This is a genomic window from Neobacillus mesonae (assembly GCF_001636315.1).
GTDB classification, from domain to species: Bacteria; Bacillota; Bacilli; order Bacillales; family Cytobacillaceae; genus Neobacillus; species Neobacillus mesonae.
Map to the genome: position 1 here is coordinate 1,563,090 of NZ_KV440949.1, position 57,671 is coordinate 1,620,760.

General features: G+C 35.5%; 29 protein-coding genes, 4 pseudogenes and 1 riboswitch (1 of these 34 only partly in view). Of the genes and pseudogenes, 8 read left to right on the forward strand and 25 right to left on the reverse strand.

The annotated features are described in order from the left end of the window. Nucleotides 1-103: 103 nt before the first annotated feature. Nucleotides 104-1,627: an APC family permease gene (locus A6749_RS07795; protein ID WP_127488660.1), complete on the forward strand. Its 1,524-nt coding sequence runs from the start codon at nucleotides 104-106 to the stop codon at nucleotides 1,625-1,627. Between the two features lie 105 nt (nucleotides 1,628-1,732). Here A6749_RS07795 and A6749_RS07800 read toward each other — a convergent pair whose 3' ends face one another. From A6749_RS07800 to tagH (A6749_RS07860), 13 genes and pseudogenes are all read right to left on the reverse strand, one after another. Continuing rightward, entirely contained in the window at nucleotides 1,733-2,788 is a 1,056-nt protein-coding gene (locus tag A6749_RS07800; RefSeq protein WP_066387515.1) for a glycosyltransferase family 4 protein, read from the reverse strand. A gap of 201 nt (nucleotides 2,789-2,989) precedes the next feature. Beyond that, nucleotides 2,990-3,730, reverse strand: a complete 741-nt coding sequence (locus tag A6749_RS07805) for a WecB/TagA/CpsF family glycosyltransferase (protein WP_066387520.1) — start codon at nucleotides 3,728-3,730, stop codon at nucleotides 2,990-2,992. Nucleotides 3,731-3,865: 135 nt separating this feature from the next. After that, nucleotides 3,866-4,651 (reverse strand): annotated as a pseudogene (tagH, locus tag A6749_RS07810) (teichoic acids export ABC transporter ATP-binding subunit TagH); the annotation flags it as partial. A 60-nt stretch (nucleotides 4,652-4,711) separates the two neighbouring features. Beyond that, complete coding sequence (locus A6749_RS07815) at nucleotides 4,712-5,542, reverse strand: ABC transporter permease (protein WP_066387542.1); 831 nt, start codon at nucleotides 5,540-5,542, stop codon at nucleotides 4,712-4,714. 119 nt (nucleotides 5,543-5,661) lie between these two features. Beyond that, on the reverse strand, nucleotides 5,662-6,861 hold the full coding sequence (locus A6749_RS07820) for a CDP-glycerol glycerophosphotransferase family protein (protein WP_066387550.1): 1,200 nt from the start codon (nucleotides 6,859-6,861) through the stop codon (nucleotides 5,662-5,664). Then, nucleotides 6,854-7,252 carry a glycerol-3-phosphate cytidylyltransferase gene (gene tagD, locus A6749_RS07825; RefSeq protein WP_066387552.1) on the reverse strand — a complete coding sequence of 133 codons (399 nt, stop codon included), beginning with the start codon at nucleotides 7,250-7,252 and terminating at the stop codon, nucleotides 6,854-6,856. Before tagD ends, A6749_RS07820 begins: the two co-directional genes overlap by 8 nt. A 181-nt stretch (nucleotides 7,253-7,433) precedes the next feature. Then, nucleotides 7,434-10,016 (reverse strand): SH3 domain-containing protein, encoded by a 2,583-nt coding sequence (locus A6749_RS07830; RefSeq protein ID WP_236719629.1) that lies wholly within the window; start codon nucleotides 10,014-10,016, stop codon nucleotides 7,434-7,436. Nucleotides 10,017-10,235: 219 nt separating this feature from the next. Continuing rightward, a complete protein-coding gene (locus A6749_RS07835; RefSeq protein WP_236719630.1) occupies nucleotides 10,236-13,823 on the reverse strand; it encodes a CDP-glycerol glycerophosphotransferase family protein in 3,588 nt (1,195 codons plus the stop codon). A 184-nt stretch (nucleotides 13,824-14,007) separates the two neighbouring features. After that, nucleotides 14,008-15,165 (reverse strand): annotated as a pseudogene (locus tag A6749_RS07840) (CDP-glycerol glycerophosphotransferase family protein); the annotation flags it as partial. A 337-nt stretch (nucleotides 15,166-15,502) separates the two neighbouring features. Then, nucleotides 15,503-17,881, reverse strand: coding sequence for a CDP-glycerol glycerophosphotransferase family protein (locus A6749_RS07845; protein WP_066387562.1), 2,379 nt, complete (start codon nucleotides 17,879-17,881; stop codon nucleotides 15,503-15,505). 78 nt (nucleotides 17,882-17,959) lie between these two features. Beyond that, complete coding sequence (locus A6749_RS07850; RefSeq protein WP_066387565.1) at nucleotides 17,960-20,101, reverse strand: bifunctional glycosyltransferase/CDP-glycerol:glycerophosphate glycerophosphotransferase; 2,142 nt, start codon at nucleotides 20,099-20,101, stop codon at nucleotides 17,960-17,962. Nucleotides 20,102-20,413: 312 nt separating this feature from the next. Beyond that, nucleotides 20,414-21,562, reverse strand: coding sequence for a non-hydrolyzing UDP-N-acetylglucosamine 2-epimerase (gene wecB, locus A6749_RS07855; protein ID WP_066387571.1), 1,149 nt, complete (start codon nucleotides 21,560-21,562; stop codon nucleotides 20,414-20,416). Nucleotides 21,563-21,733: 171 nt separating this feature from the next. After that, nucleotides 21,734-23,392 carry a teichoic acids export ABC transporter ATP-binding subunit TagH gene (gene tagH, locus A6749_RS07860; RefSeq protein ID WP_066387573.1) on the reverse strand — a complete coding sequence of 553 codons (1,659 nt, stop codon included), beginning with the start codon at nucleotides 23,390-23,392 and terminating at the stop codon, nucleotides 21,734-21,736. A gap of 703 nt (nucleotides 23,393-24,095) precedes the next feature. Here tagH (A6749_RS07860) and A6749_RS07865 point away from each other — a divergent pair. The 3 genes from A6749_RS07865 (at nucleotide 24,096) to A6749_RS07875 (ending at nucleotide 30,446) form a co-directional block, all read left to right on the forward strand. Beyond that, the gene (locus A6749_RS07865) at nucleotides 24,096-26,588 is read left to right on the forward strand and encodes a glycosyltransferase (protein ID WP_236719631.1); all 2,493 of its coding nucleotides are present in this window, start codon (nucleotides 24,096-24,098) and stop codon (nucleotides 26,586-26,588) included. Between the two features lie 15 nt (nucleotides 26,589-26,603). Then, the gene (locus A6749_RS07870; protein WP_236719632.1) at nucleotides 26,604-29,264 is read left to right on the forward strand and encodes a glycosyltransferase; all 2,661 of its coding nucleotides are present in this window, start codon (nucleotides 26,604-26,606) and stop codon (nucleotides 29,262-29,264) included. Between the two features lie 195 nt (nucleotides 29,265-29,459). Further along, nucleotides 29,460-30,446 (forward strand): hypothetical protein, encoded by a 987-nt coding sequence (locus A6749_RS07875; RefSeq protein WP_066387576.1) that lies wholly within the window; start codon nucleotides 29,460-29,462, stop codon nucleotides 30,444-30,446. A gap of 87 nt (nucleotides 30,447-30,533) precedes the next feature. Here the strand turns inward: A6749_RS07875 and A6749_RS07880 are convergent, their stop codons facing one another. From A6749_RS07880 to A6749_RS07900, 5 genes and pseudogenes are all read right to left on the reverse strand, one after another. Further along, nucleotides 30,534-32,462, reverse strand: coding sequence for a DUF6270 domain-containing protein (locus A6749_RS07880; protein WP_066387579.1), 1,929 nt, complete (start codon nucleotides 32,460-32,462; stop codon nucleotides 30,534-30,536). A 369-nt stretch (nucleotides 32,463-32,831) separates the two neighbouring features. Beyond that, nucleotides 32,832-33,716, reverse strand: coding sequence for a UTP--glucose-1-phosphate uridylyltransferase GalU (galU, locus tag A6749_RS07885; protein ID WP_066387599.1), 885 nt, complete (start codon nucleotides 33,714-33,716; stop codon nucleotides 32,832-32,834). Between the two features lie 882 nt (nucleotides 33,717-34,598). Then, nucleotides 34,599-35,078: pseudogene (locus A6749_RS28825) on the reverse strand (C39 family peptidase); the annotation flags it as partial. A 504-nt stretch (nucleotides 35,079-35,582) separates the two neighbouring features. Then, nucleotides 35,583-36,308: pseudogene (locus A6749_RS28830) on the reverse strand (serine hydrolase); the annotation flags it as partial. A gap of 204 nt (nucleotides 36,309-36,512) precedes the next feature. Beyond that, nucleotides 36,513-41,123, reverse strand: a complete 4,611-nt coding sequence (locus A6749_RS07900; RefSeq protein ID WP_153043011.1) for a bifunctional 2',3'-cyclic-nucleotide 2'-phosphodiesterase/3'-nucleotidase — start codon at nucleotides 41,121-41,123, stop codon at nucleotides 36,513-36,515. A 262-nt stretch (nucleotides 41,124-41,385) separates the two neighbouring features. Here A6749_RS07900 and tagU point away from each other — a divergent pair, with 262 nt between their 5' ends. Continuing rightward, nucleotides 41,386-42,309, forward strand: a complete 924-nt coding sequence (gene tagU / locus A6749_RS07905; protein WP_066387613.1) for a polyisoprenyl-teichoic acid--peptidoglycan teichoic acid transferase TagU — start codon at nucleotides 41,386-41,388, stop codon at nucleotides 42,307-42,309. A gap of 46 nt (nucleotides 42,310-42,355) precedes the next feature. On the opposite strand, the gene A6749_RS07910 is transcribed toward tagU, so the two are convergent. The 4 genes from A6749_RS07910 to A6749_RS28050 all read right to left on the reverse strand — a co-directional run bounded on the left by A6749_RS07910 (nucleotide 42,356) and on the right by A6749_RS28050 (nucleotide 52,418). Continuing rightward, nucleotides 42,356-45,382, reverse strand: coding sequence for a S8 family serine peptidase (locus A6749_RS07910; RefSeq protein WP_066387616.1), 3,027 nt, complete (start codon nucleotides 45,380-45,382; stop codon nucleotides 42,356-42,358). A 165-nt stretch (nucleotides 45,383-45,547) separates the two neighbouring features. Beyond that, entirely contained in the window at nucleotides 45,548-47,077 is a 1,530-nt protein-coding gene (locus A6749_RS07915; protein ID WP_066387619.1) for an Ig-like domain-containing protein, read from the reverse strand. A gap of 536 nt (nucleotides 47,078-47,613) precedes the next feature. Continuing rightward, nucleotides 47,614-51,906 carry a 5'-nucleotidase C-terminal domain-containing protein gene (locus A6749_RS07920; protein ID WP_066387621.1) on the reverse strand — a complete coding sequence of 1,431 codons (4,293 nt, stop codon included), beginning with the start codon at nucleotides 51,904-51,906 and terminating at the stop codon, nucleotides 47,614-47,616. Between the two features lie 395 nt (nucleotides 51,907-52,301). Continuing rightward, a complete protein-coding gene (locus A6749_RS28050) occupies nucleotides 52,302-52,418 on the reverse strand; it encodes an FbpB family small basic protein (protein ID WP_127490044.1) in 117 nt (38 codons plus the stop codon). Between the two features lie 225 nt (nucleotides 52,419-52,643). Here A6749_RS28050 and A6749_RS07925 point away from each other — a divergent pair, with 225 nt between their 5' ends. Next, entirely contained in the window at nucleotides 52,644-53,243 is a 600-nt protein-coding gene (locus tag A6749_RS07925) for a hypothetical protein (protein WP_066387623.1), read from the forward strand. A 60-nt stretch (nucleotides 53,244-53,303) separates the two neighbouring features. On the opposite strand, the gene A6749_RS07930 is transcribed toward A6749_RS07925, so the two are convergent. After that, entirely contained in the window at nucleotides 53,304-54,611 is a 1,308-nt protein-coding gene (locus A6749_RS07930) for a UDP-glucose dehydrogenase family protein (RefSeq protein WP_084798046.1), read from the reverse strand. 425 nt (nucleotides 54,612-55,036) lie between these two features. Continuing rightward, a complete protein-coding gene (locus A6749_RS28590) occupies nucleotides 55,037-55,180 on the reverse strand; it encodes a hypothetical protein (RefSeq protein ID WP_164745703.1) in 144 nt (47 codons plus the stop codon). Nucleotides 55,181-55,410: 230 nt separating this feature from the next. Between A6749_RS28590 and A6749_RS07935 the strand changes: the two genes are divergently transcribed. Then, nucleotides 55,411-56,466 carry a multicopper oxidase domain-containing protein gene (locus tag A6749_RS07935; protein WP_066387624.1) on the forward strand — a complete coding sequence of 352 codons (1,056 nt, stop codon included), beginning with the start codon at nucleotides 55,411-55,413 and terminating at the stop codon, nucleotides 56,464-56,466. A gap of 58 nt (nucleotides 56,467-56,524) precedes the next feature. On the opposite strand, the gene A6749_RS28330 is transcribed toward A6749_RS07935, so the two are convergent. Continuing rightward, nucleotides 56,525-56,689, reverse strand: coding sequence for a hypothetical protein (locus A6749_RS28330; protein ID WP_161487121.1), 165 nt, complete (start codon nucleotides 56,687-56,689; stop codon nucleotides 56,525-56,527). Between the two features lie 52 nt (nucleotides 56,690-56,741). Beyond that, a riboswitch (cyclic di-GMP riboswitch) is annotated at nucleotides 56,742-56,827 on the reverse strand. Between the two features lie 197 nt (nucleotides 56,828-57,024). Between A6749_RS28330 and A6749_RS07940 the strand changes: the two genes are divergently transcribed. Next, nucleotides 57,025-57,671: the 5' portion of a M15 family metallopeptidase gene (locus tag A6749_RS07940; RefSeq protein ID WP_066387626.1), read on the forward strand. 106 nt of this gene lie beyond the right edge of the window; the window shows 647 of its 753 coding nt (coding positions 1-647); its start codon is at nucleotides 57,025-57,027; its stop codon lies beyond the right edge, outside the window.

A 57,671-nucleotide genomic window follows, 5' to 3' on the forward strand; every position in this document is an offset into this window, starting at 1 on the left:
TTTCTCTGAAATTTGCAATTTACCTAATATTATTAAAATTTTATAAATTGGCACAATATTTGCAACAGTAGGGTATCTCTACTATTTTAAGGAGGCTCAAAAAATGCAAAAAAATCCGAACAAAAAAATGGTAGAATCCACGCGGAAACATCATGATAGTGATGCTGCGCAACTGGCATCGCTTGGATATGAATCTGAATTCCGCCGCGACATGAGCCCATGGGCAAACTTCTCGCTTGGGTTTACTTATCTTTCTCCTGTTGTAGGTGTGTACACGCTATTTGTATTCGCACTTGCACAGGGCGGCCCGCCAATGATCTGGAGTATTATCATCTGTGGCCTAGGACAATTACTAGTCGCACTTGTTTTTAGTGAAGTTGTGGCACAATTCCCTGTTGCAGGAGGAGTTTATCCTTGGGCCCGAAGATTATGGGGGCGGAAGTTTGCGTGGATGACTGGCTGGGTTTATTTAATCGCTTTGTTTGTAACGATTTCAAGTGTCGTTTATGGAGCTGGACCATTTCTGGCGCAGATTTTGGGGTTTGATGTATCAGTAAACACGACCATTCTTTGTGCAATAATCATTCTTGTACTATCGACAATCATTAATTTTCTTGGCACAAAGGTTCTTGCAGCTGCAGCTGTTATTGGTTTTGCCGCTGAGCTTATTGGTGCCCTTGTAGTTGGAGTTTGGTTACTTGCCACACAAAGACATCACGGTCTTGGCGTGCTCTTTGATTCTTTTGGTGCAGGGAGCAGTCATAGCTACTTTTATGCATTTGCAGCAGCTGGATTAATTGGAACTTTTCTATTTTTTGGATTCGAAGCATGTGGTGATGTTGCGGAAGAAGTACCCAATCCAGGTGCGTTAATCCCAAAGGCAATGCGCCGAACGATTTACATTGGCGGTGCTGCCGCAGTTTTTGTCAGCCTTGCATTAGTACTTTCCGTTACAGATATTCCAGCAGTTATCGCTGGTAAGGACGTCACCCCTGTTGATACAGTACTGAGGGGAGCGTTTGGTGTTTTTGGTGCGAAGATTGTACTGGGTATTGTATTGATTTCTTTCCTTTCATGTGCAATAAGTTTACAGGCGGCAGCCAGCAGACTTGCCTATTCTTATGGGCGTGATGACATGATTGTAGGAAGCAGGCTCTTAAAAAAGTTCTCATCTGCTAATCATATTCCACCTTATGCGCTACTTCTTGCAGCTATTATTCCAGCAATCATTGTCCTAGGATCGAAAGTGTCTGAGGATGCGCTCACAAAGATCATAAGTTTTGCGTCACTTGGCATATATATTGGATTCCAAATGGTTGTCCTTGCTGCACTTCGAGCTAGACTAAAAGGATGGAAGCCAAGTGGTAAGTATCAATTGGGCAAGTGGGGGGTGCCAGTTAATATTGGTGCACTTAGCTACGGAATAATTGCAATAGTCAACATGTGTTGGCCAAGAACACCGGATGCACCTTGGTATGATAACTATATCGTGCTTGTTTCAGGAATTGTAGTTATAGTTTTTGGTTTACTGTATATGATGATTCATCGCAGCTACGGTCATAGCAATATGCCGTATGATGATGCGATACCGAAAGAATATATCTCAACGCAAAAAAAAGCACAATAACGAAATTGAATTGGGGCCCAAATTAATCTTGCTCTAGAACCAACAGCCGGGTTTAAGTAATATAATAAAAACCGATAAGAAGCAGAAGAACCGTCCCTTTGCTTCTTATCGGTTTTTTAGCATACCCATGATGCGTAATAATGGTCGATAGTTTTTATTTATTAGGCCGATGTTTTCGACGAATAGTTCGATGGCTATGAGCAGGATGATAATAAATAGAATAGAGCCCCAAACCGTTGTCATTGTGAAAATAAAGGCTGCAAGTCCGAACATGGCACTCATCGCATAAATCAGCAGTACCGTTTCACGGTGTGTGTAGCCAAGTTTTAAGATACAGTGGTGAAGATGGGATTTATCCGGAGCTGATAGTGGATTTTTATTATACAGCCGGCGGATAATCGCAAAAAACGTATCTGAAATTGGTACACCCAAGATAATAATCGGTACGACGAAAGAGATGACTGCAATGTTTTTAAAACCAAGTAACGATAATACAGAAATCATATACCCTAAAAACAGGGCTCCAGAATCACCCATGAAAATCTTGGCGGGGTGGAAATTATATTTTAAGAATCCTAACGTACTCGCGGTAAGAATGACTCCCATGGCAACAACGTAAGTATTTCCCATCACGACCGCCATACCGGTAATCGTTACTAATGCGATCGAAGAAACACCAGCTGCCAAACCATCAAGTCCGTCAATTAAATTAATGGCATTGGTAATACCGACGATCCAAAGCACTGTAATTGGGATAGTAAAGATGCCGAATTCGATCCGCCCGTTAAAAGGCAGATTAATGAAATCCACATCTACCCCGCCCCAAAGAGCAACAACTAAGGCAGCGGCTATTTGTAAAACCAGCTTAATCCGAGCTGAAAGATCAAAAATATCATCAAGTACGCCGGTAACGAGAATAATGACACCGCCAGCCACAATGGCTGCATGAGCTGTAGGATAAGGGCTTTCAGGCTGCAAAATCAAGATTCCTAACAGGAAGCTTAGATATATGGCCAAGCCGCCTAACCGGGGCATAATCTTTTGATGTACCTTGCGATGATTAGGTTTGTCCGTAGCTCCTACCTTAAAAGCAAGTTTTTTTACAACCGGAGTCATAAGAATGGAGCATAAAAAACATAATATAAAGGTCAGGTACAGCATGTAGACCCTCCTTATGGATAGAATGCCCCTCTAAGATTATTTAGAAACAGGCACATATTTCTAAACACAACGCATTCATTATAGCACAGATTATTTACTTAGAATACATAAGAACTTAACAAAAGATTTACAATTTAAATAAAATGTTACTGTTATGTTTCGCTGGTCCAACAAATTCGACGAAAGTTTTCTTAAAAGGTTTCAATTTGTTTTCCCCGACATTTTTATTTTAAACATTTCACCTAAAAATCGAGGCAGTGCCAGCATTCTCTTCCATCGTGTCGGCTGCAGCACCAATCGATAAAACCATTCCAAATTCAGTCTACGCCAGAACAGCGGAGCCCTCTTTACCTCACCCGCCAGCACATCAATACTTCCTCCGACTCCAATAAACAAGCCTTTTGAAAAATGCGGCAGATTTTGAACAATCCATTTCTCCTGCCTTGGAAAGCCCAAAGCAACAAACACAATATCAGGGTTCCCGGCTTTAATTTCATCCGTAACCGTACCATCCTTCCAATCAAAAAAACCATGATGACTTCCAACAATTTGCAGCTGCGGGTAGCGGCTGGCGATATTGGCAACAGCTTTTTTATTCGTCTCTTCCTTTCCACCCAACAAATAAATCCGCCACTTTTTTTCATTTCCAAGCTCAAGGAGCCGTACCATCAAGTCGAATCCAGCAACTCGTTCCTGAATCGGAGTATTTAAGATTTTGGAGGCGATCACAATTCCGATGCCATCAGGAACTACCATGTCAGCAGATTGGACAATCGCTTTGTAATCAGGATGCTCATGTGCATACATTGCGATTTCCGGATTAGCGGTAACTACGAAGGATTTTCTTTTACTTTCTACACTGTCGGCAAGTATATCGACTACTTCGTGAAATGGTTTATTTATAAAATCAATTCCTAGTATAGATACGTGATTTTCTGTCATATTCCAAAATCCTCATTTTCGTTATTAACTTTAGCATGTCCAAAAAGAAAACCTAAATTGGCGGTACCACAGATGCCCATTTAGGTATTTTTAGGAAGCGGCCAATAATGGCCGCATTATTTAAATTGTGGCAAGACCTCTTTGTTTTAACATAACTTGTTTTCGGAATGCTTTTTGTTCTTCTTTAGTCATTGACTTATATTTTTTCAAGAACTTTTCATATTCCGGGATAACTTCTTTTACCGTACCGTAATCTTTTATTTCGCCATACTCAAGCCAGATGGCTTTATCACAAAATTCCTTTATCTGTCCCATGGAATGGCTGACAAAGAAAATGGTTTTTCCCTGTTCTTTAAACTCAAACATCTTATTCTTAGATTTCTGCGCAAAAACTTGGTCACCTACTGACAATGCTTCGTCAATAATCAGAATGTCGGGATTAACGGTGACAGAGATGGCAAAACCAAGGCGCGACTTCATCCCGCTTGAATATTTTTTTACTGGTTGATCAATAAAATCTTCAATATCAGCAAAATCAATAATTTCCGATTCCATTTCTTCAATTTCCTTCTTTTTAAAGCCAAGCATTAAACATTTTAGTTCAATGTTTTCTCGTCCAGTTAATTGATTATTAAGTCCCGAGGAAATTGCAATGATCGAAGTTTGCCCTATCGTTTCTACTGTACCTTCAGAAGGAGGAATAACGCCCGCAATAATATTCGAAAGCGTTGATTTCCCCGAACCATTTACTCCTACAAATCCAATTACGTCCCCTTTATGAGCAGTAAATGAAATATTTTGCAAAGCAAAGAAATCTTCTCCATAGCCACCTGGCAATATTAAGTCCAATAACTTCTCAGTAGGCTTTTTATGCATTTTATATCTCTTATAAACATTTTTTACAATTACGGATTCACTCATTAGGAATCACCTCAAACATTAGTTAGGCATATATTTCATTCTTACCTATACCTAATATCTTTATAAATAGTCTACAAAACGATCTCTAAATTTTAAATGTAATACTGAGCCAATTAAGAAAAAGACTAAGGTTATTCCCCAGAAATACAGTGTTAAGGATGAGTTTTCCCATATATACCATGAGGTACCCAATAATGACGCCCTATAACCCTCAATAATATAATAAAAGGGGTTTAATTTTAGAACAAAAGTAAAATCAATATTTTTTAATACTAATTTATCGGTATGCCAAAGAAGCGGTGATAAGTAGAGCAACATTCTTAATACCGACTGAATAATTTGCTGAACATCTCTCACAATGGTCGACAATGTTGAAGTAATTAGTGAAAGAGCAAGCAAAAAAATTAGGGTTGCCAGCATAAAATATGGTAGCTGGACAAAGTATACCGATATTTTAAAACGAGTAAATTGCAAAATGATTGTAACTACAGCAACAAGCATTAAATGCGAATAAAAATTTGCCATAATAACAAATGAAGGAATCGCACTCATCGGAAAACTCATTTTTGCTATCATTTGCAATCTGGAATAAATCGCCTTTGATGCTTTAGGAATGGTGGGGTTTATAAAGAACCATACAACCATTCCTGATACCATCCAAATAAAAAAAGGTACATGAATATCGTTACCCATAATTATATCTTTATTTTTACGCATGCCAACCCCAAATACAAGCCAATAGATTCCAAGTTGAATCATAGGGTTTAATAATTCCCACAATCTCCCTAAATAGTTATTAGTATTGGCACTTTTCATTTCAAATGCTGATAACCTTAAGATCAAGTAAAAGGAGGTGATTTGCTCCTTTATAATGGTGATCATTGACTTCATTTAGACTGTCCTTCCTTTAACAAGTGTAACCCTGTTCATTATACATTAATTCCCCAAAATGAACATAATAAAAACAAAACTTCGGGCAATAAATTGCCACGAAGCTACATTTTAACTGTTTAACTCATTTTGAAAGGAATAATAGCGCTTTTATTCGTAAACATATAACAAATTAAGTTTGCACTGGATTCACCCGTAGAGTACTTATTCCATTGTTCAGCATAATAATCCACTACATTTAAGTCAAAACTATTTTGTTTAATTAATTCAATAATCTCATCTGTATGCTCAACTATTGGCCCAGGCAAATTTTGTTCGAATTCAGTCAAAACTCCACGTTTCTTTTTGTATTCCTTTAAATCATAAGTAAAAAATATCATTGGTCTTCGTAATAGAGAATATTCAAATGGAATCGAGGAATAATCAGTAATTAAAATGTCAGCCGCAATCAGTAGATCATTTATTTCGTATTTATCAGAAGAAAAATCATACAAGAATCCATTAGCAATTTTAAAATTTAACAAATTCTTTTGTACTACTGGATGCAGCCGCAACATTAATATATATTCATTTCCCAGTTCACGTTGCATTTTTTCAACATCAAGCCGAAGTGAAAAATTATTTAATTCATCCTCACGATAAGTGGGAGCATATAAAATTACTTTCTTCCCTCTCAATTCGGGATATTTAGATATCAATTTTTCTAAAACCGTTTGCTTTGCTTCTTCATTATAAAAAAAATCAGTTCTTGGGATGCCAGTCCTAAGTATATTCCCATCTTTAAGATTGAACGACTTTATAAATACATCAGCCATTACATCTGAACCGACGATCACTTTATGAAAATTACGATATACTTGCAAAAAGCGCTTATTAGCACGTTTACTTCGATTTTTAATAGACTCATCTTCTAGGCCAAACTTCTTCAACGCGCCAGAGGCATGCCATAACTGAATACATTCAACATTAGCTTTAAACTGAACAGACGCTAAAAATCCGAAATAGTTATCGATTAAAACATGACGCGAAGTGGCTAAATGATAAACTGACTTTATCCAGCTAAGGATACAAAGTGTCTCAAACGGAATTGTTTTCATACCTTGGTAATGTTTAAATTTATTTATGCTATTTCCTTTACAAAGCAAGATTATTTCGGATGAAATATTATGCTTTTGCATTTCCTCCAAGACATACTGGCTGTTATCACCAAAACTGATAACAAAAGTTGTTTTGTCTTCTTTAAGTGGCAAGAGATTGAAAAAGAAAAAAACACACTTAAAGACAAACAAATACAAAGAAATGGCTAGTTCTCTAGCCATTCTTTACCACGTTTAAGTCGTTTTTTATTTTTGAAGTGGAAATGCCGATAGTTCTTGGTAAGTATACAACTTCACAATATTCTTTAAGGAAATCGAATTTACCTTTCCAATCATCTCCCATGACAAAAATATCAACATCATGTTTAATGACATCTTGGATTTTTTGGTCCCATGTATTTTCAGGAATCACTTCATCCACATATCGAATCGATTCCAAAATCATTTTTCGATTTTCAAAGCTGTGGTAAGCCTGCTTATTTTTCCCTTTGTTAAATTCATCAGTGGAAAGACCCACAATGAGATAATCACCTAAATCTTTTGCACGACGTAGTAAATTGATATGTCCAAAATGGAGTAAATCAAATGTTCCATAAGTTAGCACCTTTTTCATAAGAGATAATCCTCCTGATTTTATTGTTGGAAAATGAATTATTTTTTATTCAATAAAAGTCGAATTCTGTAAACTACACCATATCATTATAAAACTACGAAACTTAAATTTCAACCAAAAACTTTTCCATATATTATCCAATTAAACAAAGAGGCTGACTTTTAGTAAGTCAGCCACAGGACTATTGTAGTTCTTTCACAATATATAATGCACTTACCCAGCCGGTTTTACCATCTGCTAAGTTAACCTGATACCATTTTTTCGATGGATCCATGATTAATTTATTATTTTCGTCCAATGTCAATGAAATAAACTGATGTAATTTAAATTTACCGATGATGTTTACATTAGATGTAGTATCAGTCGTTGAACGAACATTTAAGGTAGTTGCATCAATAACTCTTCCAAGGTTAAGTACAGAAATATATTTGTCATATTGTGAAAAACTTATATTACTAAGTGTGGACTGTTTGTCATTAAACAGCACTTTTACTTTATAATCATTTGTCTTTTCAAGCAGAGTAAAAATAGTTTTTGTTTTTATATCGTTCGATAAGTCCTTTTTTGCCAGCACTTGAATTCCTTCAGGAAATTGATCGCCCCCGTCCGGAATTCCAGGAATGGAAAAATAATTTGAATCAATCTTGGAGTTTTCATACTCTTTTTTATTAAATGCCATGATTTTTTGCATGTGCTTGGCAATGCCATTTCCCCAATTTGGGTCACTTGCATACCAAAAGTTCATCCCAATACTCTTGCTTTCTACTCTTTTTCCATTCGCATCATTTGTCCGATAGCCAAGCATTGCCCCTTCAAAATGCTTGCCGTATGGATTTAAATAATCAGCTTTCATTTTTTGGGCAACATAATTAATGCATGCTTCAACTGATGAAAAACGGTAAGCCCCTACGAATGGGGTTGCATCATACGCACCATAACCAAACAGGTTATTTTTCCCTAATGATATGTTGGATGTACCAAAGCCGGATTCATGGATGGCATGTGCTGCTAAGTACAAGGCGTTCACCCCATATCGATTTCCTGCATCGATAAAAGCTTGGCCTTTATTAAGTAATACACTTGTTGCACTAAGTTTCTTATAGTTTGCCGTATTTCTATAATTGGCAGCAATATAAGCATTAATTTGCTGAGCTGTTACAGTTGATTTAGTTCTTAAGTCAATAAACCTGTAATCAGTTAATTCATATTCCTTTAAATAGCTGGAGTAGACATAGCCAGTTAGTCCTTTATAAGTTACTTGATACCATTCATCATTTAATCTTTCTAATGAAGTAACCGTAGTTCCCTTAGGAATCGTAATTAAAGGTGGAGTACCTTCTCCTGATTTACGCAAATTCAAATCTGCAGTTACCAAATAGGTCTTCTCTTCAGTGGGAGCAGCTTGTGTATTCTCCGCTGGTTTTTCCATAGGTTTTTCTACAATCTCTTCAGATGGTTTTTCCACAGGTCCCTCTTCTATTTTAGGTGCGATTTGAAGATTAGACAGAGAAACATAACCTGTTTTCCCTTTATAGGTAACAGCAGCCCAATCTCCAATACTTTTCGTTGTAGAAATAATCGTACCTTTTGGAAGCTGTACTACCTTTGTAAATACAGTTCCATAGGATGAATAAACATATGTACTAACTTTAACCTGATAATTTATTTTAGCAAAGGATTTAACGGAAGCTTTACTTACATCACCACTATACACATAATAAGATTTGCCATTATAAGATACCTTATACCAGATCTGCCCGATACTATTAATAACTTTTTGGTTAGAATACATTCCATTTTTGCTTGGAATTGTAACCATTGCCTTTTTTGTTTTTGGTGCTGAATAAAGTTTTGTTGAATTCTTCGTAAAATAATAAGTGCCAAGTGTATTGGTGTACTGGTTGTATTCCCTTAAATAGTCACCGCTGACCCAGCCGGTTTTGCTCGTCTTCTTTCCATTAGAAGTATAGGAATAAGTAACCTTATACCAATTACCTGATTTACTGTTTGCAGTAACAACTTTCCCTTTTTTTATGGTTATAATGATTTTTTCTTTTGTACTTGTTCCAGCCCGCAAATTTACATTTTCAGAGGTAACAAAATTTGTTTTGGTATATGGAGTTGTCTTTGTCACTAAAGTTTTAGTTTCGGTGGCTGACTGTTTTTTTAAATAGTCACCGCTGACCCAACCCGTTTTGCTAATTTTCTTACCTTTAGAAGTATAAGAATAAGTAACCTTATACCACTTCCCCGTTTTGTCTGTAGCAATCACAGGTGATCCTCTTTTAATGGTTAGAATAACTTTTTCCTTGGTGCTCGCTCCAGACCGTAAATTCACATTGGCTGTCGTAAGAAAGTTAGTTTTGGCTATCGAAAGCGTCTTTGTTACCGATGATTTTGTAATCCCGGAGAACTTCTGTTTTAAATATGTCCCGCTCACCCAGCCTGTTTTCGTAACATTTTTTCCTTTTGACTTGTATGTATAGGAAACTTTATACCAACTGCCTAGTTTTTGTGATGAAGTAACTGTTTTTCCTTTTGGAATTGTAATGATGGTCTTAGTCTTTGTATTTGAACCTGTCCGTAAATTTAAATTTGCGGTTGTTTGATAGGAGGTTTTACTAAACTTAACTAAACTGGCAGCTTCCGCATAATGTATGTTATTGGATAGAAGCGGTATCGTCGTACTAGTACTTAAACTTCCAAATAACAAACCAGTTGAAAGAACCACCACTACTTTCCCCATTTTTTTCAATGAATCCACGTCCTTTTCTCTTTACAAAAATAATTGCAAAATTCTATAATTCTAGTAATCTTTTAATCGAAGAAACTCGAATTATCTCTTATTATCCTGTATTATGAATAATTATTAAATACTTTCTTGTAAATTGTTACATCAAAATGCAAAAATAGTCATATTTCCTTAAAAAATGTTTAAAAAAAGTAAACCCGAAAATCATCGTTATGACTTTCGGGTTTACTATTATTCGAAAATTTTATAAAACGTACCCATTGCACGGTTATTGTACTCACTTGGTACAAAAACATCAGCTTTATAATCAGATTCTACTTTCACCATCTGTCTTAAACCGTTCTCCAATCCATCAATGCTGTTTTCGACTAGCATCCCATACCTGCCATCCTCAAGGACAGTTCTATTGGCCACGATATCAGTTGCAACAATCTTCATTCCATGAGTCATTGCCTCCAATAATACCATAGGCTGCCCTTCATAATGGGAAGATAATACAAAGCAATCGCATTTTTTCATCAATCGGAAAGGATTTTCAACCTGTCCAGGAAGATATACGCTATCTTCAACTCCAAACTCTGTGATTAAATTTTCCAGCTCGGGTCTTAACGGTCCTTCGCCTAAAATATAGAGTTTTGTGTTCTTATTGTCTTTATGCAGTTGAGCAAAAGCTTGAATTAGATTATCCTGTCCCTTTTCGGGAGAAAGCCTCCCCATGGTGATAAAATTATAGTGCTCCGTCGATGGTTCGGGAATAAACCTGCTGCCGCGTAGTATACCTAAAGTTTTTATATTTTGAAACGAGCGCTTATTTAACCAGCCGATAGGCTCATTTTCATAACTAAAATGATAATAAACTTCATCAATGGTACGGGCTTCCTTATTTATCGTTGCTAATTTGCCATTATATTTATCTGTATCCACCAATTTTTCTGTGCCGGAAGTACCGGGTAATTCAGACCAAATTACATCTCCGTCTCCTATTTGAATTTCAGCAGTTTTTTTGACAGCTTTTTCACTATAAATAACCGGCTTTTTTATCATTGTAAAAGCATTGTGGTCCAGCCAGCCGACCCGTTTCCCGTCATTATAGAAAAAATAATACGTTCCTCTGGCAGTCCTATTACTTTTCGTTACAATCACTTTGGCATTGTCTAATTCACTGGCATCCATCACTTTTTTGCAGTCGGGATTAGGATAAGGTTTCGACCACACCACATAATTTCCCGGCTTAGAAATGACTGCAAGCTCATATAAATTTTTCTCCTCCAGTGTACGATTGGGGACAAAGGAACGGGATCGGAAGTAATTGGAAATTTGGTAAACACAAGCCTTTAACCTTCCTCTAACTGCGGTTTCATTCACAAGAGATAAGGCAGACGATTCAATCCAGCCTATGACCTTCCCATTAATCGAAAACCTGCTATAGAGGCCATGATAGGTTCTAGCCTCTACATCAACAGTCACCATCATTCCTTTATAGTCTTTGGCGGGTGATATTTTTGTAGTTCCTTCTGTTTTATAAGGTCTACTCCAAATATCATGACCATAAACATGGCTAACAAAGGCTAATTTGTTTACCTCTGTTTGAGATAATATCCGGTCCGGCAATAACTCAAAACAGTCTTGATTGAGCCAGCCAACAATCCGATCGCCGAAAGAGAATTTATAAAAACCATTAGTCCCCGTTCGGGCTTCACGTAAGATAACGACTTCTTTATTCAAATAGTGCTTGGCGGGTGCAAGTTTTTCAGCACCGCTTACACTTGGCTGGCGATTCCAAACATAATGATCTAGGGGCCGGCGAATAATCGCGGCAGACTTAAAAATGCCATTGCTCATAATCGGCATTTCATGTTGAGAACGAGTTGAAGTATCTGTAGTCGAATCCTCTTCCTCCGCTAGGCGCAATATTTTTTCATAATTAATCGAATTCATTACATAATCAAACTTTGTTTCATTCGCATATTTAGCCAAATTCTGTTTGTTTACTTCCATCGTTCCCGGCGAAACACTGACAAGCTTGTCAAAACGGTCATAAACGGAAAACAGCCCTCTTAAATTTATCAAATGGGGCCTACGCCCATTAATGATCCTTTCACTATCTGAATGCATATTACTATGAAGATAACAAATTTTTTTCTCTGCATCACTGGCAAGAAGGAATTTTGCCCAGTAAAGACTGTATCCACTGAAATCAATTACATAATCAAACTTTGCTCTGCCAAATAGCCGTTGGTAATCTCGTATATAAGCTTTTTCAGGATAAAGCTTTTTCGTTAACCGGGTATATGCCCCGCGATTATGTACAAACTTATCACGATATACTTCCTGAATGTTGAACATTGGGATTCCGCCGCGGAACAGAAACCTCGCTTTTTTATTGACCTTTTCCATGTTATCCAATACTTCTTTAGATTGAGGCAGTTTCATAAAAATACTTACATCATATCGCTCAAAATCAATGTTATCCATTAGATTAATAAAAGAAGCAGTAATCCCATTATTCTTCAAACCTCCAGGATAAATAAGAATTTTCTTTTTATTCGTTTCTAAACCACGGATAACATTTAATGATTCTTTATTTTGCTTAAAAATATAGTCAACGATCCGTTCTGTTACCTTCCCATCATCGTGATTCGTAAATCGTGACTTTGCTTGTTTATATACATCTTTATAATGGGAAAATACTTTATCTATATTTTGTATTGCCGCTGCCACTTCCCTAATTGTAAACAACGTTGGGCCTGGTAATTCATCATCCACTAAATAGCGTCCTCTTTCCTCATTGTAATCATCATAATCCCAGACATAGAATAGAATCGGTTTATCAGTCACTAAAAAGTCGAAAAAAATACTTGAATAGTCGGTAATTAATATATCTACCGTGCTAAGAAGCTCGTTTGTATCGATAAAATCGGGAATTAAATAATCCTTTACCTCTTCATATTCTCTTGCTGTATTGTATAAATACGGATGCACCTTAATAAGTAAATTATAGTCTTTCCCTACTTGATTTTTTAAATAGGTCAGGTCAGCAATGATTTGAAACATATCATTCTTCGCCTTAGCCACGTTTGCTCCTTTCCATGTTGGAGCATAAAGAATCGTTTGCTTATTTGTATCGATTTCCAAACCTAACTCAGCCAAATGAGCTTTGACTTGCTCTGAGTCGCTATGATGGGTAAGGTCAATTCTTGGATATCCTTCTTGAAGGATTTCACCATTATAAATTCCATTTAGCTTATAGCTGTTTAGAAACATGTTTGTTGTATGCTCATTCGGGCTTAATAGGTAATCACTACTAAGAAAATTCCGGACGACATTTTGGGAATTAGACGGATTTCCAGGGATATCAAATCCCATGCTTTTAAGAGGGGTCCCATGCCATGTATTAATGTATACCTGATCCTTTTTTGGGGTAAAAAACGGCTGAAAAGTAGAGTTATTAATTAAATATTTGCTTGTAGCTAATTTTTTCAGGTATTCCTTTGAGTTTCGTTTAACAAAGGAAACGTTCTTTAACTTTCGATACTTGTTAATAACGTAACTTAAATCCTTAAAGCCAGCCACCGACCAGATATGTTTGAAATCTTTATAATCAGGATGTTGTAATAAGTACTTAAAAATAGCATAAGGGCTATCAGTTATACTTTTCCCATCCCTGCTTTCATAGAAAATGGTTTTATCTTTTATCTTTAACTTATCAAAGTAACGTGCATACTGAAAATTTTTTCGATGGTTTGCGTTTCCGGCATACTGATAAACCGGGCCTAATACAAATCTCATTCGCCTTTTTAATACCTTTTTGTTTATCAATCTCTACAACTCCCTTATCCTGTTTATCTTTGGAAAATTACTATATTTAAATACACTACAATACAGTTTTTTCCACAAAATAAACAGGTATACATAGAAAGCGAAGAAACATTAAAAAAAAAACAAAAAAGCACATGGCTTATGCAAGAGTTACCTTTGCGCTGCCATGTACTTATAAAAATGATTATTTATTTTTTAAAATAACTTCCTTAACCACTCTTTCAGTTGCATGACCATCTTCTAAATAACAAAATTGTTGATAAAACTCAGCCATTTTTCTGCTAAAGATTTGATTATGTTCGTATCCTTTTATCGCCTCAATCACTTCTTCAGTTGTTTTAACTAACGGACCTGGTGCCTTCTCTGCCAGGTTAAAGTAAAACCCTCTAATATCCTCTTTATACTCATCCAAATCATAGGTAAAGAAGATCATCGGCCGTTTTAAATTCGCATAGTCAAAAAATACAGATGAATAATCGGTAATTAACAAATCACTGATTAAATAAAGCTCTTGAATATCTTCATACTTTGAGAAATCATAGGCAAAACCTTTAAATGTATCGAGATTAAAGTTCTCTGCGACTAAATAATGCATCCGCAAAATGATAATATATTCTCCACCAAGTTCTTTCTGCAGAATAGACAAATCCAGTTGCAGTTCCAATTTATATTTCCCAACTTGATGGTACTGATTATCTCTCCATGTTGGGGCGTAAAGAATAATCTTTTTTTCTTTAGGAAGATGATGAGTTTCCTTGAATTTTTTTGCAATCTCATCGCTTTCCGGTTTATAAAAAATATCATTTCGGGGATAGCCTGATTCTATAACAGTTTTCTCAAATTTAAATGCACGTTTAAAAATCTCTGTCGAATAACGGTTGGGAGAAATTAAATAGTCCCAATTTCTTGATTCTTGATAAAATTCTTGTTTGTATTTTTCATTGGTTGTCCCCGGCATTAATACGTCTTTCATATCAAAGGCAAGTTTCTTCAGAGGAGTACCGTGCCAAGTTTGCAAGTATAAAGTATGACGTGGCTTTGGAATCCATATAGGCATTCGGCTATTAGTCACCCAATATCTGGATCTCGCCATGATAAAAAGCCATTTTATAGAAAAACGATGCGCATAAGGGACCCCTATCTCCTGAAACCCCTTTTCAAAACGGGGGTCAATACTCCAAATCAATTCATATTCCGGATGATGTACCTTTAAGTATTCATAAATAGCTCTTGGATTATCACTATATTGCTTACCAAGAAAACTTTCAAATATTATCAAGTTCTTCCTCGCTGGTAAAAATGAAACAACTTGAAATAAATATTTATAAATGAGTATTAATAAATTTTTTATAAATGGCAACGCTACCGCTCTCCTAACCTTTTATAAGAAACCTATACATGGCTGAAATATTTTTATACATTTTTATCCTTTTATTTAATTATAATAAGTATTCTCATGTACTTCATTATCAACAAGGTTCAGGAATTTTTCAAGTAACATTACTTTATTTCCCAAAACTTTATAGAAAGATTTCATAGTATCCCCTTATTGAATTATATTTGCTGTAGTGATCATTCGGATTAATGGAATTTAGAAACAAAAAAGGTACAGACTATGGTAGTTCTGTACCGAATCAAAATAAGCTAAAATAATTTGAAAGCTAAATTCCAATCCTTTTCTAAATAATGTTATCAGACTCTAAAAACTGAATAATTCGTTCTGTGTTTTTTCTGTCACTGAATTCATTTATCTTTAAATATTTTTGTTGGTATTCTTCCTCTAAATCATAATTATTTTGAATTGCCTTCTTACATGCAGCAACTAATGTTTTTACATCATAGACAACTGGTCCTGGGGCATTTTCCTCATTGACCGGTGGAATAGCTTTGTATTGTTCTATCAAGTAATCCTTTTCCTCCCAATAAAAAATTGGATAAGCTCCACGAACGATTGCATCGTAAATGGCTGAAGAATAATCAGTAATAAAAATTTGGGCCTTTTTCAAAGCCTCCGATGGATTATCCGATATAATACTTCTATACTCAGGCATATCCCGATATATAAACTCAGAAAATTTGTTATGCGGGACAATTAATAAACGATCTATTAAACCTGCCTTTTTGAACTCCTCAATCACTTTAATGATTGTTCTATAATAAGTCGTCTCCTCAATTTGATCCGTATAGATTAAACCTTCTTCCCAGTATCGATATGTTGGCATAAAAGCAATTTTATTTGCATCTTCATCAAGTTTAGCATAATCAAATGTTGCTAACCCCGTTAAGATCAAATCACTTTCCTCATAATTCATTTTCTTAAATTCCCCAATTTCCAGATGAGAACTTATTACAGTTTTGTAAACGTTAAATGCTGTTTTATCTTTATGAAAACCAAATGCCATTGGATTATCTACTGGTTTTGCAAACATAATTCCATGTTGTAAAAAAACTAATGGGGTGGACTGAATTTTATTTCTTAAACTTTCGATATAAAGACGGTCATTTAAAACATGGTTAGAAAGCTCACTTGCAATAAAATAATCAGCATTAAAAATAGAAAGAAAGTGTCGAAAACTGTATTTTTCGATTATATTACTTCCGTATTTTTCTTTCATATAAGGATAATGACCAGAGTCTTTATTCAAGATAAAATAATTTTTGGATTTTGGTCTTTGTTTTTCCATCACCTTCTCAAAAACACGGAAGGCTGACTCATCAGCCTTATTACTCTTTTTCTCAAAAAACAAATTCAAATTACGTTTATTGGAAGTTTTAAATATCCTTGAAACCCATTTTGCTGCAGCTATTTTTAATCTGCTTTTGAATGAATATTCTTCAGAGTAAGGAATAATGGTTGAGGTTATATAACCACGTAAGTTGGAACGTATAACATTTACTAAGTCCTTATTCTTTTTATATACATAGGTCTTTACTTTGTCCTCTTTTCTTTTAAAATACAAATTATGAATCAGTACATCTTTATCTCCGATAAATAAATTATTATGAATTCTATTATTAATATTTAAAGAAGAGATTGGAATCTTAAAATACCCATACCGCTTTAAAAATTTTATATTTGAAAATGGTCGATGAAATTTAGCAACAAGATGGTCGGAATTTCTTACATATAGATAGTCATATTTTCTAAATGCATGAAGCGCATAATGAGTAAACCTGCCGAAGATATATAAATTTTCCCCAAAGAAAGCAGTCCTAAGCTTTGCCCTATGTTGAGTAACTAAAAATGGATTCTTTTTTGCGATAAAAATGCCATTACTTCTTAAAAATAAATAATATCTTGATTTATTTATTACGATGATACTTAATATGTTTTTCTCTTCAAAATCATTTATGGAACTTTTATCAAAAACTCTCTTTGCTTTACGCTTATTAAATTTCCTAAAGTTAATATTTTTCGTAATATTTGTATATTTGTTTTCGATAGTAATTTTATTAAAATTACTTATCTCAACTGATAACATGGGGTGGTCAATTATATTACTTAGCACAATTTTTGCAATAATTAATTCTTTATTAATAACATCATAAGAAACAATAAGATTATAAATGCCAAAGTTAACCTTTGATATTACAATAAATCTTTCTTCCAACTCTGATTCAAATTCTAATTCTAATTTATACTCAAATTTCCATTCTACTGGTGTAGTGGTTAAAAAGGAGTTAACTAATGCTACTTGATTTTCATCTTTGTCAACTAGTTCAATGCTAGCTAACCCAATCTGCCTAATAAATAGGGCTTCATTAAAGTTTTGTATGTTTAAATTATATTTTTTCTTATAAGAAAACGTACCATCAGTTTCTAACAACAAAAAAATCTCGTTGTCATACGAATATACATACAAAGTACCGACTTCGTTAATAGCATATTCTAAAAGAAGTTGATCGGGCAGCTCGGTATTAGAAAGAAAGTAGGGTTCATTTTTTTGTAAATCATCTATTTGCCATTTATAAGAAGTTTTTGTTTGATCATTAAAAAGATGAATGATGGATGGATTTAACTCCACTACATTGATTATTTGGTTATAAACTGTATACATTTTTCTCAACACTCCTGATGTGTTTCTCACAAAATTAACTTCATTAATTACTAAAGAGTAGTTTTTTACCTAATCTATTTATTCTCTTTTTAGAAAAACCCGGTTAACCACCTTTTCAGTTGCCTTCCCATCATGCCAGCTACAAAATATTTCGTAAAACTTATCAAATCTGTCTGCATAATCCATCTTTAACGTATCAATATTATTAATGGCATCAATAACAGCATCGCTTGTCGTTAATAACGGCCCAGGTGCATCTTTTTCGAAGTCTAAATAAAATCCCCTCAATTGGTCACGGTACTTTTCAAGATCATAAGTATAAAACAAGATTGGACGCTTTAAGTTGGCATAATCGAAAAATACTGAAGAATAATCAGTTATCAAAATATCTGAGATTAAATATAGTTCTGCAATATCATCATATTTAGAAAGATTAAAAGCAAATCCCTCTAGCCCTTCAACATTTATATCGTCAGCAATAAAATAATGCATTCTTAATGCCACGACATACTTATCACCAAGTTCTTCCTTCATCTTTTTTAGATTAAGCTGGATCTGGAACTTATATTTACCTGGTTCATAATACTCATCATCCCTCCATGTAGGGGCGTATAGTATTACCTTTTTATCCTCGGGAATTCCTAATGACTTCTTAACTTTCGATGAGATTTCGTCTTTCCTAGCAGAATAAAGAATATCATTTCTCGGATAACCGTATTCAAGCATTTCGTTGTTAAATTTAAATGCCCTTTTAAATATTTCTGAAGAATATTGATTAGGAGAAACGAGAAAATCCCATGCCCTGGATTGCAAATAAAAATCACTTTTATATCTTGGATTCGCGGAGTAAACATCCTTCATATCAAACACTAATTTTTTTAAAGGCGTACCATGCCAAGTTTCTAAAAAAACATTACCTTCTCTTTTAATAAGGTGCAACGGTTGACGCATATTATTAACCCAGTATTTTGAAACAGCAAAATAATAATAATATGCTAAGCTAAACCTTTTAACAATTTTAGCATTACCAGGAATTTTTTTATTTTTATCATTAAATACCCAAATACATTTATAATCCAAATTATGTTCCATGATATATTCATAAATATTTCGCGGACTATCAGAATAATTTTTCCCCAAAAAACTCTCAAATATAATGTAATTGTCTTTCAGCGGGAATCTTAGAAAGAACTTTTTATAAATATATTTTTTAAGCCTTGTAAAGCCTTGTACAGCATTTTTGATATCCCTAAGCTCCGTGTTAAAACGAAAAGCCTTTAAAAACTTAACCTTATCTCCAATCATAAGCTGCTTAAGTTCTCGTCTAATATATATTGGTTGTGAAGTAACGATTTTAGGATTTAGAACTTTTACAACTGACTCAATTAATTCAAAACGCTTGTCAAAGTTATTATTTTCTTCAAAAATTTTAACACGTTGACTTCGATAAAATCCTAAAAATAAACTGTCTAGATACATCTTAATTTTTTCCATTTGACCGAATTTCCGGTCCATTTTATGATACATTTCAATTAATTCATTAGTCTTTTCATCTATTTGCCTTTGAATAAGACTTGGATTTGTAATCGGATCATTTCTAACTCGTTTGTAATACGTTAAGACTTTTAGGTTTGGTATATTTTCCACATTTAACAAAAGCGGAACTATACCGGAAATATCTGTATAACCCTTTGTTTCTTCGTTAAACTTTATATTATGGTCTCGAATAAAATCACTTTTAATAAGTACATTAAGAATGCTGCCCTCTTCAAAAAATTCGTTCGCAACTTTTCTCTCTATAGCTACTTCCGTATTCTTCCTTTTCTGTTCTATGTCGGATGGTCTTTGCATCAGTTTTGTTTCACCAAGAATCAATGGAGATTCCTGAATATTTTTTAAAAGTAATTCAACAGCGTTCTCTGCAAGGAAATCATCACTATCAAGAAAAAAGACGTAATCCCCAGTGACTGCATTTAATCCTTTGTTTCGAGAAAAAGCAACTCCTTTATTTTGGGGATTTTCCAAAAAGATAATTCTAGAGTCCTGAATTTGTGACTTAATATATTGGGTATTTTCAAAGTCCGACCCATCATTAATAATAATGATTTCTAAATTCGTATAACTCTGCATAATTACAGAATCTAAACAATCTCCGATAAATTCCATGGAGTTGTAATAGGGGATGATTATTGATACCTTTTTTTCTGGCTTAGTTATCATTTATTTCTTTTCACTCCTGAAATTTCGACAAGTTTCATTATCGATTTTATCAAATTTCATAGGTTTGGTATAGCAATGTTATTTTAACAAAAAGTTTACACCTTTAAATTAAGGTTTCCAAGAATATGTAAAAAATTAATTTCCTTTTAAAAATTTATTAAAAATATGACATATTTTAAATTTTAACCTATTTTAAATATCAACCCCCTTGTCTATTTGGACAAGGGGGTTATTATCTATATAAAAGTCCTTCCAGTATAAAACCCAAGCAAACCCAAAAATGGGTGTCTCTCATTGTTGGTAAAAGCTCATTTATTTCACATTAAAGTCAGCAGGTCTTATATCGGTTCTTCCAAAATGGTATAAGATGGCTTCCACAATTCTTTGTGAGGCCACTCCATCTCCATAAGGATTAGATGACTTGGACATTTTGTCATGTGCAATCGGATCTGACAAAAGCTCATCAGCCATTTCAAAAATTGTCTCTTCATTGATTCCAGCAAGTTTCAATGTTCCTGCCGCAATCCCTTCTGGACGTTCCGTTGTATCTCGTAAAACCAGAACCGGTACACCTAGCGAAGGAGCCTCTTCTTGTACACCACCAGAATCAGTCAATATTAAGTATGCATGTGAAGCAAAGTTATGGAAGTCAATTACGTCCAACGGTTCGATCAGATGAATTCTTTCATCATTCCCTAATACACGATTTGCAATTTCTCTAACAACCGGGTTCATATGAACCGGATAGACAACCTGAACATCGTCATGCTTTTCTACTAAACGTTTAATTGCCCTGAACATGTTTTCCATTGGTTTTCCAAGGTTTTCCCGACGATGAGCGGTCATCAAGATTAATCGGTCTTGTCCTAGCTTTTCAAGTACAGGATGTGAGTAATTTGCTTTAACAGTTGTTTTTAAAGCATCGATTGCTGTATTACCTGTAATAAATATTGATTCTTCCTTTTTATTTTCAATTATTAAATTTTGTTTTGATTGGCCAGTAGGGGCAAAATGTAAATCTGCCAAAACCCCTGTCATTTGCCGGTTCATTTCTTCAGGATATGGTGAATATTTGTTATACGTTCTTAAACCAGCTTCAACATGGCCAATAGGAATTGAATGATAAAAGGCAGCCAAACTTGCCACAAAAGTAGTTGTAGTATCACCGTGAACCAACACAATATCTGGCTTTTCTTCGGCTAGGACTTGATTTAATCTCTCTAAACATCTAGTGGTAACATCTATTAAAGTTTGTCTGTCTTTCATAATATTTAAGTCATAATCCGGAGTAATTTCAAATATATTTAACACTTGATCAAGCATTTCACGATGTTGAGCTGTTACTGTAACAATTGATTTAATTTCATCATTATGTTTTTCTAACTCTTTAACAAGAGGTGCCATTTTTATCGCCTCAGGTCTTGTCCCAAAAACAGTCATTACCTTTAATTGATTTTCCATAAAAAGACCTCCAATTAACGTATATAGCTATACGTTTTATATTTCAACAAATAAGCTGCTTATCATTCAACTCTTTAACATGATATCAAATTACTAAATGAAGGGAAAGAAAAAGGGGCATTTGTTCATTTGCAATAAAAAAGGCTGGGATGCCAGCCTAAAAATTACTTCTTAAACGTTCCCGTTATCAGAAGTTTGTTTTACTGATATTTTGTTGAAATTAAATCCATTTGAGAAAAAAATAAAGTCATGTTTTTCCCCATGATATAAAACTGCTTTTTCCCCTTGAAGAAGACTTGGCTCTCCTAATTGGGATATCAACTGTTCTTGGTTAATTACTGTATTAATCCCTATAGTAATCTCATTAACAATTCCATTTTGATCATAAGCCATCTCTACTAACCCATTCCCAATACCCTCGGTTTCTTGCTTAGTCTTTCCAAGATATGATAAACCTTCACTAAACTTGTCTTGCTGAGCAATATAACTTATGGAAGTAACTAATTTATCCTCATTTATCTGGGTTTGCAGCTTACTAACTAACTTTTCACTAATCCATCCTGAACGACCGTCAGCTAATTTGAATTTTAGCCAATTAATATCCTCTATAGGATCCTTTACGGTTTCCTCAACATCAACTGTATCTCCAAAATCCACCATCGCAATTTTTCTACTATTAGTTAAATCAGGTGTGTCCCTAACAAAACCTGTCGCCAATTGAACGTAACGTATATCTTTTTTAATCTCCTCAACTGTCTCCTTTACTGGCTCATTTTGTTTGGATTCAGTTTTATTCTTTAATGCATCGCTTTCCTTTACCGCTGACGCCTTTTCTTGATTATCTGACTTCAAATAGGTCATCGGATTCCATTTTAAGAATATCAAAAGCGCGGCTGCTAGGAAGATTAATGTTGTAAAAGCGGTTATTGCTTTTTTTCCAATTCGTTTTGGCTTTTTCCTAGAATTATCGCTCCTAGCTTGGCTAAGAAAACTGACATCCTCATTTTTCTGCATTTCAATACTGCCTTCGACAATCTCCTGTTTTTTACTTCTCATTTCCGCTATACTTTGATTAAACGTTTTTCTTTCTTCCTTCGACATATTGTTAAAAGCTTTAATAAACTTTTCGTACTGTGGAATTACTTCTTTAATTGGGCCGTAAGCCTTTACTTGCCCACCCTCAAGCCAAAGGGCCTTTTGACAAAATTGCTTTACTTGTCCAATAGAATGGCTAATAAAGAAGATTGTCTTGCCCTTTTCTTTAAAACTGTTCATCTTATCTAAGCATTTTTGAGCAAAAATTTTATCTCCTACAGAAAGGGCCTCATCAATTACCAAAATATCAGGGTTAATAGTTACTGAAATAGCAAAGCCTAGTCTTGATTTCATTCCACTTGAATATTTTTTTACTGGCTGATCAATAAAATCGCCAATTTCCGCAAAATCAATAATTTCTGGCATTAAATCAGTAATTTGCTTTTTAGAAAACCCCAGCATTAAGCATTTTAACTCAATATTTTCTTTACCTGTTAATTGATTATTAAGACCGGCTCCAATTGATATGAGTGCTGCTTCCCCTTTAGTCTTAATAGTTCCTGAAGTTGGTGGAATTACACCGGAGATTAAGTTAGAAATTGTAGATTTACCTGCTCCATTCACACCAATTATTCCAATAATATCCCCTTTTTTTGCTTCAAAACTAATATTTTGTAATGCATAAAAATCTTTACCATAACCATTTGGTAAAATTAAATCCAACAACTTATCTGATGTCTTTTTATACATCTTAAATTTTTTCGTGACGTTATTAAAAACAATTGCGGTATCCATGTTTTCTCCTTAATTAAATTAATACAGTGGTGGCAAAAGGAACCCTTTCCTTGATAATAGCACAAAATCTATTCTAGTTACTTAGGATTATCTGAATAAAAATCACTTGATCTGTTCCCAAAAAACTAAATTTTTTACTTTGGGATTTTTCTCGATTCTTGTAACATTAATTGATTTTACAATATTAAATGATAAATAAAATGTATATTGAGAGCACCAAACTTATAGTAGCAACTCATAAAATCCACCAAAATTGTTAAGATTTTTTCCTCTTTTACATTAACTTCCACACTTAAATAATATCGCTTTTATTGACATTTTTCTAGAAAATAATACAATTAATTGATGTGGAATATATGAATGGAGGACCACAATACTTCTCAAAAACAATCTTGGGGGTTAAATCTTGATTCTTTATTCCCTTTTTAATTAATAAGAGAACTTAATATTTTGGTTGAAGCAGTGTCTTCCTATATTCAAATGAATCTAAGTAGTAGCTACCAAAACCAGAAATTATAGTTAGTTCATGAGAAATGACTAGTATATTTAGGGCCAGTTTTAATTACCAGCCACAAGTATATTATGGACAAGTTTTTATCTGAACTGACTTTTTATTTTGGGATTTTCATATTATCATAATATTTTTTTTAAAGTAATTCTAAAAATTTATATATATAAATAGAAAACAGGAGGTGAAGATAGATTGCGGATATCTAATATCATAAGAAAAACAGTCACAGCTATAAAATTTTTTATTAAGCCTTTTATAAAAATGCTAAAAGATATAAATTTCAAAAAGAGTATAAAGTATACCGGCTTCTATAAAAGATTAGGAATAAACGACAATATTATTTTATATGAATCCTTCCACGGAGAAGGAATGATTGATAATCCTTATGCAATTTTTAAAAATTTGGTTGATAACCCGGAATACGGCGATTATAAACATATTTGGGCTTTAAATTCAACTAATAATTTTCATGTACATCAATATAAAAGAAAGAAAAATGTAGAATTTGTTAAAGTGAACAGTAATAAATATTTGAAATATCTTGCTTCTGCAAAATATTTAATTAACAATACTTCATTTCCTTCGTACTTTCAAAAAAAAGAAGGCCAAATTTATGTTAATACTTGGCTTGGGACCCCATTTAAAACTATTGGAAAAGATATTAAGGGGAATATTGGTCAGCACAAAAACATTCAGAGAAACTTCCTTCATACCGATTATATATTAAATCCAAATAGATATACCGCAGAAACCTTAGTCGATTCCCATGATTTGGAAGGGTTATATGACGGTAACATAGTTGTTGAGGGATATCCAAGAATCGATTTAACACTAAATTCAAATAAAATTGATGTCATGAATATGTTGTCAAACATATTAGATATTGATTTCAATAAAAAAATAATTTTATACGCTCCTACATGGAGGGGTGAAGTAAACTATGTTAAGGATTTTAGTGATGAAATTCTACATTTCATTCATGGACTAAATGAAAAAATTCCCTCAGACTATCAACTTTTATTAAAAGTCCATCCATTAATGTATAAAACGATTAAGAAAAATGATTATCTTAAAAGGATTTGTGTACCGGAATGGGTAGATACTAATGAGTTATTTTCAATTATTGATATCTTAATAACTGATTATTCCAGTATCTTTTTTGATTATTTAATAACTAAAAAACCAATAATTTTTTATATGCCTGATATACATTCATATAAACTGAACCATGGTTTATACTTGAATCTAAATAAATTACCGGGTCCTATTTGTACAAATATAAATGATGTTTTAAATTCATTATATAACTTGCCGGGCTTAATAGAAAATTATAAAGAACTCTTCCAAGAAATGATATTGAAATATTGCCATTTTGATAATGGAAAAGCAACAAAGCGTAATATAGATATAATTTTTAATTCAAGAACTACTAAAAATGTATACAAAGTTAGTAATAATAAAAAAAATATTTTATTTTATTGCGGTGGATTTTTAAATAATGGCATTACAACATCTGCAATTAATCTTTTTAATAATTTAGATTACTCACGATATAATGTTGTAATTATTGAAAAGGAAAAATTAGATATTATCCCTAGTGAGAATTTTAAAAAGCTAAATAAAAATCCAAAAAAATTTTTTAGGGCTGGACGTATGAATTTTACTTTAAGCGATTATTATAAACATAATTTTATATTGAAAAAAGGATTAAAAAATGAAAAACTGACCAAATTAATCCCAAAATCATTATATAATAGGGAATTTTCAAGATTATTTGGCAATGTCAAATTTGACATAGTCGTTGATTTCAGTGGATATGTCCCATTTTGGAGTTTGCTTTTTGCATTTGGGGAATTTAAGAAAAAATGTATATATCAACATAATGATATGAAGGCTGAATACTATAAAATTATTAATAATAAATTTAAACATAGATCTAAGATGAATTTGATATTCCCATTATATAAATATTTTGACAAAGTTATCTCTGTATCGGAGCAAACTAGAGATGTAAATTTAAATAATTTAAATAAATATTTATCTAAAGATAAAACTGTATATGTTCATAATTGCTTAGATTATGAAAAAATTTTGACCCAAGCAAAATACGGAGAAGATTTAAGTATTGTTAAATCAATGAAAAAAAATATAAATTTTGTTAACATGGGCAGACTTTCTCCCGAAAAAGATCAAGAAAAACTCATTCATGCATTTTCAAGAGTCGCTCGAACTCATAATAATGTCAAACTATATATTATTGGAGAAGGTTCTTTGGAAGCAAAGCTAAAAGAACTTACTTCAAAATTGGGAATAGAAGAAAGTGTAATTTTTACAGGTCAACTATCAAATCCATTCTTTTTAATAAAAAATTGTGATTGTTTTATTCTTTCTTCTAATCATGAGGGCCAACCAATGGTATTATTAGAGGCTTTGACACTAAATATTCCAATTATCGCTACGGATATTGCTGGTTCAAGAAGTATATTAAAGGGTGGCTTTGGACAATTAGTAGAGAACAGTGAAGAAGGATTAATCCATGGTATGGAGAAATTTTTGTCTGGAAAGATATTACCTAAGATATTTGATTACGAAAATTATAATAAAAATGCTTTAAAGATGTTCTATAAAGAAATTGGTAATACTGATTTACCCCCAAAGGTAATAACTGAACAAATTATTAATTAAAAAGGGGACACAAAAGTGAATAAAAAAATGAAAGCTCCACTTAAGAAGGCAAAGAATATAGTAGAAAAGTTAACAGGTTATCAAATTATCGTATCAGAACAAAGAAAGCCAAAAAAGGTTAAAAAGAAAAGCAATTTGAATACATTAATAGACACTGAACTAAGAGAAAAACAACAGGTTATTTTAGAACGTAATAGACAAATTTCTAGTAATACTGCAAAAAAATATAAAACAAATGCAACTTTTAGACGTGAAGTCGATTATACAAATTACTACGAAACTCTGACAATAAAAGACAAGACAATTTTATATGAAAGTTTTCATGGGAAAACTATGGGGTGTAACCCTTACGCTATTTTTAAGCAGCTAATAAGGGATCCAAAATTTTCTGAATATCATCATGTATGGGCACTAAATGATTTAAATAACTGTCCGGAAGAATATTTTGAACTTCCTAATGTTGAATTTGTAACAGTTAATAGTGATTTATATTTACGTTATTTAGCAAGTTGTAAGTATTTAATAAATAATACATCATTCCCACCTTATTTTATAAAAAAGGAAGGTCAAGTATATGTAAATACCTGGCATGGAACTCCGTTAAAAACGTTAGGGAAAGATATGAAAGGTTCCTTAGGACAACATAAAAATTTAATGAGGAACTTTTTACAGTCGGACTACCTTATTCATCCTAATAAATTTACTGCAGACAAGATAATTGATTCACATGATTTACGTGGTATCTACAAAGGAAAAATAGCCGAAACAGGATACCCTAGAGTGGACCTAGTTTTTGAAGAAAATAAAGAATTGAAAAAGCAATTAGGTTGTGAAAAAAATAAAAAGATAATTCTTTATGCCCCAACGTGGCGAGGTGAAGTAGGAAATGTTTCTGGTGAAATAAATAAGATAATTGAAGATATGACGATTTTAAATAAAAAAATTGGTAGTGAATATACAATCCTACTTAGGGTACATTCACTAATGCAGAAATATGTTAAAGATATAGGGCTAGATTTAAACATTGTTCCAGATAGTATTGATACTAATGAGCTTTTAAGTATTGTTGACTTACTTATAACAGATTATTCTAGTATATTTTTTGACTTTATGGTTACGAAAAAGCCTATAATTTTTTATGCACATGATCAAAGAAAGTACAAAAATGAACGGGGATTCTATTTAGACCTAAAAGATATGCCAGGTCCAATATGTAGGGATATTAATGAACTTATTGGGGAAGTCCTAACAGCTAATGAGTATCAAGACATTTATCAAGAAAAAACAGAAAAATGTATCAATGAGTTTTCCTATATGGAAGATGGAAATAGTTCAAAACGGGTAATAGATATAATTTTTAATAATGATGAAAGTTATACTTATACTGTGTCTGACAATAAGACTAATATTCTTATTTATTGTGGTGGATTCTTAAATAACGGAGTAACAACTTCCGCAATAAACCTAATGAATAATATTGATTATAATAAATATAATGTTATGGTTGCTGATAAAGCAAATTATGATGAAGAAAGCTCCAAAAATTTCAATAAATTAAATGAAAATGTGAAAAAATATTATCGAATTGGAAGCATGAATGTATTATTAAATGAAGTAGATAAGCAAAACTATTTATATAATTATGGTGCCGAACAATTCTATAGAAAAGGTCCTAAAGATTATTTAGATGAAGAAATTATTGATATGTATAAAAGAGAATATAAAAGAATGTTTGGGAATTCAAAGTTTGATATTCTTATTGACTTTAGTGGTTATGTGAAATTTTGGACTATGTTATTTGCTGTAAATGACAATAAAAAGAAGCTAATTTTCCAACACAACGAGATGATGGAGGAATATGAAAAGGTAGTATCTGATCATTATAAGCATAAGGAAAACCTAAATGTTATTTTTCCTGTTTATAATTATTTTGACTATGTTGTTTCAGTGGCAGAGCATACTAGAAATAAGAATAAAAAAGAACTTGAACATTTAGTTTTAAATAGCGATAAGAAAATGGTGTATGTTCATAATTCCATTAATTATAATTATGTATTAGATTCACTTAAATTAAGAAATACTATGGCAATTGCTGATAAAGAGTTTTATATTACAAGTAATTCAATTACTCAACAAAATGATATGATTAATATCCAAGGACAGCAAGTTCCAAATAAGTCAGTATATAATTTTGTAACAATGGGACGTATGTCTCCTGAAAAGGATCAAAAGAAATTAATCCACGCATTCGCTAAATTTTATGAAAAAAATGCAAATATTGAATTGTATATAATTGGGACTGGCGAATTGAAAGATGAATTAATAGCGGAAATTGATTCATTGCAATTACAGGATAAAATACATTTAGTGGGTCAATTGGACAATCCTTTCCCACTTATACAAGATTGCGATTGTTTTGTTCTTCCATCAAATCATGAGGGTCAACCAATGGTATTATTAGAATGCTTGATTTTAAATAAGCCAATTATCGCTACAGATATACCGGGGAATAGAAGTGTTCTCGAAAATGGTTATGGTGAAATTGTAGAAAATAGTATAAACGGTTTAGTTTCTGGTATGGAAAAAGTGATGAATGAAAAGCCGACTTATAAGGTATTTGACTACCGTAAATATAATAAAGAAGCGATGAATATGTTCTATAATAATATTAATTAAATCAAACTGAAAATGTGATTTGTCAGATAATAACAAAAGGCCAATACTTCGTTTAGTTTTGTGGTAATAAGGGTACAGTGCAAATCGTAGATGCATTTGCACTGTTTTTCTTTTTCCATTAGAATAATTTGGTTAATATTTTTATTTCATTAGAATTATTACACCCAATTGAATAATGAGAGAGGAGATTATATTTTGAAAGGTAAATACTCTTTCTCAATATATTTAATAGTTATTATAGGTGTTATTTTCACTTTTGTTTTTTGCAAAAATGGGAATAATGAAAAGTCAGGATTTGCAGCTAAGGACCTTAACTCGAGTGCAAGTTTTCAATTAAGGTATTTAGATTATCAAAAACCTATTCTTACTTTTCCAGTTCGTGATGAAATTGATACAACGACCTGGATACAGGGTGCTTCTGTGAATCAAAAAGAAAATGAATTATACATTGCTAGACAATCCAATGGTGGGACCGTTTTAACAATAGAAATACGTAATTTGTCGACTGGAAAAATAAAAGGCTCAAAATACTTGCCGATACAAACTAACACATATGCCGAGGGATTACCGTGGTTTAAAAATAGTAGTGGAGATTTATGCTTTTTTGTTCGACAAATCCCTGCTGATAAAATCTCAATCTTTAACTATACAAAAAATAAGGTAGAGCGGTCCTTTACTTTATTAGGAGGGTCAAAAATTGGATATGATTTTAATAAAAAGTATATCGTGACCTGCAATGCTAAAATAGATTCAATTTTTGTTTATGATTTTGAAAGCGTAATGCAAGGCACTCCACAGCTGCTTCATACCATTCATTTAAACAATAAGAAGGTATTATTCGAAAAACCACAGGGGTTGACTATTTATGGCGATTTAATTATCTTTTCACAAGGAGGAAGAAACGGAAAACCTGCAATTAGTGTTATTAATTTTGAGGGAAAAGTTGAGAATGTTTTCTATTTTAATCGTTCTTCTTATGCAAATATGATTAAAAATTCCTATCCCAATCTTATTTCTAACAATTTAAACTACGACTTTGAAAATGAAGGTATATTTATGTATAAATATAATGGTATCTTATATCCTGCATTAGTACAAATTATTAATGGAAAAACAATCATTGTTTTAACGGGAGTTATGGATGGGATTTTGATTAATAGGCAATCTTTACATATTAATTAAGGTTAAAATTACTAATAAAGCAAATAACCTCCAATTTAACCCTTTGGAGGTTATTTGCTTTATTAGTATAAATGAAATGAAAGTTTTTTAGCTTTTATTCGCTGCTATAGCTTTAACAATTGCTTCATCAATTAACTTCAATACCTCTTTATAATAACCTGATTCAAAGTGGTGGATTAGCAGTCCATCAGGAGTAGATTCATCTCCTATATAAGGTAAATATCTACTGTCTATCGTTTGTGCTTTAGGTAATAACTTTTTTAAATAATTATGCATATAATCAGCAATAAAAATAAGAGATTTTGTCCTGTTTAAATTGGATGAATAATTTTTTATATTTCCAGATTTATCTTTATACTTTGTATTCGGATTAATAAAATGGATGATCATCTTTTCTTCGGGTATTACTTTAATTAGTTTCTCGCAAAATAGTTTTGCGCTCTCTTGCCAAATATCAAAAAAGTTAGAACAATTATAGGGTGATATGTATCGAACCCCCTCTAAATTTTCCGTAAGCAAAAAGTCTCCTCTCTTTTGAATATAGGTTGAACCTGTAACTTTCCTGCCGTCTGGAAATATAAATGTTCCCATCTGAAAATCAGTGTATGCATCCATTAGAAAATAATCTGGTTTTGTGTCTCTTAATTTTTGAAAAAAGGACTTTTCAAAATCTGTTTTAACATAATCCAACGCAATAGGATGAAATCCACTAAATAGCTCCGGGTTAAATTTTGTATTTTTATCATCTGCCAAACTGATTAAAGATGAATGGAACTGTGTAAGAACAATTTCATATCTGTTTTTATATTCCTTATTAAAAAAAGCATTTGATGAAAATAATCTTCTTGTGTAACAGGATCCTAATATTGCAAGATTTATTGGTTTATTTGATTTTACTTTAAGACATTGGATAACACATTCATTTTGAATTCCGTCTTTTCCACTTATTTCTAACCCATCAATTGAAGAAATGAAACCTCCACTATTAGTATATTTGATTAAGTGGACGAATTGTTTGTTTTCCTCTTGAACTTTTATTCCCAATAAAAAGTATCTATTTGAAAACCCCTCACAAAGTTTTGCAATATCGAGAGGAATTTGAAATTGAGAAAATTCTATTCCTTCTTTCAATTCAAATTCAAGAAAGTCTGTTTTTAAATAACCCTTTTCACTATAATTTATTATAAGTATTGATTTAATAATACCGTTGGGAATTACCTGATTAAAATTTTGATTTATTTTAACTGTTAAAGTATTTGGAGTTATTATCGTTTCCATTGCGTAGAAATTCATTGAAGGAGAAAAATGAATAGCCAAAGTTTCCCTACCTGTTTTATAAAACTTAAATTTCATTGACTGATTTACTTTGTAAAATTTCCCTTCCAAATTATTAACCCTGATTTGAAAATAATCATTTTTTTCATTCTTTAAATAAAAATCATATATATCTCCATCATAAATCGGAGTAGCAGTTAACCTTGACATATCGACACTAAAGCTATTATCAATAATTGGAATTTCAATATCATCAGGGAAATAATCAAAAACATTTCCACTAATCCTTTTCCTAGCGGAAACAATATACCCGGAAAAGTCACCTTTACCTATAAATTGAAATTTTGAATGCGAAATTTGTTTTACTTCTGCATTTAACGTTTCAACCGGAAATTCAACATCTAAAAATAATTTGTTTTGATTACAAACAACTTTTACAATATAGGTTTCTTTTTTCTTAATCAACTCATTTATTTCACTTGAGGAGTAATCGATTAACCTATTACTTTCCCGGCTTAGTACATATAATTGCAAACGGGTAGATTTTGAAAATTTTTCAAGTAAATCTTTTATATTTATCCTTACATTATTATTCTGATGGGAAAGATTATATATTTTCGGTAACACTGTTGGAGCCACTCGGTCTTCTAGTTTATTACTTATCATAATTTTTTCGTCTGCTAATTCGTCAAACGAAATCATTAGAGTATCTCCAAAAATTGAGATATTTTCAATAATCATATGTAAAACTCCTTTATCAAAATAAAATTACTTTGCATACTTAAAAAATATTTAAAAAATACAATTTAAGTATTACTCCCTCCTTTTAATTCCATCTATTTCATTATTCCTGAGTAACACACTAGAATTAACTATTAGAAAGAAAAGAACATATATACTATTGAAATATTCTAAAATGATACGCATATGGAGCTTTGAAATGGATTTTATTAAATTTTAAAAGAAAGTTCCACTAAATCATACTATTAAACCAAATTTAGTTGTAAAGTTTTATTTAAATTAGTTCTTAAAAACCTACCTTGTTATTTAAGAGAGGGTAACCTTAATTGGAGACCCTTTTTATAGGCTCTCCATTTATTAATGTTAAATCTAGTTCAAAACCAATTCCTTTGTAAGAATATCATTTATATACTCCAAAACTTCCTCACGAAGGTCCTCATGCTGCAATGCAAATTCTATGGTTGTTTTTACAAATCCAATCTTCTCACCAACATCAAATCTATTACCCTCAAAGTCATAAGCGAACACGCGCTGAATAGTATTTAATTGTTGGATCGCATCTGTAAGCTGAATTTCGCCGCCAGCACCAGTTTCCTGATTTTCTAAGAACTTAAAAATTTCAGGTGTAAGTACATATCTTCCCATAATTGCTAAGTTAGACGGAGCCGTACCTTGTTTTGGCTTTTCTACAAAGTTAAATACCTGATAACGACGTCCAGTTTGTGAAGCAGGATCAATAATGCCGTAGCGTTGGGTTTCATTATCAGGCACTTGTTGTACTCCAATAACTGATGATTGTGTTTCTTCGAATTCATTAATTAACTGCATTAGACATGGGGTATCACTTTGAACAATATCAGCACCTAAAAGAACTGCAAATGGTTCTTCGCCAATAAACTTTCGAGCACACCACACGGCATGACCTAAACCTTTTGGTTCCTTTTGTCGAATATAGTGGATATTAGCAAGATTAGCAGCATATTGTACTTCATTTAATAAATCATACTTTTCTTTTTCAAGAAGATTTTGTTCTAATTCCGGAGTATTATCGAAGTGATCTTCAATTGCCCTTTTTGATTTGCCTGTGACAATAATAATATCTTCAATTCCTGAAGCAATTGCTTCTTCTACTATATATTGAATCGTTGGTTTATCAACGATTGGTAGCATTTCTTTCGGCATGGCTTTTGTAGCAGGCAAAAAACGTGTCCCTAATCCTGCTGCTGGAATTACTGCTTTACGTACTTTTTTCATTCCAATGTCTCCTTTTATAAATAATTCTATTTATATATTTTTTTCTACGTAATATTAACTTATTATATATACCTATTTTGTTTAATTTTGTCAAACAACACAACTTTTTGTAATACTTTTGTAAATTTTTTTACATGTTTATTTAAACTATATTTTCCCTTCTGTTTCTAGTACTATTTCACAGTTGGAAACAATTTTACATTTCGAGTTATAAAAAAAACCCAAAAAGGAGTATGATCTTCCTTAATGGGATTTAAATAACGTTTAAAACATATAGAGAAAATTTATTTTCTTTATACAGTTTCGCAATATATCCTATTTAAAAATTTCTTAATTCTATCGAACATAAATTTAAAAAGACTACCCCTTTTTACTGCAAATATTAATATGAAATAGCCCTCTACAAGAGTTACGGTTCTGATAAGGCGAATATGAACACATTCAAAAATAAACCATTTATTTAAGCAGGAGATTTTACGTGTCTCTGTAATGTCGGAACAATACATGTATCTCATTATTATTTTTTTATTTATTACTACATTAAAAGGATACCTGGCAATATATACTAGCAGTGGTTTCATTGCTTCTGCAATCTGGGCGTTCCTTTTTTTCATCATAGGACTAATTGTAGGGATTCTCGTTGCCTTAGAATCTTTTAAATATCATTTCATAACTAAAGTCCCTTCTGATACTGTTGTCCGGAACTCGAGAAAGCAATATGAAATGAAACTGCTTCAAATCTCCAATGAACTAAAAAGCTCGCATAAGATGGAAACAGTTAGAATGCGTATTTCTTGAGGCAATGGTTAAACTTATTTGGAATGAACTCGATAACGTATCAAGTTCATTCCATATTTGTTTTAAACCAAGATTATTTTGTCTCTAATAGGATATAGCTCTCTTTTTCTGATTCCCCCAAATCCGATTAAACTCTTTTTTGCTGATTTTAACATTTTTCTTACCTGTCCAGCAATCGTTAAAATAATAATTGCTTTGATCATATCCAGTTAGTACTAAGGCATGCACGGAGAATCCGTGCATCGGTGATACTAACACCACGACTGGTTTGTTTTTGAACAGCTGTTTTTCAATCGTTGTATTGCTTTTGCCGGTTAGATTAACAGAGCTGCCTGCGTATTTTTTGACCAACTTCATTAAAGCCGGGGGATAAATCGTCCAGCCACGTTTCGTAAATGGATTGCCGACATATCCGTAGTTTGGATTTGATGAGTGCCGCGGCATTTCCTTCGCAAGGCCGACTTTGTTGACTTTTGCCCCTTTATACTGGAGCATCATCGTAACAGCGGTGATTTCACAGCCTGTTGGCAGTTCCGGTCTTTGGTTAATTATAGGAACATTTATTGTTTTACCGCTGATTTGGTTAGAATGCTGTCCGTAGACCGTTTTCGGTTTATAGTAAATCCAGCCCAATACTCTCTTTGTGCCTTTTTCTTTCTCCGTTGCCTTCGTCACGTACCCGGATGTATTCACATCATAAAGAAATTGGATCTTGTCCCCATGCTGGCCAAAGGATGTTTTGGGGTAATAGTGATAATATCTGATAATCTTTTGCGTTTTTTTTTCAAGCTCTGCCGCATACTTTATCGTCTGGTCGCTATTTAGATAAAAACTATACTTAATTTGTTTTGTCGATGGATAAAATTGATTAATCTTAATTAATTTGCCTCCTGAATAAACTTTTTCATAACCATTTTTCACTTCAACAGTCGTTGGTGATTGGGTTGTTTCCTTTGGTGCTGTCGTTTTGGCAGCTGGCCTCGCCTTATGGTGTTTATAAACAATCCCCGCTAAGTCAGCGATTACCTTTTGTGACTTCTCATAAGATATATTCTTCGTCATAATTGCCAGTACAAACGGCTTTTTGTCGTAAACAATTGCCACATCATTATAAATTCTATCCGCCGGAATCATCCCTACTTTATGAGCAATAGAAACTCCCTTAATTCCTCGGGGAATCGTTGTATTATAGACCGTTTTTTTCAAATAGCCGACAAGTTCTTTTCCATATGAGCTCTTCGCCGAAAATTGATACAGCTTATTTGCATAAATCGTTAAGTCATTAGCGGAAGTTAAATTACTGCCGTTTGGATAAGCATACTGACCGCCCAGGCTTTTCATATATTTGATAAACTTGTCTTGGCCGACATATTCCTTCAGCATGATAAAGGCGATATTATCGCTGTAAATCATCGCATATTTCACCAGTTCCCTAATGGTAAAAGAAGTCCCGACCTTCTTTTTTTGAATAATGCCGCTGCCGCCATAATAATGATAGCTTTTGTATTTAAGCTTTTTATTTAAATCAATTTTCCCCTGGGAGGCCTGCTCCATTATGTAGATCGCAAGCGGCAATTTAATCGTACTTGCTGCGCGCCCCGATGTTTTTCCGTTTATTTGAAAAACTACTCCTGTTGTTAGATCCTTATACTGAAGTGTAACCGTGCCGCCTGATTTTTTTATGTAGTTCTTCAACTCAGTAGATAGTTTTGTAGAAAAGTTCGATGATGCTGCTTCTGCACTTGCATCTAAACCTGGCAAAATAAGCCCTAGCATTAAAAGCACGACGAGCATTCCCTTTAAAATATGTCCTATCTTCACCTATTCCCCACCCTTTTTTATCATATCTTGGTATTTTATCTCTATTATTCTAGCAAATTTAGCCATATATTTATATAGTTTTTACTATTTGATATTTTGCAAAAGGGTGAGCTGCATAATATACAACTCCAAAAAAATACCTCCGAAAAAATTTCGGAGGCATTCTTTTCTATTGAATTATTTACTTACTTTGACTTTCGTCGCCTTACTAACATTACCTGCTTTATCTTTTACAGTAATGGTAAGAACAGTGCCTGCTTTTTGTTTCTTGATGATTACGGAGTATTTGCCTTTTTTGTCAGCAGTGGCAGAGGCAATTAATTTCTTTCCTACTCGTACCTCAACCTTAGCACCAGCCTCAGCTTTACCTACTACTTTAGTTGTTTTAATCGTGACCTTTCCTGCTTTAGCAGGTGCAGGTGCCGTTTTATCAATAACCTTTACAGTTACAGGTGCACTAACATTTTTAGCTTTATCTGTTGCTGTAATAGTTAATTTTGTTCCGGCTTTTTGTTTCGTTTTTATTGTAACGGTAAATTTTCCGGCTTTTGCCACGGCTTTACCAAGTACAGTTTTTCCTGCTTTAACAATAACCGTTGACCCTGTCTCTGCTTTACCTGTTACTTTCTTGTCATAGTCTTTGACTTGATTAACAACTGGTTTAGCTGGAGGTGTTTTGTCAACAACCGTAACAGTTACAGATGCACTAACGTTTTGGGCCTTATCTGTTGCTGTCACCGTTAATTTTGTTCCAGCTTTTTGAGCAGCTTTTAGTGTAACGGTAAATTTGCCGTCCTTTGCCACAGCTTTACCAAGTTCTGTTTTGCCTGCTTTAACTATGACTGTTGATCCTGTCTCTGCTTTACCTATTACCTTCTTATCATAGTCTTTGACTTGATTGACAACTGGTTTAGCTGGAGGCGTTTTGTCAACAACTTTTACCTCTACAGATTGGCTTTCATTTCCAGTTTCAACATCCTTCACTTTAACTGTTAAAACAGTGCCAGCCTTTTGTGTCTTCTTCAATAAAACCGAGAAATTCCCTGCTTGGTTTACTTTTCCACTTCCAAGTACCCCTTCTTTGCTTGAAACAATAACCGTTAAGCCTGGCTGAGCTGTTCCGTGAACTACTTTATCTTTATCGCTTACTTGCTTCACGACTGGTTTATTTATAACAATTGGTGCTGTTGTTGAATCGACCATTTTTATACGGCCTTCAATTTGAGCAGACAAGCTCTCCGTTTGCGCCTTTACGTAATCATAAAGAGCTTTAAAGTCCGTCATAATGGTTTCACGATCTTTACCATTGATAAATTCCGTGTAACCATCGCCGCCGTCAGCCATAAAGTTATTAATCGTTACGGAGTATTCCGCTTTAGGATCAATTTTTTTACCACTTGGTAAGAAGATATCGACTACCTTTTCACCTATTGGCTTTTGATCATCCCATGTATAAGTTAGACCTGCAATTTGCATAATTCTTGTTCTATCTGGTACCCATTGCTGGTTAAGGACAGTACGGATTTGCTCCCCTGTTAATTTCAACGTCACGAGATCGTTGCCAAATGGCTGGATTGCAAATAAATGTCCCCATGTTACCGTACCTTTTCTAATATCATCACGAATACCGCCTGAGTTCATAAAGGCAAAATCAGTTTTTCCGGCAGCCAGCATGGAATCAGCAATGAAATTACCTAATGCAGATTCTCCCGCATCATTAGCTGTACGTGTGATATCATCAGAAGCAGTACCAACTTCTTCATTCACAATTGGTGCAATATCTGCTTGATATTGGTCAAGCTCGGCTTTAACTTTTGCATCAAGATGTTGTTCATCCTGGAAGGTTGTTACAATTTCGGCTTTTTTAGAGACAATATCTTTCGTTTCCGGATCAATCGTTAAATCAACGTCAGAAAATGCTGTTCCATACGAATAAGATTGGACAAGTAATTTTCCATTTACAGTTGAGTTCAAATACTTATGGTCATGTGCTCCATAAATCACGTCAACTTCCGGATCGACCGCTTTCGCAATTTCCACCACTTCACCTGTTGGATCTGAACCATCAGGCTTTGAAGTTCCGGGATTATGAGTAATAACAACAATCGCTCTGATACCTTGCTCCTTTAATTCTTTTGCGTATTTGTTGATAGCCTCAGTTTCATCCGTGAATTTAACGCCTTCTACACCACTTTTCGTTACAATATTTGGTGTATCGGTAGTGACAACACCGATGAAGCCGATTTTCACGCCGTCTACTTCTTTTACTGCATATGGCGGCAAAATAAGATCATTCGATTTTTCATCGACAACATTAGCTACGACATAATCGAAATTTGCCCCTTCAAATGGCCCATAATTTTCAACGGTTTTTGGATGAGCACCACCTTTGATTAAACGCATCATTTCCGTTACGCCTTCGTCAAACTCATGGTTACCGATTGTACCTACATCAAATCCTAACTCATTCATAAAGCGAATAGTTGGCTCGTCTTGGAGCAAGGCAGATACTGGACGGCTTGCCCCAACTAAGTCACCTGCTTGTACCTTTAGTGTATTGTCAGGATTGGTTGCTTCTCTTTCTTTCAAGTAACCGGCTAAGTATTCAATTCCGCCAATTTTCTTTCCAGTAGCCTTATCGGTTGTAGAATAATCCAACTGCCCATGGAAATCGTTAATTCCCAGCAATTGAACATGAATATCTTTACCAAGTTGATAATTACCCCACGTCCCATTCGCATCTGATACAGTACCAATCGATTTAATGTTCTTGGAAACATCAGCGATTTCTTTCGCATCTGGTGAAGACTTGAAAGTTAATTGAACGGAATTATTAACAGGTGCTAAAGACCAGTTATTATCTACTGTCGGGTTCACTGTACCTTGTGCTTGAATATAATCAATTAATACCTGACGGCTTTCATCTGGTGAATCCACTACAACTTTGCCAATTCCACCTTTTAAGCCTGGGAAGTTACCGCCGCCGCCAGCACGATAATTGTTTGTTGCCACAATAAATTTCTGATCGTCTTTTATCGATGTTCCATCCGCCATTTTTAAATTAACAATTCGATGAGAGTCCTTATTGACTAAATCTCCATCTTTATTATATCTAGGCTTTTGCGTGATATCTATTTGATACTTTACCCCATCAATAACATCAAAGTTATAGGAAGGGAACGTTTCATCAATAATATTTTGCGGTTCTGTTTTATTTGGATCCACTGTATTATATTGACCAGCAGCCATTTCCAGCCACTCTCTTACCGTTGCTCCATCCACCTCAACTGCTTTTAAGGTATTTGGATACAAATATAAGTCATTGGCGCTCTTAATGGAAAGTTCCCCTGTAGGAATGTTTGTATAGTACGATGGGCCGCTACGTCCACCAGCTTTAAATGGTGCACCTGCCGATAATATAGGAATATCCTTCAGTTCTGGATTCTTACTTTCAATCCATTTTTTCACATAATCAATTTGTGCATTATTGACAATTTGGATTGTTGGATCATCTTGGACTTGGGCAAAATAGCTATACATTGGGGCGGAAGTTTCTCCAATTTTCCCCCGTACATATTCTAATGTTCCCTCGTGATAATCTTTTACAGCATCAACAATTCGTTGATCCGGACCATCAACAAGTGCCACTTTGGTTTTGTCAGCATTTGTTTTAAATATCGGACGAAGGGCTGCCTCAGAATTAGACACTTCCCATTTCCCGTTGACTTTCTGTAATGTAAGGTCCATAACACCAAGGTTATTGCCCCAGAAGCCCGCTTCCATGGCTGGAGTACCGTTAATATGGCCTTTTTTATTATCGATTCCTTTATCCTCTTTACCATCAAATTGTGTATCACCTGGGAAGTTAACATGTGCATGTCCAAAGAGAAGTGCATCTATTCCTGAAACTTTAGATAGAGAATACACAGCATTTTCTGCTTCTTCTTTTCCTTCCGACGCAATGTCACAGCCTGAGTGAGCAATGGCTAAGATAATATCCGCACCTGCTTTTTTCATTTCAGGAATGAATTTATTAGCGGTTGCAACCATATCCTTAGCAATCACTTTACCAGATAAATTATCTTTATCCCATTGCATAATTTGCGGTGGAGCAAAACCGATAACCCCTACTTTTATCGTTTGTTTGTTTCCTGCTTCATCAATTACTTCTTTATTAAGGATTTGGTAAGGCGTAAAATAGTTTTTATCATTTGTGGGGTCATTGTCATGGTCATCCACATAGATGTTTGCGTTTACAAATTTATATGGAACTTCCTCTAATGCATTGTCCAAGAAATCCAAACCGTAGTTAAACTCGTGATTACCTGGGATACCAGCATCATATTTTAGAATGTCCATCGCTTTGAAAACAGGATGCTGCTCCGTTTCCCCTAGTTTTTTCACCTTTGCCACATAATCAGCAAGAGGATTTCCTTGAAGCAAGTCACCCGCATCAAATAACATGGAGTTCTGTTCATACGTTAAATTGCTGTTATTGTCGTAAACACTTTCTGCTCTAGCTTGTGTTATGAGTTTCGCAGTACGATCCAGCCCAAACTCAATGGTTGGCTTATCTTGATAATAATCGTAGTCCATCACATTGGAATGAAGGTCCGTTGTTTCAAGCAAGCGCAGTTTCACCGTGCTGTCAGCAGCTTCTGCCGCTTTTGCTACATGAGGAAAAATATTTAACGGGATTGTTGTAAGCGCTAACACTGTAGCCAAAGAACCGTTAAGCAATTTTCTCTTCATATTCCTCTCTTTATTTCTTTTTATTTGTCGTTTCACTCTGTCTCCACCCTTCGACAAAATTTTTGTATTGCATGATAATTCTACCAGTCTATTTTATAGAATTAAAGATTATTTTTTTAAGTTTTTGTAAACTTTTTTTAATCTTGAAAAATATGACTTTATACCTATTTCCTCAAAAAATCTTTCCAATTCAGCCAATAATTTTTTAACACAATTTCAAATATATGTATGAAATTCCGACGAAATCTGCTATTCTATTACATGTGTTTGACATTTTACTTTTGGAGGAACTAACTAAATGAGATCTGAGAAAAAGAAGAAGCGAACATGGCTCCGCGTTACTGGAATCATTGTTTTATTACTTGTAATTGGAATCGGCGGATATGCTTTTTCAGTTTATAAATCACTTACAAATGCAGTTGATACGATGCACCAGCCTATAGATCGAAAGTCTGATAAACGTACAGAAGAGGTTTCCTTGCAAAACAAGCAGCCATTTTCTGTTCTGCTTTTAGGTGTCGACCAGCGTAAAGGGGACAAAGGCCGTTCCGATACAATGATTGTTTTGGCTGTTAATCCGAAATTAAACTCGGTTAAAATGCTAAGTATCCCGCGCGATACCCGTACAGAAATCATCGGGAAAGGGACAGTTGATAAAATCAACCATGCCTACGCTTTTGGTAACGAAGAAATGTCGATGAATACAGTGGAACATTTCTTGGATATTCCGATCGACTATTATATTAAAGTGAATATGGAAGGCTTCAAGGATATTGTTGATGCGGTTGGTGGTATTACCGTTAATAATGATTTAGATTTCTCTCAAGGCGGTTACCATTTCCCTAAAGGGCAAGTTGAATTGGATGGTAAAAAAGCACTTGCTTATACTCGTATGAGAAAGCAGGACCCTTCAGGTGACTTCGGCCGCCAGCATCGCCAGCGTGAAATCATTCAAGGTGTTCTTAGAGAAGGCGCAAGCCTATCTTCCTTAACGAAATACCAAAATATTTTCTCGGCTCTTGGAAATAACGTAAGAACCAACTTAACCTTTGACCAAATGATGGATATTCAAAAGAACTATCGGGGTGCTGCCGGCAGTGTCGATCAAATGACGATTAAAGGAAGCGGCACTAAAATTAACGGAATTTATTACTACATCGTTCCAGATGATGAAAAGCAGCGTCTGCATGATGAGTTAAAAGCACAGCTTGAAGTCAAATAATAGTAAAAAAATCTGCCTACATTTGCTTAGGCAGATTTTTTTATTATTAGAAATAATCCCACTCATCAATTTCATCCCAATATTGATTTCCTAAGGAATCACGGTAACAGATTTTATAAAATAAGTAATAATAAGAAGGTTTCGTATAAACAATATTATTTGTTCCTGATTGTAAGGAGTAGCTGTTTTCTTCGAGCAGCGGACCGTTTTCGTAATCGTACACATACAGGTCTGCCGTTAAGGGCTGCGTGACATCAAAACTCAAATTCATTTTGTCGTGATAATAATAATGTTCCGGGTCATCATGGAACGATACACTTTTTAGCCAGGATGGCTTATCGCTGGAACTCATTTTCCCTTTTGCTTTAAATATCCGACCATATTCATTTTCCGCTGTTATGACATAATAGTAGGTATCATCCCACTCATAATACCCGTCATCGTTTTCGCCGTCCCAACTGAAATATTGATTCCCTTCTTTAACGGGTTCACTCTGCTTAATGGTTCTTACATTCTCGTTAAATTCATTTAAGATTTCAATTGTTACCTTCCCGGCGCTTGAAAGCTTGTAATAGACCTCACTAACCGGGGTCTCGTACAGATTTAATGTCACTACTGAAGGATAGCTAATGATAATCTTTGTTATCTGTACATGGATATTTCCGGTAAAGGTTTGGGACAAATTATACTTATCTGTTACTTTGATTTTAAATTGATAATCTCCGTCAGGTACTTGTTGATTAGCTTCGTCTGTAGCATCCCACTCAAAACTGCGGTTACCAGCAAGTTCCGCTGCATCTGTTTTAATTTTTTTAATTAAGCTGCTGCCTTGATAAATACCAACGGTCACATTTCCTGATTTGATAAGCTGATACGCAATCGTCATCAGCCCTTTAGTTTGTAAATATACATCCTTATTTGCTTGGATAGAAGGTACTCGCCAATCCTGAAGTGAAAAAAGATTGCTGTTAACGGTCGTTGTGTTGCCAGCAACGTCCTTTGCTTGAACAAAATAGTAGTATTTTCCTTCAGGTACGAGTGCATTTTTATCGTTTTTCCCATTCCAGCTAATCGCTATTGTAGCTGGTTTAGACGTCTTATTGTTAAATTTTCTGATAACTGTACCTTTTTCATTTTTTACATACACAATAACGCCGGCAGATTCCTTCAATTGCAGTGTTGCTTGGTGGTTCGTCTTATTATCCATTTTAAATATTGAAGAGCTTAGTGTAAGCTTAGCACCAGGGCTTATTGTATCTAAATTGATTTGAACCTTTTTAGGTGTTCCTGCTTTATTTTTGCTGTCAATCAGCGACAAAACTAGATTATAAGAACCATTCTTTACCAGCTGCCCCTTTGAATTTTTCCCATTCCAAACAATCGACTTCTTGCCGGCTGATAAAGCCTTTTTGTTAAGGATTGTATTCACCGTTTTCCCCGACTTATCCTTAACTATTGCCGTTACCTTTGCCTTTTGTGTTAATTCGTAAGGAATGGTAATCTTTCCGCTGACTTTTGGTGAAAAAGTATAGGTACCAGACACCAGGATTGCTGCTTTAATATTATTGACAACCTTAATGGTTGTACTCTTGTAGACAGTGGCTCTGCCATTTGTCATTTTTACTTCGACTTTATAGGTACCGGAAGATACGGCTTTTTTGCTGCTGGTTTTTCCGTCCCAATAAAGGGTGAATTTCGAACCTGAAGTATCTTTATTGGCAGCGACTGTTCTTAAGGTTGTACCGCTTGCGCTTTTAATCGTCAGCGAAATCTTTCCCTTCCCGGAAGTGCTGAAGGAGATACCCGCTTTATTTGTTCCCTTCATAGTGTATATTTTTGGTACAGTGATGCTTGAAATCGGTAGTGAGGTGTTGGAGACGGCCTTATTGGCATCGATTCTTCCATAGCCGTATAGGTAGTCCCACCCCTTTGTTCCAAGGTCAACAGTAGATTTTTTTAATATGGAGGCCACTTGGCCGGGACTTAAAAATGAGTTTCTGGAACGGACAAGCGCTGCGACACCGGAAACAACCGGAGCGGCCATCGATGTCCCGTTTGCATAAGCATAAGAGCTGCCGGAAATAGATGAATAAATATTGACTCCTGGTGCAGCTAAGTCAATGTAATTTCCTCTATTTGAAAAATAAGCAATCTGATCATCCTGTGCTGTCGCACTTACACTCAAAACATTGTCATATGAAGCCGGATATTCCGGAAGAAAGCTTCCATCATTTCCCGCAGCGGCAATCAATAAAACACCTTTAGATTTGGCATAATTAACGGCAATTTCGATTGGGTAGCTGTAACGTGGACTTCCCAAACTCATATTAATAATATCTGCGTTATGGTCAGCGGCATATATGATTGCCCGTACTAGCGAATCAGATGTTGCCTGTTCACCACTAAACACATTGATTGGCATAATTTTTACGTTGGGTGCAATCCCCGCAATTCCTATTTTATTGAAGCTTGCGGCAATAATTCCAGCAACATGTGTTGCGTGTAATTGGGGAGTGTATTGGGTACCTCCTGTTACCGCATTGTACGGCTTTACCATTTTTCCTTTTAGCTCGGGATGATTCTGCTGGACGCCGTCGTCAATAACCGCAACGGTAATCGCTGATGAGCCTTTCGTTTTATCCCATGCTTTTGGCGCTTGAATTTTATTCAAGTACCATTGCTGCTGAAACTTTGGCTCTTTTGGTATATAGGTCTTGGTGAACTTATAGTTTGGTTCGACTAATACAACCTGTTTGTTCTTTACTAATGATTTGGCGATGTTTTTTAAATCTGAGCCTTTGGGAACTTTCACAATAGTAAAGTCGCCATCCAGCAGCTGTGAATCCTCTTGTGCATTTACTTGTCCCAGAATTGCAGCTCGCTCGTCGGATGATACTTCCGGAGCAAATTTTACAATTAACTCCCTATCGACAAATTCTTTCTGATCCTGAAACAGGACATCCGGACTTATTTGTTTTGGCTGGTCAGTGATTTCATCCGCACTTGCTGGCAATGCCATAAATAATAGACATAGAAAAAAAAGACTAAATGACCATATCGATTTTGGCCTCACATGTACTCCCCCGTTATGAATCTAGTAGATTGACTTTCTATTGAATTACATTTTGGCATGTTCATTGGAGGTTGGGCTGGTTGGTATAAATATTTTTTTTAAAACTTCTAAAAAAAGTCCCCTGCCAGGACCTGTCATTAGGCCTAAGGCAGGGGATATGGCAGCTTAGTTTGTTACTTCTTCAGTTGCTGGTTCAATTGTTTTAGCTTCACTATATTTACTTACATTTCCGGCCTTATCAGTTGCTGTGACGGTAATTACAGTTCCAGCCTCCAAAGACTTAACTTCCACTGTGAAGTTTCCAACCGGATTTGTTTTACCAGTAGCAATTGCTTTGTTGTTCGCATAAATGGTAATTGTCGATCCAGCTTCTGCTGTTCCAGTTACCAATGTAGATGTAGCTGAAGTTACCTCTGGTGCATCAGGAGCGGTTTTATCTACGACTTTTACCGTTTTAATTGTTGTGTTTCCTGCTTTATCCTTAACGGTTACCTTAATATTTGTTTCTGCTTTTTGCTGCGAGATTGCTACTTTGTAGGTTCCTTTTGAATCTACCGCTTTTGCTGTGTAATTCTTTGAACCAATTGTTACAGTTACAGATACACCTGCTTCCGTTTTAACAGTTATATCTGCTGACTGATCTGAAACAGGGTCAACAGCTACAACTGGAGCTGTTTTATCTAGAACAGTCACACTCTTCGTCGTTTTGTTTCCTGCTTTATCTCTTGAAACGATTGTAATTTTTGTACCAGCTTTTTGCTTGTTTGGTAATGCTACATTGAAATATCCAGTTGATTTCGCTTGAATTTCTTTAGATTTCCATTTTCCAATTGTAATAGTTACATTGGCTTTTGCTTCTGTTTTTACAGACACTGTTTTAACTTTGTCTGACACCGATTTAACTGTAAGTGCTGGAGCTGTTTTATCTAGAACAACTACACTTTTTGCTTTACTTACGTTTCCGGCTTTATCTTTTGCTGTAATCGAAATTTTTGTGCCGGCTTTTTGCTTTGGAACTGGGATATTAAAATTCCCCATTGTATCGGCAGTTCTACTGTATTTCTTTGAACCAATAGTAACTGTTACCGTTGCTTTTGCTTCTGTTTTTCCAGAAACATTTGTAGACTTGTCCGAAACTGTGTTAACTTTCGAAATTACTGGGGCCTTCACATCGATATTTTTGAAAAATGGTTTAGCCAATTGGTTAAAGGTTTGGGAAGAAGTTGTGATCTTCACCTTTGCTCCTACCAATACCTTATCAAATAACTTTTCAATATCCCAGTTATGCATCCGGACGCAGCCGCCGGATACGTGTTTCCCAATTGAGCTTTCGTTATTGTTCCCGTGAATCCCGTATGGGTAGCCCCCATTTTCTTGTTTGCTGAGCTCCATCCAGCGTTTCCCTAATGGATTTCTTGGTGAACCTCCTGGAATTCCCTCTTTATACCATGGCCGGTTTTTTACCTTTTTTCGTATGTAAAAAGTCCCTTCCGGAGTCAATTTTGGCGTTCTTCCTGTTGCCACAGAATATGTTTTTATTAATTTGCCATTTTCATAGAATGCTAGTTTATTAATCTTTTTATTAATGATAATTAATTGCTGCTTTGAACTTGCCGCAGAAGCTGGCTGGGCCTGCGGGAAGGCCATAAATACTAAAAATAAAACTACTAAACTTATTAATGCACGTTTTAACACTATTAACACTCCTTACTACTTTCCATTTATTTCAACGATAACACAATTGTAAAATTTGTAACACTTTTTTCACATCAAAAATTTCGATATTTTTTTACATATTTCTCTCTATTAAAACGAGTCCTTATGAAGGACAGTTTATAAGTTTTTTTGAGTAGCTTCGTTGGTTAAGAGAGCTTATTTATTAAAGACAGTTTCCTTGATATCGTGGCTAGTTTTGTCTTCAAGAGGGCTTATTGGAGACAGTTTTCTTGTTTTCGCGGCCGGTCTCGTCTTCAAGAGGGCTTATTGGAGATAGTTTTCTTGTTTTCGCAGCCGGTCTTGTCTTCAAGAGGGCTTATTGGAGATAGTTTTCTTGTTTTCGCGGCCGGTTTTGTCTTCAAGAGGGCTTATTAAAGGTAGTTTTCTAGTTTTCGAACCTACCTATGGACAAATCGTGCGCTCTAATCATAAAATCTGTCCCATAGAATCGCCTATGGGACAAATCATGGAGGACATCCTTTTTCAATCTTATTTTGGCAAAGTTAATGCTTTTCCTAAACCGCTTTTCCGTTACCTTTTGGCACCTCTGTCTGGAGGACGCCGTTTTCATCAAAGAAATACCATTGGCCTTTAATCTTCACCCAGCCTGTTTGCATTATGCCTTTATTGTCCAGGTAATACCGTTTACCCGAAAGCTCCAGCCAGCCAGTCTGCATGATTCCATCGGCGTCAAAATAGTAACGTTTGCCTTCTATTTCTTGCCAGCCGATTTGAATTTCACCATTTGAATTCGAATAGTATTCTTTACCTTTTACTTTAAACCAGCCTGTTTGCAGTTCACCTTTGTTGTTAAAGAAATAATTTTTCCCTATTACTTTAGCAAAGCCGGTCAACGTGTTTCCATCGGCATCTACATAATAAACTTTACCGTTCTTTTTCAGCCAGCCGTCTTTTACAACGCCGTTGGTATCAAAATTATAGCTGACACCATCGATGACAATTTTACCCGTTTTTCTAGCTCCTGTTGTTGGGTCAAGGTAATATGTTTTGCCGTCCAGCTCAAGCCAGCCGGTAACCTTTTTGCCATCCTTATCCAAATAGTACCAGGCACCGTCTATTTCTACCCATCCAGATTTAATTTCCTCCGCAGCAATAATTCGGTCCTCTACTTTTGGTGCAACCGGACTATTGTTTGCGATATAATCGGTTAAAATCTCATAGTCGACGATCAGTAGTTCATGGATCCTGCCTTCGTCTTTTGCTTTCTTGAACATCGTGAAACCGTCGCCGCCGTCAGCTACGAAAGCATTAGTCGCAACCGAATATGTTGCCTTTAAATCGATTGGCTTAAAGCCATCCGCTGTTTTGACTTTTACTTCCCAGACTCTTTCATATGCAGGTTTGGCCGGGTCGTATTTAAATTGAATTCCGGAAACTTGCATGAACTGGCCTGCACCATCCGCAACCTTGCTGACACTGTGCTCAAGTGCTTCCTTGATTTCCTGTCCTGTTAAATCAAGTGTTACTAACAAGTTCGCAAATGGCATCACCGTATGGATATGACCAAGGGTAACATCGCCCTCTGGAATCGAGGCACGAATGCCGCCGCCATTTTGCATCGCAATTACGGTGTTATTTTTCAAAATGTCATTGGCTCTTTGGGCCATGGCATCCGTAATCAGGTTACCAAGGTTTGTTTCTTTATAGCGGACATTGTTGCGTTCGCCATCAAGGAATACTTTAGAAGAACCAATCACTGTTTTCTTCAATTCATCTAAAGGTTTCTTTAATTCATCGACTTTTGCCTGTGCATCCGGGTCTGCTTTGTAAGTGTTAATATCTAGAAGCTTGCCGTCATGGGCAGTAATAACTCCAGCTTTATTAAACGTTACATCAACGACTCCTAAATATTTTAGGTACTCGTTAGCTTGAACAATAACCGTCGGCTCTGCTTTTTCAATTATTTGAGGCTTGTCCAGCTTCGTATGTGTGTGTCCGCCGACAATAATGTCAATGCCATCAACCGCTATGGCCAGCTCTTGATCAGGACCGTAGCCTAAATGAGACAAGACCACAATCTTGTTAATTCCTTCAGCTTGAAGTGCAGCCACTGTTTCTTTTGCCTTTGCAGCCGCATTTTCAAACACGATTTGTTTGGAAGGATTAGCAAGGAATGTTGTATCCTCTGTTGTTAAGCCAAATATTCCAACCTTTTCCCCATTAATCGTCTTGATGATGGCAGGGTAGATGTTTCCGCCCTCCGCTGCAGTACTGATTTCGTTTTTAAACAGAGGTCCTAATACTGGATCCTTTGTGACATTAACGTTTGCACTCAAGATTGGGAACTTCATTTCCTTAATAAAGTCAGCAAGGATCTCAGATGTTTTGTCAAACTCATGGTTTCCGAATGTCATGGCGTCATAACGAAGATTATTCATGAACCCTAGGTCCGCTTTACCAAGGTATTGGTTGAAATAAAGCGTTCCAGAGAATACATCACCTGCATCTACTAACATTGCGTTTGGCTTTTGGGCTCTTACTTCGTTTACCGCTGTTGTTAACTTTGGATATTGTTCCACATTTGCATGTGTATCGTTTACATGCATGATGGTCAGATCAAGTTCTTTTGGTCCCGGAGGTGTTATTTCCCCTTTTAGGTCAATCTGGGCGATAACCGGGTCATGATCACTCACACGTCCATGCATAGGTGTGAATGGAGAGTTCAAATGAACAATGTCAATTTCAGAACGATTTGCTAGATTGTTTGATACAAGCAGATGATCAAGCACCTGGGAATTCCCTTGATAGCTATAAGTGAATCTTTCTTGTGCCAGAACTTTTTCGATTAAATTTGTAAGTTCATTTCCTTTAAGAGCTGTTAACGGATTGGAGAATTCAAAGTCATTTAAGTCGCCAAGAACGACTACGTTTGCATCCGCATTTTTACTTTTAACATCTTTAATAAAGTTGTTAACAATAGAAGCAATTTGTACACGCTTTGCTTCACTTCCAAGTACCGGCGGCTGATTTTTTCCAAAAATCGGCTGGTCGCCGCCTTTTGAGTTAAAGTGATTGGCAATTACAATGACGTCTTCGCCTTTAAAGGTAAACTCTGCAGCTAATGGCTTACGGCTGGATGAGAACGCCGCATTTGTCGGATCAATTCTTCCTGGGTTCAAAGTTAAGGAACCATTTTCATAGCCGACTGCTTGTGTTGATCCACCTTTTGTTCCTTGTTTTAAGGCAACGCGGTCTGGATTATAGATGAATCCGACACGGATGTTGCCGTTTGGCGCTCCGCCGTCTTGATTGTTGACAGGCTCAATGTCTGTCCAATTATAAGCGGGACCTCCTGCTTTTTTAATTGCGTCGATAAGCGCTTGATAGTTTTGGTCAGCAGCCGTTCCCCCAGCTGTTTCACCATTATTGTCCTGAACCTCTACTAACCCAACAATATCAGGGGTTTTTAGATTTCCGACAATGGATTCAGCAATTTTTGCTGTTTTTCCAGTATCGGCCTTTGTATAGTTCTCCATGTTGTAAGTGGCCACGGTTAGTTTGACATCATTTTTCACGATATTTGTGGCTTCTTGTTTATAATCACTTTCCACTAGAGGCGGGAGTTCTGCCTTGTTCGTTAGGAGTTTGTAGTTTTGGAAAGTATAGGTGATGACACCTGTTACTGTTCCTTTGTAATGATCCCCAGTTTTAACTTTGTAACTTTCGTCCTTTACTGTGAATAGAAGCGGTAGTCTTTCTGGGTTCATGTTGTCTTTCGTAATCGGAATTCCGCCTGGAGTTGTATAGGTCTTGCCTTCTACTTTTGCGGCAATAACCGGAACTTCTCCATATCTTTGCGGTGCAACTGCCATTGGGTTTTCGATGGCAACACGCATACCTTCAATACTTTCGTAAAAATCAATGCCGTCTTCTTCAGGATCAAATTCTTTGAATTGATCATTATCGACTATTTGAGTTGGTGGGTGGATGTCTTTGCCGATGACAAGTGCTTTCGGCAATTCTTGATTGTTTGCGTGTGGTGTTACCTTTCCACCTGTTACATTGGCATCTATTTCTGTAGTGGCTAAGTCTGTTTGAAGCATGTCGCTGTAGCCTTCAAGTACCCATTCTTTTACAAGTCCGTCAACGGATACAAGGTCACCGACTTTGACGCCGTGGGTCTTTTTGTAGACAAGAATTCCTTCAGATGTATTTGGGTTATTATCAGGATTTGGGTCCTGCATGTAGAAATTGCTGCCATCTTTGATAAAGGTGACGACTCCTGTAACACCTGTTACATTTTTGCCGTTATATGGTGATGTGTGGCTCTCACCTTGGATGGCGCTGATTTTGATGCCATCGGTTGGAACTGGCGGGTTACCTGGATCTCCTGGGTCTCCCGGATCACCTGGGTCGCTGCCATCAGTAAAGCTAATGGCGGTTGGAGATTTTAACCCTGGGACGGTAAAATAAGTTTCCAGTGAACCAGTAACAAATACCTGTTTTCCGATATTCCCTGGATTGGTCATGAGTCCGAATTCTGCCCGATATCCGGATGATAATTGCACCGGAAGAAGTTTTGTTATATCTTTTTCTGTTGGGCTATCAGCAATGGCAAAATTAAAATCATCATTAAAAGGTGCATTAAAGTTATATGATTTATTTCCTTTTGTATGGGCTACAATATACCCCTTCACTGTAGCCTTACCAGTGTTGTTTGCAATTGCTTGAGCTACGGTTATGTAGTTCTCAGCGGCACTTGCGTGATGAAGATAAGGTAACACGTAGCTTGCCATCAGTGTAAAAATGGCAGCAAAAATAAACGCTTGTTTTTTTAAAAGCTTCAAACCTCTCTCCTCCTCGATATTTACTTATATCTTCTCTGGAATGGCATTAAACAAAACGCTTAACATTCCCCCCTCTTTTTAATTTTTCAAGGGTTAAGATGTATTACTCAAAAGCAGTTCTATCTCCTTCAAAAGAGGAAATTTACATTCCTATTTCTCTAGCATTCTCCCTTGAAGCCCCTAGAAATGGACTATTCACCTATATTTTAGTGAAAAATTCGTAGTTAATCTACAATATTTAGCACTATTTCCATCGAAACCCATATGACTAAATACCTAAAAATAGATATTTTTACAAAAACTCAATAAATAAAAATGAGAGAGAGACGGAATTTGTCATGGAAACCAAAAAAGGAACCCGCCAGGCACAGGTTCCCTTCATTATTCATATATATTTATTTAGTTAATTGTAAATTTTTATTATGTTTTTCATCAATTTTCCTTTCAATACGTGCGATTTCCTTCTCGTTCGAAAGGATTTCCCTTTTATTATTATTAATCAAAATTTGCATATTGACATGTTGTTTTCTCAAATCTAACGTTCCCTTCTTGTAAATAATTATCGAGTTATTTTGTATATTAAATATATCATAATATTGCGAAATAATAAAATAATTATACAAGACTTTCGAACGCTACTATTTCTATAAAATTGCCAAAAATAAATGGTACTTATGTCATATTTTATAGTAATATAGTAGTGATTTCCATTAAACAAGTAGATAGGGAGTGCTCAGATGCTGACTCCTGCACAGCAAAAGGTGAAGCAAGAATTAGATGAGTTGAAGGCAGCTGGTGCCTGCCACCATAGTGAGGAAAGGGTTCCTTCTAGTTCTGAAGTCCTGTATTCAAAAGGAAGAATCTATCTTGCTTTCGGATTAGTTATTTTTCTATTAGCCGTTTCAATTGTTGTTATTAAAATTTCAATTCCTTCCAAATCGAAAATTAGCAGTTATTTAGCAAAAGAGGAACAATATAACCAAAAAAGTCTGATTCTCTTTAACGACTATATAGGGAAAAATGATAGTGAACTCGAGGCAGCCGTAGATGAACAAGCAGAGCTCGTGAAGAATGCAGGTGCTCTGAGTGTCCCCTCCGAAATTGAAGAACATAACCGTGATTTCATGGACGTAATGGAACAGCGGCTGGATATTCTTAAGTATATGTTTGTGAATAAGCAAGATGATGCCTCGCAGCTAAACAAGCTCCTAATCGAGCTGGATGTAAAGCAAGAGCTTGCGAAGGAAAGCCTCTTGAAGGCGTTAAATAGGGAAAAGATTCAATATGAGGAACATATCGATGGGACGGTGCAGTACTGGATCGAGGGGAAGTCGTAACGGTATGACTATTAAAGGGTGTCAGGCACCATGTGAAAAATTCACATAGTGCCTGACACCCTAATGATTAGCAAACCCTGTATAGTGAAATCCTAATGCCTCAACAGCAGCTTTGTTGATCATGTTTCTTCCGTCGTAGATGTATGGTTGTTTCATTAGTAGTTTGATAGCCATCCAGTCTAATTGCTTATATTCATCCCAGTCAGTGCATAGGATGACAGCGTCCGTGTCTGACACCGTTTCGGCAACTGACTGCAGCTGCTGGCAGTGTGGTCCAAGCGGGTAAGTTCCCTCTATGAGTTTCACTACAGGATCATGGACTTTAAGATTTGCTTGTGCTTTTAGTAAATTGTCGATTAAGACCAGACTCGGCGACTCTCTTGTGTCATCTGTATTGGCTTTAAAGGACAACCCAAGGACCGATATAGTTTTTCCAGCCAAATCTTCGCCCAATCCCTGTTTAATTTTGTTCATTAAATATAGTGTTTGTTCTGCATTTACATGCACTACTTTTTCTAAAATGGTCAAAGGAATTCCATTCATTTTTGCGGTTTGCAGCAGGGCATATACGTCCTTCGGAAAGCAGGAGCCGCCATACCCCATCCCTGCTTTTAGAAAGTGATGGCCAATCCGGTGATCAAGGCCGATTCCCTTAGACACATCATTCACATTAATCCCCAGCTGATCGCAAAGCCTGGCCAGTTCATTAATAAAAGATATTTTCATCGCCAGGAATGAATTCGCAGCGTATTTAATCATTTCGGAGGCTTTTGGATTGGTTTCAACAATTGGACATTGGAAGCCTTGATACAGCTTCCTCATAGTTTCCCTTGCTTTTTCACTCGTTGTCCCGATGACAATCCGGTCAGGATGAAGAGCATCGTAAAGCGCCGAGCCTTCACGAAGGAATTCAGGGTTTGAAACAACATCGAAGGAAATGGGCTCCTTCTCCTTCTGTCCGGATTTTACCCACTCCCCGACAAGTTCGGCCGTTCCTACAGGCACTGTACTTTTTGTTACTATAACCTTATACTCCTCCATATATTTCCCAATCGATTGGGCAACATTTTTTACATAAGAAAGGTCAGCGCTTCCATCTTCCTGCTTCGGAGTACCGACACAGATAAAAATAACATCATTTTCTTTAATTGCTTTTTTGGTGTTATCTGTAAATGTTATATTCCCGGCCTGAACATGCTTCAATAAGAGTTCTTCAAGTCCCGGTTCATAGAAATGAAGGATACCATGTTGCAAAGCTGTTATTTTGCGCTCATCGAGGTCGAGACCGGTAACTTGATGGCCCATTTCACAAAAAATAAGTCCCGTAGTCGTCCCCACGTACCCTGTTCCGACTATTAAAATTCTCACAACCGACAATTCCCCTTCCTCATCACTCAAAAATCACTCGTCCATTCCCGCACGGAACTAGTAATAATGTATTCCTAAGCGTAAGCAGAGGAAGGTTGTCCACCTCAGAAAGGGCGCTAAATAGGTCGTGGTGGTGGTTTTGTGGTTTGGTGTGGTGTCAGGCACCATGTAAAAAATTCACATGGTGCCTGACACCAATACAGTTTTTAAAGTTTCCAACAGTGTTTTCTACAATTTTGGTGTACTTATCAACGAAATACCATGGATATCCACAAAGTTATTAACATAAATATGAGGTTTTTCCACAACTGCTTTTGCGGTAAAGGTTGTTATCCACATAACTACCTTAGTTATTAACATTCCCATGCTTGTTATCCACAATTATTGTATAACTGTCCACAATGGGAAATAAAAAGAACCTATTGTTATAGGTCCTTTTCTACTTCTGTAGTTTCACTTTCATGATATTTTTCTACAATATCTTTTAACTCACCGATATCTCCTTTTGCGTTGATAATTTCAATAATTTGGGACAATCCTTCACTTGTTTGATCCGTGTTTTTTTTCATAAAGTCATCCTCCTTATTTATATATAGAATGGCCGACTTTTTAAGTATTAATCACCATTATTACAGTTATCACGGTACTAATAATACTTTGCTCACTTGTTCACAAAGTATTCACCAACCCTCTATTCATCAGTGACCTAAGTCACTTGGAAAGTTTTTTAAAAAATTAAAATAAAGGTGTAAACAATAATTAAATTAAATTTTTAGGAGTTAAATGGGAGGGAATTAAGATGAGAAAGATGACAAAGATTGCGGCGGTTTTGGCTACTTCCGTCTTGTTGTTAAGCGCCTGTGGAAATGTGGATAACCCTAGTATTGAGAAAAAGGTTGAGGCTCAAGCACCAACCAAAACGGACACCCAAGTTTTCGGCCCTCATGAACATTTAAATCAGAAACCAACTCCGATTAACATAAAAAGAACTGGCAAACACGAAGTAAATGTTGAAATGACCTCACAGATTACGGATATTGAACTGGCTAAAGGCGATGTATATAAAGCTTGGACATTTAACGGTGAAGCCCCAGGACCAGTGATTGTGGTCAATGAAGGCGATACCATTCATTTTACCTTAAAAAATATGGACCCGGCAATCCCGCACAGCATGGACTTCCACGCTGTTCATACGGCACCATCTAAAAATTTTGCTAACGTTATGCCGGATAAATCTGGGACATTCAGCTATCCAGCAAATAATCCTGGAGTATTCATGTACCACTGCGGCACAAAACCTGTTCTTGGCCATATTGCCAACGGAATGCACGGGATGATTATCGTGAAACCAAAGAATGGTTATCCAACTGATTCTAAGGTTGACCGCGAATACGTAGTGATTCAAAACGAATGGTACAAATACAACGACTTAGATGATATGACAAACGGTGTTCCAAAATATGTGGTCTTTTCTACAAAGGCTTTGAAGGACGGCGATATGAATACGAACGGCACAGTTGGCGCCTTATCTGATCATCCTCTGCTTGCCAAAGTCGGCGATAAAGTCAGATTCTATGTCTTAAACGTAGGCCCGAATGAAGTTTCTAGCTTCCACGTAGTCGGCACCATGTTTGACGATGTGTACGTTGATGGAAATCCTTATAACCACATGAAAGGTATGCAAACCATCATGCTTCCAGCCAGCGGCGGTGCAGTGGTCGAATTTACAGTTACTGAGGAAGGCAGCTACCCATTTGTCACACACCAATTCAACCATGCAACTAAAGGGGCTGTTGGAGCACTGAAGGTAACGAAGAATGGTCAAGATGACGGAAGCGAAGTTATGTCTCACTAAATGAACAGCATTTTAAAAAAACAGCGCCGGGGATTGATGGTCCCGGCGCTGTTCTCGTTTATATTCTTGATCCAAGTTCGACAGCTTTACTGCTGTGATACACAGCTTTTACCCTTAACTTGATTCTGAGTTCCTCACATAAGCAATCCTGCTGGAGCAGTTCGTTATGCCGCTGTTGCAGTATATGATAAAAATACTTTCCCTTTAATAAAACTTTCAACACAAAAAACCCCTCCTCAAATTTAACCGTTTACATAAATCGCAGGAGATTCGTGTTCGGTAACTGGCGAGCGTCGTCGCGAAGACTTTAGCCCCTATAGCTTTGCGTCCCCATCTTTCAATAGGTTTGCCGTTTCGTACGATTTATGTGTTTTGTTTTAATATAAAAAACTGACTTATAAAATGAAAGGGTCTAAAGTCCTATGAACGCCTCACAGCAAGGTTTCTTGGACTTGGGAAAATTTTAGTGTTTTGCGTTGGAGAGGAATTTTTAGGTTTCAAAGTATAAGAACGTGTCGATGCTGAGAATAGAAGTGATTTTTAAAAAGGATGTTTTCCATGAAAAAAATTCAATTTGTTCTCATCAGCCTTTGTTTGTTGACTGGCATGTCAGCAGGCTCTCTAGGGAAAAAGCAAATTGCCCCTGACGAAGGCGAGGCGGCCGTTCCGGTGAATAAAAATGTGAAAGCCAAAGCTGGTTCCGATAAGGACTCGATTAACGTTATCCCAAATCCGAAAAGTATTCCCGTGCTCGTAAACAAACAGCATAAACTGCCTGAGAGCTATGAACCGGAGGATTTGGTCGACCCGGATATTGAGTTTATTTTTCAAGAAAAATCAGAGAAACGAAAAATGCGTACAGAGGCTGCCGCCGCTATTGAGGAGTTATTTGCTGGGGCTTTGGAGGACGGCGTGAAGCTGCTTGGTGTCTCTGCTTATCGGTCACATGCTTTGCAGGAGGTTTTGTTTCAACAATATGTTAATATGGATGGCTATGAAGCCGCGCAAACCTACAGCGCCTTGCCTGGGACGAGTGAGCATGAAACAGGGCTTGCCATTGATGTAACCGGCGGTGACGGGAAATGTGCCGCGGAGGACTGCTTCGGCGGCAGCGCGGAGGCCAAATGGCTCGAAAATAACGCCGCGGATTACGGATTCATCATCCGCTATCCAAAAGGAAAAGAAACCATCACCGGCTACCAATA

Excerpts from the sequence above, each read along its gene's own strand:
- A6749_RS07795 (WP_127488660.1), top strand. The coding sequence starts at position 104 with ATGCAAAAAAATCCGAACAAAAAAATGGTAGAATCCACGCGGAAACAT.
- A6749_RS07800 (WP_066387515.1), bottom strand. The coding sequence starts at position 2,788 with ATGCTGTACCTGACCTTTATATTATGTTTTTTATGCTCCATTCTTATG.
- A6749_RS07805 (WP_066387520.1), bottom strand. The coding sequence starts at position 3,730 with ATGACAGAAAATCACGTATCTATACTAGGAATTGATTTTATAAATAAA.
- A6749_RS07815 (WP_066387542.1), bottom strand. The coding sequence starts at position 5,542 with ATGAAGTCAATGATCACCATTATAAAGGAGCAAATCACCTCCTTTTAC.
- A6749_RS07820 (WP_066387550.1), bottom strand. The coding sequence starts at position 6,861 with ATGGCTAGAGAACTAGCCATTTCTTTGTATTTGTTTGTCTTTAAGTGT.
- tagD (WP_066387552.1), bottom strand. The coding sequence starts at position 7,252 with ATGAAAAAGGTGCTAACTTATGGAACATTTGATTTACTCCATTTTGGA.
- A6749_RS07845 (WP_066387562.1), bottom strand. The coding sequence starts at position 17,881 with ATGTATACAGTTTATAACCAAATAATCAATGTAGTGGAGTTAAATCCA.
- A6749_RS07850 (WP_066387565.1), bottom strand. The coding sequence starts at position 20,101 with ATGATAACTAAGCCAGAAAAAAAGGTATCAATAATCATCCCCTATTAC.
- wecB (WP_066387571.1), bottom strand. The coding sequence starts at position 21,562 with ATGGAAAATCAATTAAAGGTAATGACTGTTTTTGGGACAAGACCTGAG.
- tagH (WP_066387573.1), bottom strand. The coding sequence starts at position 23,392 with ATGGATACCGCAATTGTTTTTAATAACGTCACGAAAAAATTTAAGATG.
- A6749_RS07880 (WP_066387579.1), bottom strand. The coding sequence starts at position 32,462 with ATGATTATTGAAAATATCTCAATTTTTGGAGATACTCTAATGATTTCG.
- galU (WP_066387599.1), bottom strand. The coding sequence starts at position 33,716 with ATGAAAAAAGTACGTAAAGCAGTAATTCCAGCAGCAGGATTAGGGACA.
- tagU (WP_066387613.1), top strand. The coding sequence starts at position 41,386 with ATGAGATCTGAGAAAAAGAAGAAGCGAACATGGCTCCGCGTTACTGGA.
- A6749_RS28050 (WP_127490044.1), bottom strand. The coding sequence starts at position 52,418 with ATGCAAATTTTGATTAATAATAATAAAAGGGAAATCCTTTCGAACGAG.
- A6749_RS07925 (WP_066387623.1), top strand. The coding sequence starts at position 52,644 with ATGCTGACTCCTGCACAGCAAAAGGTGAAGCAAGAATTAGATGAGTTG.
- A6749_RS28590 (WP_164745703.1), bottom strand. The coding sequence starts at position 55,180 with ATGAAAAAAAACACGGATCAAACAAGTGAAGGATTGTCCCAAATTATT.
- A6749_RS07935 (WP_066387624.1), top strand. The coding sequence starts at position 55,411 with ATGAGAAAGATGACAAAGATTGCGGCGGTTTTGGCTACTTCCGTCTTG.